Genomic DNA, 57,671 nt, shown 5'->3' with positions numbered 1-57,671 from the left:
CAAGTGCAGAACTTGCAGTTATGGGCGGTACACAGGCTGCAAAAGTTTTGGCTCAGATTGAAGCTTCTTCTCTTAAAGCAAAAGGAGAAATCATAGATGAAACTAAAGAAGCTGAATTATTCAACAAAATAAAAGCACGTTACGATGAGCAGACTTCGCCATACTATGCTGCTTCCAGGTTGTGGACAGACGCTATAATTGATCCCTTAGATACACGTACCTGGATTTCTATGGGAATAGAAGCTGCCAATCATGCGCCTATTGAAAAACCATTTAATCTGGGGGTGATTCAAGTGTAAATTCCGGAATTCTTAAAACCAGACAAACAAAAAATTAAAAACCTTATTTTCAGATACTTAAAAACAAGAATATCATTAAATTTTAGTAACTTAGTGTATAACTTTTAATTATTTAGTATCATGGAAAATGTAAAAAGTTTGAATAAATGGGCAAATTCGCACACTTATTTACCAGTAGATTTAATACGTATTGCTTTGGGTGTCTTTTTGTTTATGAAAGGAGTTTTGTTTGTAACCAATGCTGAATATTTACACGATTTAATTTCTCCTATCGATCAATATGGAGGCGGTATGTTTCTTTTGCATTATATCGCTCCGGCACACATGATTGGAGGAATAATGATTGTTTTTGGGCTACTGACCCGTTGGGCAATTGCAGCTCAGTTACCTATATTATTGGGAGCAGTTCTTGTGAATTTTATGGGACGTATGCATTCTGAAAGCTTAATTTTAGCTATTATCGTATTATTACTTTGCATTTTCTTCCTCTTCTATGGAGGCGGAAAACATTCAGCAGATTATTACTTCAAAATGCAGCAATAATATACGTTATCCTCAACACATAAAAAAGTTGAGGATAACTTTTAAGAAGTAATTAGCACTTAAAATTTCTTTAATTGTGTTTTATGAACTATTTTCGCCAGTATGAATTGGATTCGTAAAACCGTTGTTTTTATGTCCCTTTTGATGATGGGATTTTTTGCTTCACAGGCAAACAATCTTACTGTACAAAAAATCGAAAGTCATAAAACAGATACCAATTTTGCTCAAGATTATACAGACTCCTTGGCTTTTATCCAGCCACAGGCAAATTATCAATTTGCTGCAAATATTAAAACAAACTATTTTGTTATAAACAAATGGTTTCACTCATTTTTAGCTGTCGTACCACATCATCAGGTTATAAAATCAGCTTCAAACTTTTCAAATCAATTTTTTACTCAGAGCAAAAAGGCTTTGCTGCTCTATCCTTTCCATTTTTTCTGGTAGTTAATCCATGAATTTTTAATCCGAAGAATTCAATCTTCATGGAAAATAAACAGCTATAAATTAACTGTTTATAATTGCATTTATTTATCTAATTCAAAAAAATGGAAACAAGTGTAACCATAATTGGTATTGTGATTGGGGTCATCGTGACCATTCCAGTCTATTTTTCAGCACGATCGAGCACTGCAAACAAAACAAAAATTCTAAACATTAAAAAGAAATTCAATTCAACACATCCACAAGATTTTGATTTAACCGAATCTCAAAACAATAAAACGTTTACCATCGATCAAAAACACAGAAAATTTATTCTGATGAATTTTAATACAAATCAACAGGAATCAACTTATGTAGATTTGAAAAATGTTTCTTCCTGTAAACTAATTTTAACCACCGAAGAAAATCCGGATACGATTCTTAAAATTGATTTCGAATTTCAGGAAAAGGAAACTTCTAAAAAAATTACAATACCATTCTATGATTTTGATGATGACCGTATCAGGCAGATAAGTGCTTACCAGGATCATATTTTTGCAAAAAAATGGCTTAAAATCATCCAGGATTCTATTTCAAGTTAGTTATTTAATTCAGAAAAGAGGCTCGTCATGAGTCTCTTTTTATTTTATCGTATTTCTTTTGCGACAAATTAAGACGATTTAACGACAATTCGCCTAGCCTATAGAACTTACTCACCCCATTTAAAGCTATCGGAAAATGCAGGGAAATGATAAAGCTGTCATAAAAATTCTGATTGCTGCTTTTATTATCAAAAAAGAAAATTAAGCAGTCAGCACAATAAAAAAACCGCTATAAAACGCAAAAAACCTCGCTGATGGCGGATTCTTTTTTTATATACTTTGTAGATGCTCTTTGCGGATACAAGTGTTATACTGGCACGATATGTAATAATTTCTACCCGGACCCGTCTGGAGTATTTATTCGAAGGACAATATGGCGGGCAATACAGCAGCCGAAGCGCCCAATAAGTTTTTAAAAACGCACTGCTAAAAGCAAAAATCAACAAAACGGCAGACATCCATAGTTTGCGACACAGTTATACCACTCACCTATTAGAATAATATAATGGTATAAAATTCTTACAATAACTCTTAAAGCACTGCAATATTAAAACCACTTTGCTAAATACCGAAGTAAGCGATAAAAGTATTCGAAAAATAGTAAGTCTTTTGAATAAGTTGTAATACTATTTTTCCTATTTTTGAAAAAACCGACAACACAAAAAAAGCTATGCGTTTTTTTTGTGTTGTGGTAAATAAACAATTAAAAATCAATAAATTTAAACATCTTTAACTTTTAGAAGTCGCGGATATTTAAGAGTTAGGCTATAGTTTGCCAAAAAAAACCGCAGAAAATAGAAATTAATAAAAAATATGATTGCACTATACATCAATTGGGATTTTGACTCTGAAATAATTAATATTTTCGGATTTCCATTAAAATATTACGGACTTTTATTTGGTGTTGGTTTACTTTTGTGTACATATATTCTAAAAGGAGTTTTTAAAAGAGAAAATTTAAAAGATAATGCGCACGAAGCATTGTTTGTATATGGAATAATAGGAATTTTTTTTGGAGCAAGACTTGGACATTGTTTATTTTATGACTTTGAATATTATTCAAAAAATATTTTAGAAATGTTTTTACCAATAAAAATAAATCAAATTGGAGAAATAAAATTTATTGGTTATAGCGGATTAGCAAGCCACGGAGGAACAATAGGACTTATTATTTCTCTTTTTTTATATTCAAAGAAATATGAAATAAAATATCTTAAAATACTAGATTTAATTGCTATAGTTGCGCCACTTGGAGCAACATTTATTAGACTTGCTAATTTGATGAACTCTGAAATGATTGGTAATCCGACAACAATTTCTTGGGCTTTTATTTTTAGAAAAGTTGACAATATTCCAAGACATCCAGCCCAGCTTTATGAAGCAATCGCTTATTTTATAATTTTTATTATAGTTTTTACTGTTTATAAAACTAAAAACATAAAACTAGGAAATGGTTTTTTATTTGGTTTAGTAATAACTTTAATTTTTACAATGAGAATTTTAATAGAGTTTGTAAAAATAAATCAAGTGGAATTTGAAGAAGGTATGAAATTAAATATGGGACAAATTTTAAGTATTCCATTTATTATTATCGGAATATATTTTATGGGGAAAAATTTAACGAAAAATGAAACTAAATATAAAACCAGCCACTAACAGCTAAGGGATTCATTGTGTGCGAAGCACGAACAATGAAGCCCGTGTTGAACGGAACCGCTGAGATTCCGCAACTATGGGCTTTTCGATAACTGATTTACAGGAATTTCAAAAGGTTATTTTGCCTCTTTTTTTAGTAGTCATATCTTATAGAATTTAATTATATCCGTAAGATACAGAATCATCAAATGTGCTACCGAAGGTTTAGTTCAGTCGAGTAGACGGCTCCGCCCAAACGGAATGGAGTGAGCCTCTCAAATATTTATATTAACGAAAACCAAAAAAAACAATAAAAACCTGAGTAAACCACCGAGCGTACGGGTCATCCCGATAAAAATCGAAACAAGCTGTACTCGGGGGTTCGCAAAGAGATGGGTTCAATTCGATGTAAACATCCATTAAGTTATTGATAGCCATTTTTTTAAGCGTTTCAGGGTAATGGTCGTGTTCAAAATAGGACTTTGAGCTACTGCCCAACCGCCTTTGCGGGTACGGCTAAACGCATAGGCGTAATCTTAGTCTGGCTCCGCTACATCACGAATCCTTCGTGCGTGGTGTTTGATTATCTAAAATTTCTCGTTTAGCCCCGATTGTAGTGGAAATCCTTGTGTGCCGGGGTTCGGCACATAAGATTGAAACGAAAAGCGGGACTATATTTCTTATGAAATTAAACTTTCTGCTACAAAAATCCCACTATCTACAAAATAGTGCAGAATTGTATTCGCTATCAGAAAAGAGGCTCGTCATGAGTCTCTTTTTATTTTATCGCTACATGATATTTATCATTTTAATTTTTGAAATGATACAATAATTTTGAATCTTTAAAATCTCTTTTATGGAAATTTCACTGATTCAAAAATACAATGTACCGGGTCCAAGATATACCAGTTACCCAACTGTTCCGTATTGGAATGAAACGTTTTTTTCGACAGAAGAATGGAAAACTTCTTTTCAGAGATCCTTTTTGGAGAGCAATGCTAAACATGGCATCAGTCTGTATATTCATTTGCCCTTTTGCGAAAGCATGTGTACATTTTGTGGCTGTAACAAACGAATTACGAAGAATCATTCTGTAGAGGAAAAATATATCCAGGCACTATTGAAAGAATGGAGTTTATACTGCAGATTATTACCCGAAAGACCCATTATAAAAGAAATACATTTAGGCGGAGGAACTCCAACATTCTTCTCAAAAGAGAATCTGGAACAACTGCTAAACGGAATTTTTTCTTTTGCCAATAAAGCAGAAAAACATGAATTCAGCTTTGAGGGGCATCCCAATAATACGACTTACGAACAGCTAAAAAAACTGTATGAATTAGGCTTTCGACGTGTAAGTTTTGGTGTTCAGGATTATGCGGAAAAAGTACAAAAAGCGATTCACCGCATTCAGCCATTTCATAATGTTGCAAAAGTAACATTTTGGGCAAAAGAAATTGGCTATACTTCTATTGGCCATGATATTATATTCGGTTTGCCTTTTCAAACCATTGAAGATGTAATTGACACTGTCGAAAAAACGAATTCCTTAAAACCAGACCGACTGGCTTTTTACAGTTATGCCCATGTACCGTGGATAAAAGGAAATGGACAACGTGGTTTTAATGACGAAGATCTTCCTAAAGATGCCGAAAAAAGAAAATTATATGAAACAGGAAAAATACTTTTATCGAAAAATGGTTACCATGAGATAGGCATGGATCATTTTGCTTTGGCCTCTGACAGTCTTTATCAATCAGTACAAAGCAAAGAGCTTCATAGAAATTTTATGGGGTACAGTGCTTCAAAAACACAGTTAATGATTGGTTTAGGAGTTTCCTCTATTAGTGACAGTTGGTATAGTTTTGCCCAAAATACGAAAAGCATGGAAGATTATTACCAGTTACTGGAATGGAACCAACTGCCTGTTGCAAAAGGACATATTTTAACCGATGAAGATTTAATTATCCGAAAACACATTCTGAATTTAACCTGTACTTTTGAAACTTCCTGGAGCAATGAAACACTTTACTTTAAAGAGCTTCCTACTGTTTTACTGGATTTAAGAGAAATGGAAAAAGATCAGTTAATTGAAATTGAAGAAGAAAAAATTAGCATTACAGCAGCCGGAAGACCATTTGTACGCAACATCTGTATGGCTTTTGATTTGCATTTAAAAAGAAAATCACCGGAAACTAATTTGTTTTCTATGACTGTTTAGGAGTTAATGGCAATTAGGGGCTGACTGAACAAACAAACTCATATTAGATGGAAAAAACATAGGGTATTCCAAGTCCTAATCCTCTCAGAACAAACAAAATGCCAATAATTACTGCTACATACGGCACTGCCTTTTGGATTTTATTTCTAAAAGACAATTGTATCATATAATGTAAACAACTGTTATCATTAAAGGAACCGTTCCCTCTGGTGCTCGTTTGCAACGAATGCCTACATAAATTAAAAAGATAAATTGTAGCATTTGTAATGCGGCCATTAAAACAAAAGTTCAATATTTGTCGGGAATCCATACAAACAGCCGCATTGCAAACGCTTTATTTAGTTTCTATAACTAAACAGGTACTCGTTTGTAAACGAGTACCAGATTGAAATTGTTGTGCGAAGTTTCCATTCTTTTAATAACTTTTTTGAAAGACTTCAAAAAGAGAAATTAACAAAACATCTCAACTATTTTTGTACTTTTGAATATTAAAATTTCAGATTATGAAACTTGAATTGAACATACAAAACAAAAAATTGGAATTAATCCAATGGCTTTCTACACTGGAGGATTCAACGATTATAGAAAAAATTATTGCTTTGAGAAATAATGAATCAAAAGATTGGTGGGATTCCATTTCTGAGAGTGAAAAAGAATCTATCGAGCAAGGTCTGAATGATGCTAATTCCGGAAAATTAAATTCTCATTCAAGCGCAAGAAAGCTATATGAAAAATGGCTATAAAATACTTTGGACAGACTTTGCTCTAAAGGAATTAGAAAAAACAATTGAATACTTAGAAGAGAACTGGACCGAGAAAGAATTACATCATCTCGCTATTAAAATTGAGGAAACATTAAGCTTCATTTCAGAAAATCCAAATTTATTCCAAATCTCTGATGTCAAAAAAGGTATTCGCAGTGTTATAATATTAAATCATAATACACTTTATTATAGATTTCAGAATAATCAAGTTGAAATAATCTCATTTTTTTCTAATAGACAAAGCCCTACGAAAAGAAGGTTAAAGTGACCTTAACCCAGAAACAAGTAACTTTGAACTCAATTGATATAAATTCAACCTTAGCCTAATGACATTCAGGATTTCCCTGTACAAACAAACTCATATTAGATGGAGAAACATACGGAATTCCCAATCCTAAACCTCTGAGGATAAATAAAACTCCAATTACAACAGCTACATACGGCACTGCCTTTTGGATTTTATTTCTAAAAGGCAGTTGTATCATACCGTTAATGTAAACAACTGTTGTCATTAAAGGTATCGTTCCTAATCCGAATAAAATCATATATAAAACACCAAAACCTGCACTTTGCATAGCGATGGCTCCAAATAAAGCAGCATAAACCATTCCGCAAGGCAGAAAGCCATTCAATAATCCGATCGTAAAAATAGCTTTGTAACTTTTCTTTTTAAACTGGCTTCCTAAAGTTGATTTTATTTTGGAAATAATTCTGTAAACCGGTTTCGAAAAGTTGTATTTATTAAAAACTCTTTCCGGAATTACTACAATCAGAATCATCGCAACACCAATAAAAACAGAGGTTTTTTGCTGAAGCCCAGCAAGAAAAAAGCCTCTTCCTAATAATCCAAAAAGTAAACCGATAGAAGCATACGCTGCCAACCGGCCTAGATGATATGTTATAATCTGAGTGATTTTTTTTGCTTCGTTTTGACGGTCGACAGGCAACATCATCGCAATAGGTCCACACATTCCAATACAGTGCAAACTACTGATAAGACCTAATATAAAAGCTGAATAAAGCATTTTTTTGTGTTTAATTGACGTAGATAACCTCTTTTGTCAGGTATTTTTTTCCTTCATACTGCCATTCCATATTGACATCCCAGCGTCCCTTTACCATTTTTTTCTGCGGAATGACCAATGAAGAATTTACGAGGGCAATTTGCGTATTAAAATCAAATTTTTTGTTTGAAGGACGATAAAGCAAAACATTTCCTTTAATTTTATTCGTTTCAAAAATGCTCGGAAAAGTAACTTTTACCCCTTCTTCGCTATAAGTTATCGATGGTTTTTGCTGTAAATCATATGCATTTTGGATACGCGCCATCTCATCCTGAAAATGCGAATCGTGTTTATAATATTCTTCTACAACCAAATCATTATCGTATTTACTGTTCGATTGCACTTCAAAAACAAAATATAAAATAAAGGTCATAAATACCCCAAAAGCAATGACTATTCCTGTTCCCCAATTGATTTTCATATTTGTAAATTTTATTAGTTAATTGTCAAATAAGGTATTGCCCTTAATTATTTTGTTACACAAAGTTTTATTAGAGGCAATTTCATGATGTTGTTATTTAATGCATTGATTATCATTATTAACACATGGAAACCTCGATTTTAATTAACTTTGAAAGACGTTTTACTCGCATAAATGCACACAACACTATGTGATAAAAACTAGTTTCTTTTTACCTAAGTTAAAATCTATGTGTCTATGTGTTCTTTTTTTAAATTACACCTAAGAAAGGTTTGTTCTTTTAATTAAAACTTCTTGGGCCTAAAAAATTCGTAGCGGTGGTTTCCAACAATTCATTACCGTTGTAAACACCAATTTTTACTTTGGTTTTATCACTTTCCAAAAGCGCTTCGTCAATTTCTATAAACAATGTTCCCTGTGAAATTCCTTCTTTTACTATTTTAAAATGGGTTTTACCTACATTTTTAATTTCACCTTTCTGACCGATTAATTCAAGGTGAATATCATTATAATCTTTCATCGTTTTGTTTACAATTTTATAGGTGTAAACATTACTGATTTTATCGCCTTTATGCTGGAACAATTGTCCCGGTAAGCGAAGGATCACAGCATCAACATTCGTCCTTAAAAACAACATGCCGACAAAAACGCTCAGAAGAATTAACAACACCGCCGTATAACCTTTCATTCGGGCTGTGAACCTAAAAGGCGCTTTTTTCTCAATTTCATCTTCAGAAGCATAACGTATAAGCCCTTTTGGCAAACCAACCGAATCCATAATCGAGTCACACTCATCGATACAAGCGGTACAATTGGTACATTCTAATTGTGTTCCGTTTCGGATGTCGATTCCCATCGGACAAACATGTACGCATTGATTACAGTCGATACAATCGCCTTTTCCGGTTAAGGTTCGGTCTTCTTTTTTACTAAATTTTGCACGGCCTGTTTCTTTTTCACCACGTACAAAATCATAGGCAACGTTGATTGATTTATTATCCAAAAGTACCCCTTGCAACCTTCCATAAGGGCAGGCAATAATGCAGACCTGTTCACGAAACCAGACAAAAACAAAATAGAAAACCCCGGTAAAAATGAGCAGTGCAATAAAATTACTTGCCTGCGAAACAGGGCCTTGTTCAATCATGAGAAACAATGTATCGCTTCCTACTAAATAGGCCAGAAAGACATTCGCAATCCCAAAAGAAATCAGGAAAAACACCAACCATTTCAAGACTCTTTTTCTGATTTTCTCTGCATCCCATTTCTGTTTTGCTAAACGTGATTGTGCACCACGATCCCCTTCAATCCAATATTCTATTCTGCGAAAAACCATCTCCAGAAAAATAGTCTGAGGACAAATCCATCCGCAAAATATCCTTCCAAAAACAACGGTAAACAAAATTATAAAAACAACTCCAACAAGCATTGAAATTACAAAAAGATAAAAATCCTGCGGCCAGAAAGGAAATCCAAAAATATTGAAACGACGTTCTATGATATTGAACATCATAAATTGGTTTCCGTTAATTTTTATAAAAGGGTTTGCAATTAAAATCCCCAATAAAATATAACTGACTATTTTACGATAATCGTAAAATTTACCAGACGGTTTCTTAGGAAAAATAAATTTTCGTTTTCCGCCTTCATCAATAGTTCCGATGGTATCCCTAAAAGCCTCGTCTGGTAAATTTGACATGATAATTATTTTTTAACTGCTGTACTGTCTGTTGTTTTATTTGCTGTGGCATCTTTTTTCGGAGCACTTTCATCTACCCATACTTCACCTTCAGGAGCTTTTGGGTCTTTTGGGTTACTGCCTTGCAATGATAAAATGTAACTTGCCACTTTTTGAATTTCTTTTGGTTTCATACCATTAGTTTTCCAGGAAACCATTCCTTTTCCGTCACGACCTCCGTTAGTAATAGTGTGGAATACATTTTTAATTCCACCACCCAAAATCCATTTATCGTCTGTTAAGTTCGGACCTATCTGCCCTCCTGCGTCTGCTCTGTGGCAAGCGGCACAATTCATCGTAAATATTTCTTTACCTGCTGCTAAACTTGCTTCATCTGTTAGCAGGACTACTGTTTTTTCATCCATCAGATCCGGAGCTGTTTTGAGGTATTCTTCCACCTCAATTTTAGCCTGAGCCATTTCTTTTTTAAGCTCCATTTCCTGATCGTCTCCACCAAATACATCATAGCGGAAAACATAGATTACTCCAAAAATGATACAGATATAGAACAGATACACCCACCAAGGTGGTAAATTATTGTCCAATTCTTTGATACCGTCATAATCATGATCCATCAATAATTCTCCTTCTTTTTCAATAGGTTCCGTTTTGGTAAGCTTATGCATCAAATTCTTGTACCACGTACTTTCCTGAAAACTTAGGCTTTCTTCATGGGCTAGTTTTGCCTTTTCTTCCGGAGACATCAATTGATACATCACGCGGTTCACAGCGTTAAGTGTAATCTCTATAGCAATCAGAATAAAAAGAAATACAAACAAAAAGACAGCAACCATTGGATATTTAATAAAAGCAGGCCTGTCACCAGAGTCAATAAAATATTCCATCAAACCAAATACGATGAAAAAAATGATTGGCAATCTTACATATACTGGAAAAAACTTTTTCATCTTAACTATCTTTTGAAATTATACTATCTTCTAAAGGTATTTCGCTCATTTGCTGAATTTTATCTTTTGTATATGAGAATACCCAAAAACCTAAACCGACAAAAAACAGAAAGAAAATCATCAGAGAGAGGATCGGGTAAATTTCGATACCCGCTATATTCTCCATATTGTGTTTTATTTGTTCAAACATAATGCTGTTATTTAGAAGTTTCTTTTACTTTGATATCCGTTCCAAGCCTTTGTATATAAGCAATTAAAGCAACTATTTCTCGTTCGTTCATCGGAACAAATTTTTCACCTTTGGCTTCAGCTCTTTTTTTGCTTTCCTGATAACTTTTCACATAATCAGGATCATTTTCCAGGCTTTTTTCGATTGCTAATGCCTGAGTTCTTAATGTTTTCTGCGCATTTGCTACTTCTGCTTCAGAATACGGAACTCCCAGCGTAACCATGACTTTCATTTTCTTTTCAATTAATGAAATATCCAATGCTTTATTGTCAAACAGCCATTTATAACCTGGCATTATAGATCCTGCCGAAGTACTTTGTGGATTCCACATATGATTAAAATGCCAGTTATCATTATATTTCCCTCCTACTCTTAGCAAATCAGGACCCGTACGTTTTGATCCCCATAAAAAAGGATGATCGTAAACAAATTCACCCGCTTTTGACTGAGGTCCGTAACGCTCTACCTCGCTTCTGAACGGACGTACAGATTGTGAGTGGCAGCCAACGCAGCCTTCACGTATGTATAAATCACGGCCTTCCAATTCTAAAGGTGTATAAGGTTTTACACTTGAAATCGTTGGAATATTCGATTTCACCATAATTGTGGGTACGATTTGAATAATTCCTCCAATTAAAATGGCAATTGTAGCCAAAATAGTCAACTGAATTGGTTTTCTTTCGAGCCATGAGTGGAATTTCTCACCACTGATTCTGCCACTTTTGATAGTCTGCAATGCAGGAGCCTGAGCCAATTCGTCTTCTATAGACTGACCAGCTCTTACAGTCATGATAATGTTGTAAACCAGGGTCAGCATCCCGATTAAGTACAAACTTCCACCGATAGCTCTCATCCAGTACAACGGCATAATAGCGGTAACGGTTTCAAGAAAATTACCGTAAGTCAAAGTCCCATCCGGGTTAAACTGTTTCCACATGGATGCTTGTTGAAAACCAGCCACGTACATTGGTAGTGCATACAGAATAATTCCTAATGTACCTACCCAGAAATGAAAATTTGCCAATTTTTTAGAAAACAAATTGCTTTTTGTCATTCGCGGAATCAGCCAGTAAATAATCCCAAATGACATAAATCCGTTCCATGCTAAAGCCCCTACGTGTACGTGAGCAACAATCCAGTCTGTATAATGCGCTATGGCGTTTACATTTTTAAGAGATAACATTGGCCCTTCAAAAGTCGCCATTCCGTAACCTGTTACAGCTACAACGAAGAATTTTAAAACCGGTTCTTCACGAACCTTATCCCAGGCACCTCTTAAAGTCAAAAGACCATTAATCATACCTCCCCAAGATGGCGCTATCAGCATAACAGAGAATGCTACACCTAAATTCTGAGCCCAGTTTGGCAGAGCTGAATACAATAAGTGGTGTGGCCCGGCCCAGATATAGATAAAAATCAATGACCAAAAGTGAATAATCGATAATCGATAAGAATAGACTGGTCTGTTGGCAATCTTTGGAATAAAATAGTACATTAGTCCTAAGAACGGTGTCGTAAGAAAAAATGCAACTGCATTATGTCCGTACCACCATTGCACCAAAGCATCCTGAACACCGGCATAAACCGAATAACTTTTAAGACCTGAAACCGGTATTTCGATATTATTAAAAATATGCAATACGGCAACCGTTACAAATGTGGCAAGATAAAACCAAATCGCTACATATAAATGTCGCTCTCTTCGGCGTAACATGGTACCAATCATATTGATTCCCATTACTACCCAAATTAGTGCTATTGCAATATCAATAGGCCATTCCAGCTCAGCATATTCTTTTGAAGAGGTATATCCCAATGGTAAAGTGATTGCTGCGGCGACAATTATTAACTGCCAGCCCCAGAAATGAAGATTGCTTAAAAAGTCACTAAACATTCTGGCTTTTAGCAATCGCTGCAGTGAATAATACATTCCTGCAAAAAAAGCATTCCCTACAAAAGCAAAGATAACAGCATTTGTATGCAATGGTCTTAAACGCCCGTAACTGAGCCATGAAATTCCATCTGTCAGATTGGGAAAGAGGTACATAACCGCCAGAGTCAGTCCTACTAACATACCCACTACACCAAAAAGGATCGTGGCATAAATGAATTTTTTTACGATTTTATTGTCGTAGTAAAATTGTTCCATTTCCATAAGTTGTTGATTTTTTTTATTTTTATTGGTTATATGCATCTGGCATATTGATATTGGCTTTACAATGAAATTCTATTTTGCTTATTTCATAATTAAACTTGTTTTTCTTCTATTAGTGAATTATTATTTTGGGACGTAATTTTGGTTTCATCATCAAAGAGGATTCTGACCGAGGGGGTGTAATCATCATCATATTGCCCTGATTTTACAGCAACTATAAAAGCTATAAAGAAACAGATTGCAACAAAAATACTTACTGAAATTAATAGATAAATAACGCTCATATCCTTAAATTTATAATAACAAAATTAGAATGTTAAAGCCTCATAAAATATGATAATTATCATAGTCATAAATTTTAAAACAGCACCAAAAACAATACAAAGCATTCATTAACAGTACTTTATTTTCTATCAGCATAAAAATTGCTCATCAGTGTTACAAAACTCACAATTGTAATGGTGCTCAAAGGCATGATAATCGCAGCAACCAAAGGGAGCAAGTTTCCGGTAACAGCAAAAGAGAGTCCAACAACATTATAAAGCAGCGATAAAACAAAACTCATTTTGATGATCCGGATTGATTTGTGCGATAATTTTAAAAAGTAATCCAATCGGGAAAATTCACCGGCGTCCAGAATAGCATCACAGGCCGGAGAAAATACATTTACATTTTCAGATATCGAAATCCCAACGTTACTTTGAGCCAAAGCACCAGCATCATTCAAACCATCACCCACCATCATGACATTCTGCCCTTTTTCCTGCAGTTCTTTAATGAATTCCAGTTTCTGTTCCGGTTTTTGATTGAAAATAAATTCAGTACCTTTTGGCAAAATAGATTCTAAATTGGCTTTTTCACCATCATTATCTCCAGAAAGTACTTTTATCTGGTAATTTTTACTTAAAGTTGAAAATAACGTTTCAAGACCATCCCTATACTGGTTTTGAAAATTAAATCGTCCAAAATAAATGCCCTCAACGCTGATATGAAGTGACGTTTTTTCTATTTCTTCCTTATATTCAGCCCCTTCAACAAATTGAGCGGAGCCAATTTTAACTATTTTATTTTCAGAAGATGCTAAAATTCCTTTTCCGGTTATTTCCTGAAATTCGTCAATTTTAACTCTTTTAAATTCAGGTAAAAAATCATAAAGCATTCTACTCAAAGGATGATTGGAGGCACGAAGCACATTTTTAATCAAAATATAATTGTTTTCAGAAAGTGCAGTTCCTTCGTATGCAATATTTGATTTTTTATTGGTTGTTATAGTTCCGGTCTTATCAAAAACAATCGTATCTACTTTTGCCAGCTGTTCTATAACCAAAGCATTTTTGAGATACATTTTCTGTTTCCCCATAATTCGGAGAATGTTACCAAAAGTAAATGGTGCCGTCAGTGCCAATGCACAGGGACAGGCTACTATCAAAACAGCGGTAAAAACATTAAAAGCAATATTGGCATCAATAAAAATCCAATATCCAAAACCTGTAAACGCAATCAATAATAAAATTGGAGTAAAATAACGGCTGATTTTATCTGTGATCGTTTTGTGTTTTTGATCGACTCTTTTTTGGAAAACCTCATTGCTCCACAATTGTGTAAGGTAGCTTTGTGAAACCGAATGCAAAACTTCCATTTCGATAACTTTTCCGATCTGTTTTCCTCCGGCAAATACTTTATCTCCTGATTTTTTAGTAATAGGGACTGCTTCACCGGTAACGAAGCTATAATCAATTTCGGCTTCTTCGCTAATCAAAATCCCGTCAACCGGAATTAATTCCTGATTTCGGATCAATAACCTATCTCCTTTTAAAACATCGTAAATTGGAACACTTTCTTCTGATGTGTTAGGATTTATCCGGGTAACAGCAATAGGAAAATAAGATTTAAAATCTCTTTCAAAACTTAAAAAACTGTATGTTTTAGTTTGAAACATTTTTCCTAAAAGCATGAAAAAAACCAAACTTACCAAACTGTCAAAAAAGCCCGGACCATGATCCATTAACATATCGTAAGAACTGCGGATAAACATGACGATAATTCCCAAAGCAATTGGAATGTCAATGTTTAACATTCTGGTTTTAATACTATGATAAGCCGAAACATAATAACCACTGGCTGAATACAGAAAACTTGGCAGTGCTAAAATAAAAATCAACAGCCTGAAAAACGGTTTATAGTTATCCAGCCAAAACTCCTTTATTTCGAAATATTCCGGAAATGACAACAACATAATGTTTCCAAAACAAAAGAAAGCAACACCTAATTTATAAGTCAGCGTTCGGTCTACCTTTGTTTTTCCTGTTTCGTAATTCTCCAGACTAATATAAGGTTCATAACCTATTGAACTCAGTAAACAGACAATTGTTTTTAGAGAAACTATTTCAGAATTAAACGTGATTCGGACTTTCTTTTCCGGAAAATTAACCTGAGACATACTGATTCCATTTTGTAAACGATTAAGGTTTTCAAGAAGCCAGATACAGGAACTGCAATGAATGTGTGGAATATTTAATGAAACTATTGAAGTAGGTCCTTCCTGAAATTCCAAAACTTTCGAAAGGATCATGTCATTGTCTAAGAAATCATATTTCCCCTGAATGTCCTGTGGGGTAGCACCAGGTGATTTTTCAAAGTCATAATAACAAGTAAGATCGTTAAGACTAAAAATTTCGTACACCGTTTTGCAACCTGTACAACAAAACTTTTTTTCATCAAAATTGATTACTTCATTTTCAGGAATGCTAAGTCCGCAATGAAAACAACTCTGCTCACTCATAATTTGTTTCTTTTATGCAACAAATATTCAAAATAAGAAGCGATTATAACTATGACATTTATCATGTCACCATGAAATGAATACTGCAACTAAAAAAATAAATACGCTATTATTACGGATATTTTTCTTTGGTTTTTTTCGAGAATAATAGCACCTACGAAAGCAATTATTGGTTAATTTTGCAATAAATATATTTGATATGAACAAATGTGACCAATGCATCGTACGTCAGCTTTCTTCGCTTAAAGCCCTTAATAAAGAAGAAGTTGTGAAATTGGCCAGTAGTAAAACGACCTACAAAATTAAAAAAGGTGAAGCCATCTTTGAAGAAGGTGAAGTTACAAATGGTGTCTTTTGTGTGAAAGACGGTGTTGGAAAACTCTCTAAATTAAGTGCCAACGGAAAAGATCAGATTATAAAACTGGTAAAATCCGGGGAACTTTTAGGGCAGCGCTCTATGATTAGCAATGAACCAGCAAATTTATCGGCAAAGGCAATTGCAGACATGGAAGTTTGTTTTATTCCAAAATCTGAAATTATACATTTTTTTAATAATAACAATCAGTTTTCATTGAATATGATGCAGTCCGTTTGTGAAGATTTAAGAGAATCTGAAAACGATAAAATTGCACTGGTACAAAAAACAGTAAAACAAAGACTTGCAGAAACCTTATTGTATTTGCATGATGCTTTTGGCGAAAATGCGGACAAAACACTAAAAGTTCAGCTAACCAGAGAAGAGCTGGCTGGTATGATTGGAACGGCAACGGAGAGTTGCATTAGATTATTATCTGATTTTAACAAACTGGATTTGATTGAATTAGTCGGTAAAAAAATTGTATTAAAAAATCTAAAAGCTTTAAAAAAACTGGCTGAGCAGTTATAATTTTTTGGCCTCATTCCAAAAAACATCCATTTCTGCCAAAGTCATGTCCATCAAAGGTTTTCTTAATTCCACGGCTTTATTTTCTAAATATTGAAAACGACTGATGAATTTTTTATTGGTGCGTTCCAAAGCATCTTCAGGATTTACATTTAGAAATCTGGCATAATTTATCATCGAGAATAAAACATCACCAAATTCTGCTTCAATTTTATCCTGATCTCCTGATTTTACCTCAGCTTGAAGTTCTTCCAGTTCTTCTTGTACTTTATCCCAAACCTGATGAGGTTCTTCCCAGTCAAAACCAACGCCTTTTACTTTGTCCTGAATTCTGCTTGCTTTTACTAATGCAGGCAAACTTCTGGGAACACCTTCTAAAACTGATTTTTTACCTTCTTTAAGCTTTAGTTTTTCCCAATTTTGTTTAACCTCCTCCTCATCTTTTACAACTGTATCGCTATAAATATGAGGATGACGATGAATTAGTTTTTCACAAATTTCATTACACACATCTGCTATATCAAAATCATTGGTTTCACTTCCTATTTTAGCATAAAAAACAATATGCAATAATAAATCTCCAAGCTCCTTTTTCACTTCATTCAAATCATTATCCAAAATGGCATCACCTAATTCATAAGTTTCTTCTATTGTAAGATGTCTCAGGGTTTGCAAAGTTTGCTTTTTATCCCATGGACACTGTTCACGAAGTTCATCCATGATAATTAATAATCTTTCGAAGGCTTTAAGCTGAAGTTGTTTATTCATTTTTGAAGTTTTTTTGTCGTAACCTAATTACTGTAAAAGTAAAAAATCCTGTCAAGAAAATGTCTTAACAGGATTAATATATTTTGAATGTAGAAACTACTATTCTTCTTTTTTAGCTTTTGCTTTTTTAGCAGGCGCTTTTTTTACTGGTTCTTCTACAGCGATTTCTTCAGAAGTTGAAGTTGCTGCAGGAGCTTCATCAGTAACCATTCCTTTTGACTGAAGCATGTTATACCAGTTTAATACCTTTTTAATATCAGATGGATATACTCTTTCTTCATCATATTCCGGCAAAATTTCTTTAAAATAAGCTGCTAATTTAGCATTATCCTCTTTATGCGAAATTGCCTGACCTTTGTTTTCTTTAACAGCTATACGTTGCATTACCTCTGTCAAAGGTTTTTCACCTTCGTAGGTATAAATTGAAATTTCTGACAATAAGCTTACGTTACTTTTTAAGTTTACAGTAATTTTTTTTCCGTCTAATAATGATTCTGCCACAAAACCTGTACGTGTTTGCACTTTTAAGACGTATAAACCCGGTTTTCCTGAAATGGCTAAAATTTTCTCTAAATTCATGTGTATTAAATTAGTATTAAGAATTTTGGTTATATTATCTTCCTTTTTTAGCGGATGCAAATTTCATTCTGTATTCCTGAGATGTTTTTCCTTCAGTAATATTTTTTAATTTTTTCTGAATCAAACGTTTTTTGAGTGAAGAAATTTTATCTGTAAACAAAATACCTTCAATATGATCGTATTCATGCTGAATTACTCTTGCAATAAGTCCGTCAAAAACTTCTGTTTTCATTACAAAATCTTCTTCACAATACTCAAGTGTTACAGTAGGTTTTCTGTAAACATCCTCACGAACATCCGGAATACTTAAACATCCCTCGTTAAAACTCCACTCCTCTCCTTCTTCTTTAATAATTTTAGCATTAATAAAAGTCTTTTTAAAACCTTTTAAGTTCTTTTGCTCTTCTTCTTTTAATTCTTCATCATCACTAAAAGGAGTTGTATCAATAACAAACAAACGGATTGCAATACCTACCTGAGGTGCAGCAAGTCCTACACCGTAAGCGTTGTACATCGTCTCGTACATATTTGTTATTATTTCTTTTAAGTTTGGATAATCCGGCTTAATAGCCTCACCAACTTTTCTTAAAACAGGATCCCCGTATCCTACAATTGGTAAAATCATCTAATTTCTATTATTTATTTTTATTAACTGAAAAAAAAGTAACTAATCCTTCAGGTTTTGGAGTCAAAAATAGTAAAAAAATAGTCAACGACCATTTGAAAATAATATAATAAATCTATTTTAACCGTTCATTAAAATCTAAACTATAATTATGCCAAATTATCTTACCTTTGTTTTAAACCCATTTGTATGTTAGATCGTATTACAAAATTCACCAACAGTACTTCGTTTTTAAATGCTACAAAAGTAACTATTGCCTCAGTAGTACCTGTTTTAATTTTGAATTTTCTGGGATATTTTGAAATTGGATTTACGATTGCATTAGGGGCTTTTTATACCTATCCCAGTGATATCCCAAGTACTTTAAACCACAAAATAAAAGGATTAATTGTAGCTTCATTTATTGTTTCCGGAGTAAATTTATTAGTAAATCTGGCCTATCCGTATCCTTATTTATTTTATCCATTTTTAGGATTTTTACTTTTTATATGCTCTATGATATCTGTCTATGGACAACGGGCAACTTTGGTCTCTTTTTCGGCATTAATTTCTATTTCTTTATCCTTCGGACATTTACATCAGGGGTGGGAAGCTCTTGCATACTCCGGTTCTATTTTTATTGGAGGTATATTATATTTAATTGTTTCTCTGATTTTTCATTTTGTACAACCATATAAATATATTGAACTTGAAATTGCTGAGGGAATTAAATTAACCGCAAAGTATTTAAAACTAAGAGGTGATTTATGGAGTCCGGAAGCGAACAGGAAAACAATAATTGAAAAACAATTAGGTATCCAGGTAGAACTAAACGAAATTCATGAAGATTTGCGAAAAGTACTCATAGGAAACCAAAGCAGTACTGCAACTAGTCAAAACCGAAAGATGTTACTGGTTTTTATTACTTTGGTCGAAATTCAGGAACTGGCTCTGTACACTTCTTTCGATCATAGTAAAATACATGAAAAATTTGCCAAACATCCTGATGTCATAAGAACCTATCAAAATGTAGCATACAAGCTCGCTTCGACCTTAAAAAAGCTTTCTAAAAATGTACACAATATTGCCGTTTACGTAGACAAAAATGATTTAAAGAATGAACTTGAAGCTCTTGAGTTTGCTATTTTTGACTATGAAAAAACGTTAGGAAAAGAGACGGCTGCAGAAGGCGTTTTAATGCTGACCAACATGCTGAAATATGCTAAAAATCAGGTTGGAAAAATAAAGATCATCCAGCGGGCACTTTCGCTTGCCATGCAGTCCTATAAATTAAAAGACCAGGACAAAGAGCTTGAAAAGTTTTTGACACCCCAATATTACCCTTTGCGAACACTAATTGAAAACTTAAGTTTTTCATCATCCATTTTCAGGCATTCTGTACGGCTCACAATTACCATTTTGATTGGGTTTGTAATTGGGAAATTTCTTCCGTTTCAGAATGTATACTGGATTCTATTGACTATTATAGTCATTATGCGGCCTGGTTATGGTTTGACCAAAGAACGCTCTTACAATCGTATTTTCGGGACATTACTAGGAGGACTGTTAGCATTTGGGATTGTTTCACTTGTACAAAATCATATTGTCCTGAGCATTTTTTCAATTATTTGTATGCTTCTTGGTATTTCCTTCACACAGATTAATTATAAAATTAGTGCAACTTTCGTGACGATGTATGTCGTTTTTATTTACGGGATTTTAGTTCCAAATGTTGTTGAAGTAATTCAGTTCAGGATTTTAGATTCATTAGCCGGAGCAATCCTCGCTTTTCTGGCCAATCAGTTTTTATGGCCTGCCTGGGAATTTCTAAATACTCCCATCCATATAGAAAGCTCTATTCGTGCCAACCGGGACTATCTGAAAGAAATTGCAGATTTTTACAACAAGAAAGGAGACGTTCCTACCTCTTACAAATTAGCCCGAAAACATGCTTTTGTAGAAATAGGCAATTTTATGACCTCATTTCAGCGTATGGTTCAGGAACCAAAATCAAAGCAAAAAACACTCCCGTTAGTCAATAAATTAGTGGTTTTAAATCATTCTGTATTATCCGCATTAGCTTCTTTATCGACTTACATACAGACTAACCAGACCACATCAGCATCAGAATCTTTCAATTATATTATCAGGACTATATTATCCAACTTAGATCATTCTATTTCAATTTTAAAAAATGAAACCATCATTACAGATACTTTTTTTGATAAGGAAGATGTTACTTTGCAATTTGAAGAAATGAAACGCAAAAATTTCACTCGCCTGGCAACGGATGAAGAATTGGATTCAGAAACCCGTCAGGCTAAAATGCAGGAAGCTCAGATGGTAATTGAACAACTAATCTGGATGAGTAACCTTGCAGAAAAAATATTAAAAATCACAAAAGACCTTAAAGCAACAAATCCGGATTAATTCATCCGGATTTGTTTTATGTATGTAATGATTTAAAAACTACTTAGATTATGCTTATTTTAACTTTAAAACTTCCGAAGTGTTTTTTCTGATTTCCGTTAAAAGTTCCGGTTTATCATTTAAAGTTTGCCCGTAAGAAGGAATCATGTTTTTCAATTTCGCTTGCCATTCAGGGGTTTTAATCTGATCAGAAAAACATCTTCCAATCAAATCAACCATAATTGAAACTGCGGTAGAAGCACCTGGAGACGCACCTAATAAAACAGCCAGAGTTCCGTCATGAGTATTAATAACTTCAGTTCCAAACTCTAAAACACCACCTCCATTTTCGCCTTTTTTAATCACCTGAACACGCTGACCCGCTTTTTCCAGAACCCAGTCTTTGGATCTTGCTGTTGGCAAATATTCACGTAAAGCCTTTATTCTGTCCTTTGGAGACTGACGAACCTGCTCGATTAAATATTTTGTCAATGGTATATTATTAAATCCCGCTGATAGCATCGGAATTAAGTTGTTTGCTTTTATAGATAACGGTAAATCTAAATACGATCCATTTTTTAAAAAACGGGTTGAAAATCCTGCAAAAGGGCCAAAAAGCAATGCTTTTTCACCATCAATTACCCGTGTATCAATATGTGGAACCGACATTGGCGGTGCACCAACACTTGCTTTTCCGTATACCTTTGCCTGATGTTTTGCAATAACTTCCGGATTTGTACATTTTAGCCATTGACCACTTACCGGGAAACCTCCGTAACCATCTCCCTCAGGTACATTTGCTTTTTCAAGCAATGGCAGTGAGCCTCCTCCCGCTCCAATAAATACAAATTTGGTATATGTTTTTCTTTTTTGACCAGATCCTAAATCTGTTATTTTAATTCTCCATGATTTATCATCACGTTGCTTTAATTTTTTAACCTCATGATTAAAGTATAAAGATACACCGTCTAATTTTTCTAAATAATTAAACATACTTCTGGTCAAAGCACCAAAATTCACATCGGTACCAATTGCCATTGTAGTAGCTGCCAGCTTTTCATCAGGCTGCCTTCCTTCCATTACAAGAGGCATCCATTGTTTTAGCTGCTCAAAATCTGTACTAAAAAGCATTTCAGCAAATAATGGATTGGATTGTAAAGCTTCAAAACGTGTTTTAAGGTATTCAACATTTTTATCTCCCCATACAAAACTCATATGAGGAACACTTTTGATAAAATTTTCTGGTGAAGGGACTTTGTTTTGCTGTACTAAATAAGACCAAAATTGTCGTGAAACCTCAAAAGCTTCAGCAATACTGATCGCTTTTTTAGGATCTACAGAACCATCAGGCTTTTCAGGAGTATAATTTAGCTCACAAAAAGCAGAGTGACCTGTTCCTGCATTATTCCATGCATCAGAACTTTCGGCTGCAGCAACATCTAATCTCTCATAAATTTCAATCTTTATGTCAGGTTGTAATTCTTTCAAAATTACACCAAGAGTGGCACTCATAATTCCAGCTCCAATGAGCACTACTTCACTATTTGAACGTATGGTTTCGTCGGGCATAACACTATTTTATTTTAAAATGCAAATGTACCTCATATAATCTCAAAAAAAAAGGAATTTCGATCTGATAAAAGTTAGAAAATCATATTTTTTTCTAAATAAAGTGAAATTTATTGCCCTAAAAGTTAAAAACGATTAGAAGAAAGATAGTCCTGAAGCATAATCGTTGCGGAAATTTCATCAATCAGTCCTTTGTTCTGACGCTGTTTTTTACTCAGCCCGCTATCAATCATGGTCTGAAAAGCCATTTTTGAAGTAAAACGCTCATCTACACGAACGACTTTCATTTCCGGAAAAATATTGGAAAAGTGGGTTACAAATCCTTTAACTATCGAAGCACTTTCTGATGGCTGCCCATTCATTTGTTTCGGCTCACCAATTAAAACTGCTTCTACTTTTTCTTTAGCAAAATAATCCTTCAAAAAATCAATTAAGGTATTGGTCGGAATCGTCGTTAACCCTGATGCAATAATCTGCATTTCATCTGTAACGGCTATTCCGGTGCGCTTTTGTCCGTAGTCTATAGAAAGGATTCTTGGCATTTTTATAATTTTCATCAAAGATATAAAGGAAATTTCAAAAACTTAAAGAGAATCTTTATGTTTTATAAATCCGAAAAATGAAATTCTAATATAATGCTGTACTGCTATTTTGAAAGGTATAATTTTTATTTTTAATTATCCTTTATCAAAACATCTAAACAGTAAAAAATCCGTCTTGAAAAATTCAAAACGGATTTTTAACCAAATTTAAAACAACTAAAAAAAAATTATTCTAATTATTACTATCTACCAAATAATCTACTGAAAAAACCTCTCTCTTCCTCTTCATCTTCTGCCTTCATTTCGTAATTTGCAAATTTTGACTGGGCTTTTTCATGTTCGTAAATCAGCTCTTTAATATATTCGACGTAGCCTCTCTTTTTTTCTTCCAGAAATCCGATTAAATATTTTTCGCTAAATTCAACGCCACTTGCTGCTTCAATCTGCAATAATTTTTTATAAAGAGGCTCAATATGTTGTGAAATAACTTCCTGAGGTACAGATTGACGTCTTGCAAAATAATTTACAATTACACCGTTTTCGTCTTTTGCAATATCAAAATCTGTGATTACCCAATAATATCTTCCTGACTTCGCTAAGTTTTTTACAATAGCATGAAAGTTTTTTCCCTGTTTAAGGTTTTCCCAAAGCACTTTAAAAATTACTTTTGGCATATCCGGATGGCGGATAATATTATGTGGCTGTCCCATTAATTCATAATCTTCATAACCTGAAACATCTACAAAAACTTCATTGGCATATTCTATAATACCAAAAGCATTTGTTTTGCTCATAATAACTTTTGTCTTGTCCCAAGTGACTTCTTTATCAATAACTGCAGTTCGGTTTTGAAGATGATTTTCCTGATTCATATTTACTATAATGATTATTTGATTATTAATCCTGCAGCTATCGCAGGAATTATAAGGCAAAATTAAGTAGAAGAAAAGTCATGAAATCTGATTTTTATCATATAATAGTGTAAAATAAATTGCATTTTTATAGAATTACAAACAAATATTATTTCCCAAATTAAAAACAAAAAGTTAAATATATAACATTTTCAAAATTGATTTACTGGTTGATTTTATACAAATACGCTATCTTTGCCAAAAATTTAAACGTATGAATTCTTTACAGACTATAATTGAACAAGCTTGGGAAAACAGAGCTTTATTACAAGAAGAAAAAACTACTAATGCGATCAGGGAAGTTATCGAATTATTAGATTCAGGAAAACTTCGTGTTGCTGAACCAAAAGGTGACGGATGGCAGGTAAACGAATGGGTTAAGAAAGCTGTTGTAATGTATTTTCCAATCCAAAAAATGGAAACGTTAGAAGCTGGAATCTTCGAGTACAACGATAAAATGTTATTAAAAAGAGATTATGCTGAAAAAGGTGTCCGTGTAGTACCAGGAGCATCTGCACGTTATGGTTCATATATTTCAAGCGGCGTTATTATGATGCCTAGTTACGTCAACATTGGTGCTTATGTTGATGCCGGAACAATGGTAGATACCTGGGCAACTGTAGGGAGCTGTGCTCAGATTGGTAAAGATGTTCACTTAAGCGGTGGTGTTGGAATTGGTGGTGTTTTAGAACCATTGCAGGCAGCTCCGGTTATCATTGAAGATGGAGTTTTTGTAGGTTCACGTTGTATTGTTGTTGAAGGTGTTCACGTAGGTAAAGAAGCTGTTTTGGGTGCAAATGTATGTTTAACTGCTTCTACCAAAATTATTGATGTTACCGGAGAAACTCCTGTAGAGATGAAAGGTTTTGTCCCTGCACGTTCTGTAGTAATTCCCGGAAGTTATACCAAAAAATTCGCTGCTGGTGAATTTCAGGTTCCATGTGCATTGATTATTGGCACTCGTAAACCATCTACAGATTTGAAAACTTCATTAAATAATGCTTTACGCGAATATGACGTAGCAGTTTAATTCAAATTTAAAATATTTTAAATTCCAAATTCCAAAAATTATCGATTGGAATTTGGAATTTTTATTTAAAACTAATTTCTAATTGATTTTTTTTGCTTCAATTTGCACTCAATTAAAATAATTCAAAACATGAAGGTACTTGTAATTCAAAACAAAATGATTGGCGATGTATTAACAAGTACTGTCATTTGCGAAACTATCAAAAAACACCAGCCAAATTGGGAAATTCATTACATGATTCAACCCAATACTTTAGCGGTTGTAGAAAACAATCCATTTATTGATAAAATCGTTTTTTTTGAACCTCAAAAACACAAAGGTTTTTTTAAACTAATTTCTTTTGGAGCTAGTTTAGCTCCAGAAAAATATGGTGTTGTAATTGATGCTTACGGAAAATGGGAAAGTATCTTACCTGCTTATTTCTGTGGTGCAAAAATTAGAATTGGGTTTAAAAAATGGTACACTTCAGTCTTATTTACAACCACTGTAGTTCAGGAAAAGAATATCGAAGGTTCAGCCGTTTACCATCGATTGCAATTAGTCGAAGCTTTATTAAAAGTTAAAACTGAAATAATATTTCCTAAAATTTATTTGACGGATACCGAAATAAATCAGGCAAAAACTGGAATTAGGGAGCGATTGAACCCTGCATTAAAAATGATTATGATTAGTGTTTTAGGAAGTGGAAAAAGCAAAAGCCTTCCTCCTGAAAAAATGGCACAAACTCTTGATATTATTGCCGAAAGAGATGTACAATTGCTTTTTAATTTTATGCCTGATCAGAAAGAAGACGCAAAAATTATCTATAATTTATGCAAACCTCAAACCCAACAAAAAATTGTGTTCGACTTTTACACCAAAAGTTTACGGGCATTTCTTGCGGTTTTATCGCAATGTGATGCCTTAATTGGCAATGAAGGCGGAGCTGTAAATATGGCCAAAGCATTAAACATCAAGACTTTTACCATTTTTAGTCCGTGGATAAATAAATCGTCATGGAATATGTTAAGCGATCAGGAAAATCATATCGCAGTTCACCTGAAAGACTACTTCCCGGATGTATACGAAAACCGACATCCAAAAGAATTTAAACGTAAGTCATTAGAACTGTACAATAAGCTTGACAGTACTTTATATAAAGAATCTTTACAGGAATTTGTGAAACGTATTAGTTTATAAATTTTTCAAAATACCAATTCACCTGCTCTTGTAAACCTTGTTTCAGGCTTACTTTTGGATTGTAATTCAATAAAATTCTTGCTTTGTCAATTATGGCAGCCGTTTTAAGCTGATCTCCTTTTCTTGGCGGCTGATTATCAACAATTAATTTCTTATTCATAATTTCCTCAACAGCTGTAATTCCTTCTTGTGTAGTATTTACCTCGTCAGTACCCAGGTTTATGATTTCACCATTTAATAATTCTTCTTTTCCAATAATTGCTGCCAGTCCTCCAACTATATCACCTACATAGGTAAAACTGCGTTCATGATAAATACTGCCTTCAAAAAGAGGAAAAGGTTTATCGTAATATAAATTCTCGATCAGTTTCGTATATAATTTCTCAGGACGTTCGCGTGGTCCGTAAACCGAATAAAGCCTTACTGAGCAAGCTTTTATCTTACCTTCAATTTTTAAGCTTAAAACTAATTGTTCTGCTGCAAGTTTTGTTACCCCATAATAAGAAGCCGGTTTAGGGATTGCTGTTTCATTTACTGTAGCTTCTTTTCCATAAACAGATGATGTTGCAATATTTACAAATAATTTTAAATCGGGATTATACTTTACAACAGCATCTAATAAATTTTGTGTTGCATAAATATTATTATCCACATATTCCTGCAGTGAAGTTCCTGCAGAAATTCCGGGTTGTGCTGCTAAATGAAAAATATAATCGTACTGATTTTCAAAAACCGATTTTAAATCAGAATTTAAATCTTCACGAAAAATAGTAACTCCTTTGTTTACCAAATCAGAAGCGTTGATCTCTTTTAGTTTTACATCATAATAATCATTAAAATTATCAATTCCAAAGACCAAATGCCCCATTGAAACTAATTTTTCGCAAAGATGTGAAGCTATAAAACCTGCCGCTCCGGTAACTAATATTTTCATTTATACTAAATTATTTTACAATTCCGTAAGGTGTCCAAACTATTTTTTTATCTCTTACTTCTTTTCTAATAGCCAGATTGGCTGCTAAAGATTCAGGAGTTTTATATCCTCTTGCATGATCGAGGTGCAAAACTATAGCTTTATGTCGAATTTGTTTTCCTTTTACACCAAAATTCTCCAGACGTTCACCAAATTCCCTGTCTGGCCCGCCATATTTCATTCTTTCATCATAACCATTAATCGCAATCATATCTTCCTTAAAACCAGACGAATTACAATTATTAAATGAAGGAGTTGTTGGCGTAACAGAATCTAAAATTGAGGCTAACCATTTTCCTGCAGATAACTTCAATGTTTGAGAAAATCCTAATTTATCTTTCTTTTTTAACCATTTCACATCAAAACAATCACCACTTTCAATATCTTCTTTAGTGATTAGTTTACTAACCTTCATTGATAGTTTACAATATCCGCCGGAAAGAAATGTCCCTTTTTGTGCTAACTCTGCATGAACCTGAACAAAATCTTTTCTAGGAATACAATCTCCATCAGTCATTAAAATAAAATCGTAATTTGCCTTAACAATTGCAACATTAAGAATCTCTTGTCGTCTATAGCCTTTATCTTCATGCCAAAGATGCATTATTGGAACAGGATAATTACTTTTATACTTATTGATTAACTCAGTAGTTGAAGGTCTAGAACCATCATCAGCAATAATTAATTCAAAATCTTTTGTAGTCTGAACACTGTATCCTATCAGAACTTTTTCTAACCATTCTTCAGCATTATATGTACTAACAATTACGGATATTTTCATTTTATATTTTTTTAATACTTGGAATGTTCAATAGTTTACACCTTAAATCAGACATTAAAGATCTTCTCTTTTTAAATTCGGATTAAAAACGATAATGAGCAGGCAAATATATTACAGAAATTCGGATTCTTAAGACAAATTAATAATTCTTTCGTTGCCTTTAGAAGTGATGGTTAAAATTATTTTTTCCAAAACTTTAATGCTTTTTTTAAATTTTTCTTTCTATGAAATTTATCCCTGAAAGATTCTGCACCGGTAATCATAATTTTTAAAACGTCATTGTAAGAAGCACCATAAAGTTTTGCATATTCATCACTCATTACTTCAAGAATTTTTCTATTGGGAGTTAATTTTGAAAAATTCATTATTCGCTGGTTCAGACTCATTTCTTTATGAAATTTCATTCTGTTTAAATCAACCAGAAAAAAAGAATAAGAGCCGGCAGGATTTTTTTTAATTAATGTATTTCCAGGGGTATGATCCAGAAATTCTATTCCGTTTTGATGCAGATTAAAGGTAAATTTTGTAAACTGTCTTAAGATAATTTCATGCTCAGGGTAATCAAAATCATTGGTTAGTTCCCTAAAAGTTAAGTCAGGATATATTTGTTCGCAAGCATAATAACTATCTAAAAGTACTCCTTTAAAATTTTCAAAATAAGCAATGGGTGCCGGAGTACCTATTTCTTTTTTTACAAGAATAGTAGCAAATTCATAAGAGCGACGTGCTTTTGAAGGTCTAAAAAAAGCATATACCACTTTATTTATAAAATTTGGAACTTTAAACGATTTTACATTTAGTGTTATTTCTCCTAAATCAAAAGTTTTAATTTTATTTCTCTTTCCATCAACAAACAGCGTTCCTTTTGTTTCATAATTTTCTACAGCATCTCTTATTTCTGCTCTTTTGCTTAGAAAATCAGGATGATAAACTTCGTGCATTTAATTAAATTTTACGTTTTTTACAAAAGTAACGATTTGAATTTTACTCTTCAAATAATTAATTTATTTTTACACAAAACTTATTTCGTATTTAATAAAAAATCACAGATGTTCGAACACTATCTCATTACCCGATTTAATCTTAAAAACCCTAATTGGGATGTTACCAAAAATAATGAAGAACTTCTGACGGATAGCTGGATGAAGGACAGAATATGGCTTTTTGAAAATTTCTGTCTGCCATCAGTCCAATCACAGACCAACAAAAATTTTACATGGCTCATCTATTTGGATACTACAACTGCTGAAAAATATAAAACCAGAATAACTGACTTAACTTCAGCTACAGAAAACATAAAGCTGTTTTTTATTAACGGCATGAATGAATTTTATCCTGAAATTCAAAAAGCGGTTACCAATAATAAACCATACCTGATTACTTCCAGAATTGATAACGATGATGTGATCAGTAGTTTTTTTATTGATGAAGTTCAGAAAAAATTTGCCTCTCAGAATTTCCTTGCCATTGATGTTATTAAAGGATATTCACTTCAAATAAAGCCAACATATATTTTAGGTAAAAAGGAGCATGTCTTCAATCCTTTTATCAGTCTGATAGAAAAAAACAACAACCCAAAAACAGTTTGGTTTAACGACCATACACAATGGAAAAAAGAAAGCCGAATTATTCAGGTAAATGACAAAAGGCTCTGGATGTCGGTCATTCATGAAAAAAACAAAGTCAATGAATTTGACGGTTATGACAATGTCAAATGGGAAGCTATAAATAGTGAATTTATTGTTTCTGAAGAATTGCGTGATTTAATATCACAAAAAAGTATACCTTATAAAGACTGGATGTTTTTAAGTTTAAAAAATATGCTTTATGTCAAAATGGTTTTCTTCAGTAAAAAAATAAAAAAGGCGATTGGGCTTTATAAAATAAAATAAGCAGAATACCTGTGTTTTGAACAAAAAGTCAGCCCGAAATGAGCTGGCTTTTTGATTTTTGGTTTAGAATTAACTAATGAAATAAATTAAAAACAAAAGAAAATTCTAATGCTTTTTTTCTCCAAAAAAATTTAAACCATTGACCAAAATTTTTCACTATCAGGTATTCTCTTGAGATCTGAAGTTTTGATTTTACATTAATAATATCTTTAATATCTTCAAATCGTCTGGTAGGTAGATATTCTAATTTCCTCCATCGTTTAGGGTTTATGTAATAAAAATTTTCAAATTGATCATAATTTGTTTCATTTACCATTACCCATTTTTTAAGAAAATCCTTATCAACTTCATTGTTATGCCCCCAATTCTTCAGCTTACATATAAGTTGCTCCTCAGTTCGGGCAATTGATTCATGCAGAACTAAATTGTCAAAATAAATCGTACGTTCATTAGTTCGTCTTGCGCATTTATAATTAGGATAATTGGTGGCAAATACAGACTTCATTGGTTTATTAACAAAAAGAGTTCCCTCTTTTGTATATTTATAGATAATCAGCCAAAAACAAGCAAACTGAACCTTCTTTTTTTCGGGTTCGTCAAGATAATGGTCATACTTCCTTAAATTTGAAACAAAACTATCAAAGTCAATAAAATATTCATCACTGTCTATTTGAATTAACCAATTTCCGATTCCCATTTTTAGGGAAAGCAGGTACCGTTCTCTGGTGTCATTTTGTAATGCTGTTAATTCAGGAATATAGAAGTTATCTCTATAAAATTCAATTTTATTATCTACATCGAATTCCTTTAGCCATAAATAAAAAGAAGAATCTACAAGAAACTCATTTCCTGACCAAGTCATTTTATTAATATCCTCGGCTATAAAAATTTTATCCGCTGCATTATAAACAGGCGGTATCGACAATTTTAGTTTTTCATAATCATAGGACAACAAAAAACCTACATGGATTTTCTTCATTATTTATTTACATTAATAACCAAATTGGTTTTATCAAAAAATTATTTATAAATCTGACAATTTGCAAAATAACAAATTAACAATCTGTATAATTTTAACTAACGTTTTGTGCCAACACATATTGCAATCAACTGTAGTTACGGAAAATTTTCTTGATATTTATTAATCCTAAAACTACAAAAAACTCAAAAAGAGGAATTGTTCTTTTAAGAAAAAGAATAACTTTTTATTATAAGAGCTTAATTTATCTAAATGGTTGCGTAAATAATGTGATTTATTACAGAATTTTTTGGGATCCAAACGGCATTTATTTTTTTGCGAAGAGTACTAAAAAATTAATAACTCCTTTGAACAATTTCCAGTGATTTTTGAAAGATTTGATATAAAGAATTTGCTGTACTCTTTTTGATTTAATTGTACTCACCAATTTATAATCTTCTATAAATAGTGAGAAATACTTATCAAAAACAATGTTTTTTTCTGAATCAGCAATAACTTTATTTTCTTTTTTTGATGATACCCCTGTAAAATCATAATTACAAATGGTCCTTTTTAAATACTTTGATGGCCTGTTTTCGATGCAAATAGTATAAATAAAAAACTCCCAATCGGATACAATTTTAAAATTTTCATTATAGAAAAAATAATCAAAAAATAACTGTCTTCTTATAAATGTTGCCTGATGATTTATACAACTATAATAAAAAAAAGAAAAAGTCAACTTTTCAGGATATGTTTTTTTCTTTTTAGAATTTTGTTTGACTTTATAATTATCACCATAATAAATATCAAATGCATCAACTAATAGTGGATTCACTTTTTCTAAAACAGTATTTTCATAAAAAGTATCTCCACTATTCATAAAAATGACAAAATCGCCTGTAGCAACTTTTATACCTTTGTTCATGGCATTATAAACTCCCGCATCTTGTTCTGACACCCAATAATCTATTTTTTCAGAGTAACTTTCAATTAATTCTTTACTACCATCTGTACTTCCTCCATCAATAACAATGAATTCATACTTTCTTTCAGTTTGAGATATAATACTTTCAATGGTTTTTCTTAAACCTTTTAAATTATTATAATTTATCGTAATTATTGATGTTTTTTGGGACATAATCTAAGGTAATTTATAAAAAAGCTTTACTGTAGTTATTCCTAATCAAAAAAACAAATAGACATTAACATTATCTATAGTGTATCTTTTTTAGGCAGAATAAAAATAAAAATTGAAGTAAAAGCTTTCAAAACAGTCCATAATATTTTATTGTTTTTTATTCTGAATACTTTTCGAATTCTTGGATCAATTACGGTATTGTAGTATTCAAAATCTTCATAAAATGACGAAAAATATTTTTTCATTATTGTCTCTCTCTCCTGATGATAGATATACAATTTTTTCGGAATTGGTGATATTCCTGAAAAATCATAATTACAAATCGTTTTTTGCAAATGTTCATAAGGTTCATTTCTTTTACATATTACATAAATAAAAAATTCCCACTTAGAAGAAATTTTGTATTCAGTATTGTAAAGAAAATATTTGAAAAACAAATCTCGTTTAATAAAGCTTGCCTGATGATTAATACCTGAAGTAACGAAATGCGAAAATGTTAATTTTGAAGGCGTTTTTTCAACCCGATCATAACCCGCTTCATTAAAACAGGATGAATCACCATATAGTATTCCAACATCATTTCTAAATTTATCGTGGATTTCTTCGAGAATCGTATTGGTATAATAATAATTTCCACTACTCATAAAATTAACAAAAGTACCTTTAGCTAACTGAATACCTTTATTCATCGCATCATAAATCCCATTGTCACGTTCTGAAATCCAATAATTAATATGTTTATCATACTTTTTTATTGTTGACAAACTTTCATCGGTGCTTCCACCATCAATAATAATAAACTCAAAATCACTCCAGGTTTGATTGATAATACTTTCGATTGTTTTAATTAATCCTGAATTATTATTGTAATTTATGGTAATGATCGTTAGCTTAACCGAGTTATTTTCAGAAAAAAATCTTTTTAATTTTTCTTTTTTAGAAATAAATTGGCCTGTTATATTTCTATCTTCTATATTATGTTCTTTAATCATATAATACTCCTCTAAACATATTTATATTTTGGACTGAACCCGATAAGCCTCATTTATTGCTCTTTTATAAAGTTCTAAACATTGCGAAGCGGCAATTTCCCAATTAAATTTTTTCGCTTGCTCTATTCCTTTTAAAATATATTCATTCTTTAACTTTTCATCATTTAATACTAATTCAATCTTATTCATTAAATCTTCTTTGCTGGAAACATCAAAATAAATTCCGGCCTCACCTGCTACTTCAGGAAAAGAGCTCCTATTCGACAACACAATTGGACAACCACAGGACATGGATTCCAAAACTGGAATTCCAAACCCCTCATACAAGGAAGGGAAAACAAAACATCTGGCATTTTTATAAAACAACCCCAGCTGCCCTTCGTCAAAGTATTTCTGCTCTACCTGTTCGTGAATACCTGCTCTTTTTAAAAACTCCATTTCCTCATCTTTAAATTCTCCTCCTCCTGCACAAATTAGTTTTAACGTTTTATCCCTGATTAATAAATCCCTTATTGATTCGACTAGGAAATAAAAATTTTTATAAAGCCCCCTGGAACCAACGAATAAAATATAATTCTTTGGTAAATCGACATTTATATTTTCATTAACCTCAATTGAATTTCCATGGTAAATGACTTCTATTTTAGATTGATCTATATGGGGATAAACTTTAATTATATCCTTTTTAGTGTTTTTTGAAACAGCAATAATTTTAGTTGCTTTCTCTAATAATCTTTTTTTGTTTTCAGTTACATTCCATGGATCGTCTGTAAAATATTGAGGCATTAACTCATGTACCATATCATAAACAGTCAAAACAAAAGGCGTACCATCAAGGACTTCTAAAAAATAGGGATCATAGTAAGTCGGTATTACCAAATCATATTTCTCAGTAAAAGCTTTTCTGATTTTTTTTTTGACTAATTTTCTATTCAACGAACGAGTACTAATTCTCAAAGCATTTAAAATTTTTATAAAATACGCCGCAAGTTCCTTTTCTTTGAGTAAACCACTATTGATAATATAAACATTATTTGAAGTATCAATAGGAAGTTTAATTGAAAGTTCTTTGTTTTTTTTAAGACGACTAAAAATTTCAGTATAATATCTAGAAATTCCGCCATAAGTTTGCATATCAAAAATCTGAGGATCAAGAAGTATTTTAATCATATAAGAATGAATATTTCAAAAAAAAAGTATAATAAGTAAATTTGCCCAAAAGATTAACCTTTCAGGTTATAAAAATTAAGATGCTTTTTTTTGTTGAGAAAAAAGCATACGAATATTTATAATTCATTCTTTATAATATTTAATACATTCGTTGAATAAAAACTGTTTCTACAATTCATCTTTTGCTACTTTAATCCCTTGTTTATAGTGCTATACATTCCTGGATCTTTTTCAGAAATCCAATAATCAACTCGACTGCAATCTTCTATAATTTGTTGCCGTTTTTTGTAAATCTCTCGTAAACCTTGAAAGTGCTTCTATACATTGTATATCTACAAAAAACACATACTATTGATTATCAAAAACTTGTATGGAATAATCAATTTTTAGTTTTGTTATGATAAAAATATTTCATCTAATTTTTCATATATCTTACTTTTTTCATGATTATTTAAAAAATAATCTTTAGCTAACAATGAATGATAATTATAATATTCTTCATCTAAAACTAGCTTTTCAATATATGCTGCAAAAATTACCTCATTATTGGTAACTAAGCATCCATTATTAGTCTTATTTAACAAGCCATCAACACCTCGTTCATTGCAAACTACTGGCAAACCGTAAGACAAAGCTTCAATTACTTTAATTTTAACACCTGTACCAGATAACATAGGGCAAATTGCTATTTTAGAAACACTGTAAACATCCTCTAAGTCATCTAAATAATTAATATTGTGAATATTTTCTATTGATTGCGGTATACTATTGTTTATTTTTCCAACGATACAAATTTTAATATCCTTTGACAATAATGGATAAACTTTTTCAAAGAACCATTTTGCAGACTTCACATTATGAATGTTCTCACTAGCGACGTAAATCAAGTCGTAAATTTCTTTTTTTGACTTATGCTTAATTTCTTCAGGATGACTGATTAGATGTACTTCTTTATCTAAGAACTGATCAAAAATATATTTCTCCTCAGTTGAAACAACTAAAATTTTATCAAAAAAAGTTAAACTTCTAATCTCTTCTTCAAAATACTTTCCTAATTTAAATTTCTTATCATTTTTTAAATGAGGTGTAATAAAATCGTGTGTATCAATAATTAGTTGTGCATTTTTTAAATGTTTACTGTTTTCAATAAGTCTCGTCCAAAATACATATGATATTAAAATATAATCGTATTGATTGTTTTTAAGAATTTCATCAAAACTTTCCTGATGATTAATTCTTAACCTATCTAAAATTTTAGTTCTTTGACCTTTTTTAAAAAAGCATAACTTATTAAATATTTTTCGAATTTTCTTTTTCCTTTTACTGAAGTCTTTTAATAAAAAACCATTAGTAATAAGTTTTTTATTTTTTAATTCTTCAAAATGTAAATTATTTATATAAATAGGGTCTCCCACAAAATCAACATAAATATCTTTACTTTTAAAATACTTCAATAGCCCCATAGCTCGGGTATTATTACCCTGAGTTAAAAACAATGGGTTTTCAGAATAAAAATAAAGTACTTTCCTCATTCTAATTGTCTAAAAAATCATTCTAATTTACCTCCAAAGATTGTAAACTCACTAAATTGGTATAAATTCCATTCCTATTCAATAGTTCTTCATGGGTTCCTTGTTCTACAATTCTTCCCTTACTCATTACTACAATCAAATCGGCATTTTGGATCGTTGCTAAACGATGGGCAATAACAATCGAAGTTCTATGCTCCATCATATTTTCTAATCCAACCTGTACCAATTTTTCAGATTCGGTATCTAATGCTGATGTGGCCTCATCCAAAATCATAATCGGAGGATTTTTCATCACAGCTCTTGCTATAGCAACTCGCTGTCGTTGTCCTCCTGATAACATTCCTCCACCATCACCTACAGGGCTGTTATATTGCTCTGGAAATTCTGAAATAAAATTATGCGCATTAGCCACTTTTGCCACACTTATAATTGCATCCATATTTGGATTATCTATACTTAAAGATATATTATTAGCAATTGAATCATTAAATAAAATAGAATCCTGTGCTACAATACCCATTTGTTTTCTTAGCGAATCTGTAGTAACATCTTTTATATTAATTCCATCAAAAGTTATACTTCCTTCGTTAACATCATAAAGTCTGGTTACCAGATTTGCCAAAGTCGACTTGCCACTAACCGATTCTCCTACTAATGCAACTCTCTTACCCTTTGCAACTGTTAAATTAAAATCCTTCAAAACATATTCAGAATCGTATTTGAACGAAACATTGGTAAACCTGATTTCATTTTTAAATTCAGTAATGGTTATAGCATTAAGATTATCTTTTAGCGGATTGGTTGCGTCTAAAATAAAAGAAACTCTTTCATAAGCTGCATTTCCTCCCATTAAGGCCTGATTTGCTTTCGTTATGGCTTTGGCCGGTGTTAGAATTTGATAAGCTAATCCGATATATGCAATAAAAGCACTACCACTCATTGGCCCCTCAATCAATACCAAAGATCCTCCATAAACCAATAAAATAGAAATTACAAAAATCCCTAAAAATTCACTCACAGGACCTGCTAAACTCATTCTGACTCCTATCTTATTATTCAAATTATTGATAAACTCTGTTGAAGTAAAATAACGTCGTATGAAAAAACTCTCTGAAGTAAAATTTTTAATTACTTTTATTCCTCCTAAAGTTTCTTCGATATCAGATAATAAATGTCCTTCAAGAGAAAAAATATCTCCCGATTGACTTTTTATTGATCTAGTCATTCTGGATATTAAAATTCCTGAAACAGGAAGGAAAAGAAATACGAAAATGGCCAATTTCCAACTTATAAATACCATGATATCAAAGTGAATATAATTTTGTCAATGGTTCGCTAACCATCATTAAAATACTTAAAAAAGCACTTTTTATTGTATTAATGTCCGAAGTCATTCTTAAAATTAAATCAACCTTTCTTTCATTTGAAAAAAAGAAACCGGCAAACTAATTACTTTTTGATATACATCGTTTCGCAAATCTTTCAAAATTCCATTATTCAGATAAGTCATGTATACGATTGAAATGAAGTTGAAAAGGTTTTTCAATAAAAAAGTAGTCAAAACAAATATCGCCATACAGATCAACGTATCTAATGCTCCATTTTTATCTGTATTATGTGTTATAAAGTAATTTAAAGAATCCTCCAAATATCGTTTATCAATACTTCTGATTCCTTCATATACAGGTCTTACATGTACTTTTTCTCCATCTGAAAACAATACTTTCATTAAAGGAAAAAGAGAAAGCATTGAAAGAGCTGAAAAAAGCGCATACAAAACATTAAAAACGATACTGATTATTAAATTTTTCTTGTGAGGTCTTAAATAGTTTAAAAAACGTTTAAAATTCTTCATTGAATAACTTTGAATAAAGACTAATTTAATTAATAAGCGTTGTTGTTTTTACAAAGTTAAAGCTAAAATAGTTTTAAAACTAAGAAACTAAAAATGTATAACCTTACAAGAAACGAGGTTTTGAGTACAAAATTCGACAAGAATCAAACGATTTTTTATTTAGTTGGTTATTTCAAAAAAAATCATCTGAAATTCAAAGTATTATTTTTTTTCTTGCGCTCTTTATTTCAAAAATAACATATTTCGAAATAATTTATTCAAATCACTATTTTAAGGACTTAATTTCTGATTGTAAATATTACATTTACACCTTCAAATTTTATTCATAATAATAACTGTAATAAAAAAATGACTACTCATAATTTACTCTGGACCAGTGGATGGGATTCTACTTTTAGACTTTTACAAATAATTTTAGTTGAAAAAGAAAATGTTCAGCCCATTTATGTAATTGACCAAACACGAAAATCACTTAAGGTTGAACTGGAAGGAATCAAAAAAATTCTAAACGAAATCAAAGAATTGCATCCTGAAGCTTATAAGCTCATACTGCCTGTATGGTATGCTGAAGACGATATTACTATCAATAAGGAAATAAAAGAAAGTTCAGTTTATATAAATTCATTTGTAAAACTAGGAAGTCAATATAGCTGGCTTGCTCAATTTTGTCATAATTATAATTTAAATAATGTAGAAATTTGTAATGATAAGAACCTAAAGGCAGATTCTCTTACTAATTTTTTAATTACAAACTATATAAAAGCTGATTATACCGACATAGAAAATAGAGAAAAATACAATAAAATAGATACTGTCTTTAAGTATTTTTCTTTCCCTGTTTCTACGCTTTCTAAACGAGATATGCTAGCTATTGCAAAAGAAAAAAAATGGGAAAACATCATGTTTTTAACCTGGTTTTGTCATAAACCCCGCAAAAACAAGGCTTGTGGCAAATGTAATCCCTGCATAAATGTAATAAAAAAAGACATGGGCTTTAGGATTCCGGTTTTTAACAGAATGAAAGGATATTTAAAAATTTATCTATCACGAAAATAATCAAACAGGAAGCTTAATTAAATTTCCCATTTCAATATTTAAACACTCTATCGGAAACCTTTTATGACCACCTGTGGGGAAAAAAGTAAGTTCACCAAACAAAATTTTATCATCTATAGAATACAAATCTACCCTGATAAAAATAAACTGATCAGACAATACGCTGGCAATATTTAGCATCTCGTTAAAATTTGCCGGCTTTTGTATTTCTGATTCCAACCAATTTTCATCGCTGTCATTAATAATTATTTTTTTCCAGTTCAAATTATAAAAACACTTTTTTTCTTTTCCATTTTCAACCTTTTTTACCAGAATATATTTTGGCTGACCATGAAAACAATAAAATTTGTAATCAATTAAACCTTCATCACAATTTGAAATATATTTTTCAATTAAGAGTCTGGGTTTAATATTTTTATAAATTGTTTCTCTATATTTATTATAATAATTACTTCTTAAAAATTTTGACAATTTATTCCTTTCACTTTCTTTATTAATCAACAAAGCATTTTTGACAATAAGATTATATCCTGAACCATGAGTTCCTTTTATAACATATTGCTTTGGTAAATTTTCAAAATCAATTTCGTCAACCGTGTTATATACCCCAATTATTTCATTTAAATATTCTTTCCCAATTTTTGTTTCAACAAAAGATCTTACATCGAATTTATCGACATATTGGCCATACTCCTCTTTATAATGGTACAATTTCAGCCATTGTATTTTTTCCATAAACTCTTTGGGAGTTTCTAAATTCAATATCCTATTGTTTTTACTGAAATATTTTGCTTTTGTTACTTTAGTATCATCATTCGAATACCTATTCAGCAAAACAACTCTGGTTTGATTATACTTTCTGAGTATAAAGTCATTCAATTTCAATTTCAATACCTTTTATTTTTTTGTAATACTTCACTCAGTTCGTTAATCATTTTTTTTGCAATTACTTCTTTTGTGAAATTTTTAATTAAATAATTACTTCCATTTTCTGTACACTTTTCCTGCAGAGTTTCATCATTTAGCATCTGTTCCACTTTATCTGCAAAAGATGTTGGATTTCCAACTTCTGCCAGTAAACCGGTTTCATTATCTATAACAACTTCTGGAATCCCTCCTGCATTGGCAGCAACAATAGGTATTTTACAGGCATATGATTCTAATAGAACGCCGCCGGTAGGTTCATTGTTTGAAGTAAATAAAAAAAGATCAAATTCGGGTAATACTTCAGGAATATCTTTTCTGAAACCTGCCATAATAATTTGATTTTCTAAACCTAAATCTATAATTTGATTTCTTATTTGTGTTTCTAATGGCCCTTTTCCAATTAAAATATATTTTGCTTTAATACCTCTTTTGACCAATTTGGCAACAGTATTTACCCAGGTAAAATGATCTTTAAATCCTGAAAAAGCGGCGATATTGCCAACAATCTTATAATCAGACGGAATACTATATTGCTGATGCAAAATTCCTGTTTTTTGGGTTTTACTAAATTTTGCTATGTCTGTTACGCTTCCAACTACACATAATTTATTATGGTCTTTAACTGCATATTTTAAAACATCAACTACCGGATAAGAAACACATATAATTTTTTTTATTCCTTTATAATTATATTTCCACTTTCTAAAAAAGTTAGTATCCACACGCTTTATTAAAGTCCTGCACAAAACTAAAGGTAATTTAAGTCCAAAAAACAATGACGAAAATACTATTAAGGTATGTGCTTGACTATTGTGTATAAAAACTAAATCTGCATTTAACTTTTTTGCTATTTTGGAAAACTTTTTTGCATATTTTAAATCATATTCTGATTTATTATTTAGCGGAATAACATTCATTCCTTTTTGTGTTGCAATTTTAAAAGTTTCTGAGTCTTCCGGGCAAATAATCCATTGTTCTTCAACATATCCATATTCCTTAAAGGCTTCATATAAATAGATGATTTTTTGTTCGTGACCTCTCCAACCCTTTGAAACAGTTACCTGTATTAACCTCATTTTTCTTTAAACTAAAATCATTAAACTTATTATCTCACTATAATAACTTATAATGTAAACTGTTTTATTTCTTATAATTTCAGCTGTTTATTCCTCAAGGTAAAAAAAAACCTACCTTAATTTATTATTAGGTTTTAACAGTCTGTAAGCAGGAAAATTAAGCAGTTTTGAATGCAAATATACTATAATACAACAACAAACCTAAAAGTATTATATCAATTATAGAAACAGAAAAAAAACCTTATTAATTGATATAAAGATTGATCTAAACTCTGTTTTATCAAAAATAAAATAAAATCTGACTTTAATCTTGACGATAAAAATCATCTGGAATTTGTTTTTTTTATTTTGTTTCTTTGCATGAGAATTTTAAATACTCAATTGTAATATATAATAAATGGAAAATCTTAACGAAGAGATACATAACGCTTTCGAAATAATTAAAGAAGGCGGTATTATTCTTTATCCAACTGATACTGTTTGGGGAATTGGCTGTGATGCTACAAATCCTGAAGCAATTGCTAAAATATACAAACTTAAACAGCGTGCAGAAACACAAAGTATGATTGTATTAATGAATGGAGAAAAAATGATGTATAATGTTTTTAAGAACATTCCTGAAGTCGCCTGGCAAATTCTTGATCTATCTGAAAAACCAACGACTTTAATTTTAGATGAACCGCGAAATGTTGCCCCCAATATTATTGCTGCTGATAATTCGTTAGCAGTACGTCTGGTAAAAGAACCTTTTTGTTTTAAATTATTAGAGAGAATGAAAAAACCATTGGTTTCTACCTCTGCTAATATTTCAGGACAGCCAACTCCAATTGCATTCAAGGATATTAATCCTGAAATTATTAAAGGAGTTGATTATGTGGTAAACCTTTATCGTAATAAGGTTGCCGGGAAACCATCAACCATTATCAAATTAACAAATGATTCTCAGGTAAAAATAATACGTAAATAATTGAAAATTAGATATCATTAACGGTTTGGAGACACTCAATCAACCAGTCAATATCTTCTTTGGTATTGTTATGACTAAATGAAATTCGGAGATTAGGTAATTTTAAATCAGTCTCCGAAAGTATTTCTTTTAAGACATGTGAAGGCTTTATACTTCCTGACTGACAGGCACTTCCTCTCGAAACAGCAATTCCTTTCATATCCAGATTAAACAATAACATGGAAGTTTTATCTTGTGAAAAAGGTAAAATAATATTGATGATATTATAAAAACATTCTTTTTTACCAACGATTCTGAAATCCGGAAAATGAATTTCAAACTGATCGATCAGATACTTTTTCAAACCAAAAATATATTCACGTTCAGTTTCTAAATTTTCATGAGAAATTGTAAGTGCTTTTGCCATTCCCGCAATTTGATGAACAGCTTCGGTTCCGGCACGTAATCCTTTTTCCTGTTCCCCGCCAAAAAATAAGGGCTGCAAACCTGAATTTTTACGAATAAAAGCAAAACCAACACCTTTTGGTCCATGAAATTTATGTGCACTGGCTACTATAAAATCAACCGGGGTCTTTTGCAGATCTATTTCGGTTTTCCCAACAGATTGTACAGTATCCGAATGAAACAGAGCATTATATTGTTTACAAATAACCCCAACCCTATCGATATCTAAAATTGCTCCGGTTTCATTATTTACATGCATCAAACTTACAATTGTCTTTTTTTCATCAGCTAATAAATTAGCCAAATGAGTTAAATCGACACTCCCGTCTGAATTTATATTTACATAATCAACCTGAAGATCATAATCTGACTGCAAAGCTAAAACCGTATACAAAACCGCATGATGTTCAATTTTTGAAGTAATGATTCGAACCACCTTCAAATCCTCTACCGCCGAACGAAGAATCCAGTTATTTGCTTCAGTTCCTCCAGAAACAAAAATAATTTCCTGTGCGTAGCAATTTAAATGTTTAGCTATATTTTTTCTGGAAAGCTCAATAATCGTTTTTGCATTTCTCCCAAAACTATGAGTAGAAGACGGATTACCATAATCCTCCATCATTATTTTTGTCATTTCCTGAATGATTTCAGGTCTCATTGCAGTCGTAGAAGCGTTATCAAGGTATACTTTTTTCATTAGGGCAAAGTTATAAAATATCATTTGTCAATTCTTAAATATCATTTGCGAAATTTCACTATTTTTGATGCAAATAAAAAATACAATGAAAAAATATGCTTGCCTGCTTTTATTTGCACTTTTGTTAAACGGATGTGATGATGGGGATTTAACTGTTGAAGAATTTAATTTTGAAAACGTTGATTCAGCCCACTGTGGTGATACTTATGAATTGATTTATAAAATAAAAAATCAGGAAAGTTTATTATTACAAATACCTGACGAAACATTAAAAAATGTCGTTACTGCAGATGGTGATCCTCAGGAATTTGATATTGATAACAGCAATTACAAATTAGTCTACAGAGCTTATGACGGAACTATTACGTCTTCTAATATTTGTGACATAATAAGACCTTCTACTCCTAATGTATCCAACGAATGGTATGCTACAGGCGGAAAAATATACATTGCTACAAAGGTAAATACTACACTAAACACAACTGATAACAGTACCACAATAACGGGTTACACCCATACTATTTATTTCAAAAATCTTACCTTTTCAAAATCAGCAGGCATTCAGGTTCAGCCGGAATTTACATTTGGAACAATTATAACAGATGCAGATGAACTAAATCTAGATTTTAAAGAAGAAGCTGAACAATGCACTACTTCTAAACAAATTTATAATTACAGCATAGGTAATGGTACATCTATAACAATAGACAATATCGATTCTGACCTAATTGTAAATGAAGTTACCCCTACAGGCAGTCCCAGAAAAAAACTAATTACAACAACAAATAATAAAGTTACTTATAAAATTTACGAGGGTGGTGTTCTGAGCGAGTCGTACTTTTGCAATACAACAATTCCGACAACTCCTACAGTTGCTGAAATATGGAATGCCGAAAATGGTGTTGATAACACAAGCGGTATAATTGAGGTTGTTACTGCGACACTAGGACCAAACACATTTACCCATACGATTACCTTAAAAAATGTAACATTAAATAATGGAAATGTAAGCTTTAATTTAGGAAACAGTTTTCTATTAGGAATCCTTACAACAACAACTAATTAAAATAATTACATAAAAAACATCCGTCTTTTCTATACTGATTCTCGTTGTAGTACAAAAGACGGATGTTTTTTTATCCTTTACTTACTTTTTATTCCATCAAAATTTATTATTTGTTATTGTTTTTGCCTAAAATAAACTTCGGTTGCACCTAAACCATATTTTTGATAATTAGCATCCTGAAAATCGATGCCTTCATACCGTCCCAACAAAAAATCAAGTTCGGCCTTTAGGATCCCTTCACCAACTCCGTGAATAAAAACAATCTTCGGAATACGGTTTTTAATTGCAAATTCGATATGCCTTTTTGCCGTTTCAGTCTGCAGGGTCAGAATGTCATAATTTGACATTCCGCGTTTGTTGGGAACTAACTTTTCGATATGCAAATCAAATTCCGGAGCTGCAATATCACGTTTATCTTTCTTTTCTTTCACAAAACTCCTGGGTTTGGGTTCTTCTTTTTCTTTTGTAACAGAATCTAAATCAACTCTTTTTATAGAATTCATTAAATTACCAGAGTCCTGAATCTTAATTAATTCATTGACAAAAAATGTCATCATAAAACCATCTTCTGTTTCAATCAGAACCTCATTGTTTTTAACTGAAACTACTGTTCCGTTTATAGCTTCATCTAATACAGAAACTTTATCTCCTTTTTTCAACATCTTCTTCTTTTTCTTGATTTTTACTTGGTGTTTTTGCACTTAACTGCATCATGCCAAACATAAAAACTGCAATTGCAATTACAGTAATGTAAATATTCTTTTCATTTGAAACCTGTTCGTATAATGCAATCGAAATGGCAATTACCATTATTAAAATTTTAAACGTTTTCATATTTTAAACAATAAGACTTCAAAAGTAAGAAACTTTAAAATAGCACTTCAAACATAATTTAAATCTTATCGGCTATTTTTGTAAATTGTAAAAAATAAAATTGTGGATTTAGAAAAATATATGCTGCCTTGTTTTAGCAAAACACTCTTCGGAGTTGAGTGTTTGGGTTGTGGATTTCAACGCGCCTTATTCTTACTTTTTAAGGGAGATCTTTTTGCTGCTTTTAAAATGTATCCTGCAATCTATACTACGCTTATTTTTTTAGGGATTGTAACTTTACATTTTATAGATAAATCAAAAAGTTACAATAAATTACTTTGGGTTTCCGGAATCATAAACGGAATATTTATGATTGGCGGTTATTACTACAAACATTTTTATCTCTAATTTTTTCCCTGTAGTTATTTTTTAATTTGATTTAAAATATCATTCATCATCTCAATTTGAACTTTTTGGATTTCGATCAATTCCTGCTGCTGATGCATTATCAAATGATCAATTTTATCATGAATCATTCTGATCTCTAATTCGGATTTCAGGTTAATCATATAATCTTTTTTGGCACGTGTCCTGTCTTTTTCTTCCTGACGATTCTGGCTCATCATAATTACAGGAGCCTGTAGTGCTGCAATACAGGATAAAATCAGATTAAGCAAAATAAACGGATAAGGATCAAAACCTTTATTCATCAAAACATAAACATTTGATGCTATCCAAACAATAATAAAAAACAAAAATGAAATTATAAAAGTCCAGCTTCCTCCAAAACCTGCTACTCTATCGGCTATTTTTTGACCAAAGCTTCTAAGTTCATCTTCATCTTCTATAGTATTTACTATTGATTTATCTTCTTTTAAAGATTCAATAACACTTTTTTCAAGATCAGAAAGTGCACCGATTTCTGTAGACAAATAATTAGAGATGTATTTTTGGCGATATGTATTTAGCTCTTGAATTGCAATAAAATCAGTATCACAAAAAGAAGGATGATCTTTAATAATAAGACCTAAAATAGGATCGTGTATTGATTTTCCTGAAACTTTCTCTTTCACAGGGAAAGACAAATTAGAAACCGCACTCTTAAAAGTCGAATCGTTTTTCATTTTAGGGTGTTTTAGTGGCTAATTTACGCATTTAACTTCTTAAGAATCTTATAAATTATCGGTTTAAAGAAACTTTTTATTTATCACAAATAGAATACTCAACAGAAAAATTCTTTACCGAATTCATGCCTTTATTTACAAAAAAGACCTTACTTTTAACGTTTCAAATCATCCATTCAATTTTACGATTGTGTCAAAAAATCTTATTATACAAAATATCAAAGCCTTAAAGAGCCACTCACATATAAATTACGGGATCAAAACTAAAACCGAAGAATTTACCGAAAAGCTTTTTTATACCCTTTTTGATTCAAATGCAGCTTTAGATGAAAGTATTGACGAACTTGAATTTCGTTTTAAAGAAATTGCTGTAATGGCCTGCAAAAAACCGGAAAAATTATGCGGATCAATGTGGGATCTTTTTCTCAAAAAACTGCCCGAAGTTTTAGAAAAACTAAATCAGGATGCCGAATATATTTTAGAAAATGACCCTGCCTCAAACAGTATAGACGAAGTTTATCTTGGATATCCCGGCTTCTATGCCATTGCGATTTACAGATTAAGTCATGAATTATACAAACTCGATTTATTACTATTTTCACGATTGATGAGCGAATATGCACATCGGATTACAGGAACGGATATTCATGCAGGGGCTGATATTGCTTCGCCATTTTTTATCGATCATGCCACCGGAATTGTAATTGGAGAAACAACAGTCATCGAAAAAAATGTAAAAATTTATCAGGGAGTTACTTTAGGCGCTTTGAGCGTGAGCAAGGAAATGAAAAATGCCAAACGTCATCCAACAGTGGAAAAAAATGTCTGTATCTATGCCAATGCAACTATTTTGGGAGGCGAAACAATTATTGGCAAAAACAGCATTGTTGGAGGAAATGCCTGGGTAACCAAATCGATTCCGGCAGATTCTATTGTCCTGAATACCACTACAACCGAAGTTAAAATAAAAGAAAAGAAATAGAATGAAACCACAAAAATTAATCAACCTGATTGGCAACACTCCATTGATGGAAACTGTTAATCTGGTTCCAAATAAGAACGTAAAACTTTTATTAAAACTTGAAGGCAACAATCCGGGAGGAAGTGTAAAAGACAGAGCGGCATACAACATGATTGCATCGGCTCTGGAAAGAGGCGATATTAAAAAAGGTGACAAATTAATTGAAGCCACCAGTGGTAATACCGGAATTGCGCTCGCTATGATTGCTCAGTTATTTCAGGTTGAAATTGAGTTAGTCCTCCCAGAAGATTCAACAAAAGAACGAACACAAACCATGCGTGCATATGGTGCTACTGTTATTTTAACACCGGCAAGCGAAGGAATTATCGGTTCACGGGATTACGCTGACAAAAAAGTGGCCGAAGGCGGTTACGTAATGCTAAATCAGTTTGCAAATGACGACAACTGGAAAGCGCATTACAAAACCACTGGTCCGGAAATATGGGAAGATACCGAAGGAACTGTAACCCATTTTGTATCAGCAATGGGAACCACCGGTACAATCATTGGCACATCAACTTATCTCAAAGAGAAAAATCCAAATATTCAGATTATTGGTGCCCAACCCAGCGATGGATCTCAGATTCCCGGAATCCGAAAATGGCCACAGGAATATTTACCTAAGATTTTTGATGCCTCAAAAGTGGATACCGTTATAGATGTAAGCGAAAAAGAAGCCCGTGAAATGACTAAAAGATTAGCACTTGAAGAAGGCGTTTTTGCAGGAATGAGCAGTGGGGGATCCGTAGCTGTAGCCCTAAAAATAGCTGAAAAATTAGAATCGGGCGTTATCGTAGCAATTATTTGTGATCGTGGTGATCGTTATTTATCTTCTGATTTATTTGATTAAAAAAGAACAAAGCTATACCGGTTTTAGAGGCCCCAAAGTTTCCAACCTTTGTCACTTTGACCCTCTGCTCCTTTCAACCTTAAAAGAAAAAAATGAACTACAGAAAATTAGGCAAAACCAATTTTAATATATCCGAAATCTCACTTGGCACCTGGCAGGTTGGAGGAAAATGGGGATCAACTTTTGATAATAAAGCTGCTGACGAACTTTTAAATACAGCAATTGATAATGGTGTAAACTTTATTGATACCGCTGATGTTTACGAAAATGGTTTAAGTGAAACCGCTGTTGGAAGAGTCGTACGTTCGAGATCTGAGCGTATTTATGTAGCGACAAAATGCGGGCGTCATATCAATCCGCATGTTAGTGACGGATATCAGCCTAAAGTACTTCAGAAGTTTGTTGAAGACAGTTTAAAAAGACTGGGATTAGAAACACTCGATCTGATTCAGTTACACTGTCCTCCCACTGAAGTTTTTTATCGACCTGAGATTTTTGAATTATTTGACCGCTTAAAAGAGCAGGGAAAGATTTTAAATCTGGGGGTAAGTGTAGAAAAAGTAGAAGAAGCCTTAAAAGCAATTGAATATCAAAATGTTACCACCGTTCAGATTATCTTTAATTTATTTCGTCAGCGACCATCAGAATTATTTTTTTCTGAAGCAAGAAAAAAAGATATTGGGATCATTGCGAGGGTACCTTTGGCAAGCGGGCTTTTAACCGGTAAATTTGACGCAAAAACAACTTTTGAACCACAGGATCATAGAAACTTCAATAGAAATGGTGATGCTTTTGACAAAGGTGAAACTTTCTCCGGTATTGATTATGATTTGGGTTTAAAAGCTGTTCAGGAACTAAAAGCATTATTTCCTGAGACTCCAAACCTGGCCCCTATTGCTCTGCAATGGATTTTGAGTTTTCAGGATATAAGCTGTATTATTCCGGGAGCTTCTAAAACAAGCCATGTGGTATCCAATCTATCTGTTTATGATGTACCCAAATTATCTCCAGAAAAAATTTCGGCAATGAATAAAATTTATGAAGAATATATAAAACCTTCTGTTCATCAGTTGTGGTAGTATAGATATCATTAAGATCCTTAAACTTTTGAATTCTAAATTATAACTTACTACGCCTAACCTTTCTATTTCAGAAGTTTTATAAAATGCTCAAAAAATCAAATTTCATAGAATGGTTCGATCGGTATAAATATGCTGAATTAGCGAGTACAAGTGTAGCACTTACTACTTCGCTTTTCAGCAAAATTTACAGTGGATTAACCACCGCTTTTTTGATTACTTTTGCAGAATATCTGGCTTTTTACAGTGTAATTCTATTCTCGTCTTATAAAAAGTTAACAAAGCAAAATAAACTTTCAGGTCAAAGAACATCTTCTTCCGAAATTCTTACACTTTTAAAAAACTTAATTTTAGAGTTTGGATACCCGGCAGTTTTAGATTTTTTGGTAATTCGCCCGTTTTGTATGTACTGGATGCCCCTATTTTGTGGTAACTATTTTTTTGGGATTATTTTAGGAAAAATTTCTGCTGATTTATTTTTTTATGGTTTTACAATTATCAATTACGAGTTAATTAAAAGAAAATAAACTAGCAGTTTTTAAATTCAATTTTAAATTCGGCACCTTTATTCTTTCCTTCACTTGAAGCAGTTAATTTTCCTTTACTTCTTTCGATGATTTTTTTACACAGGTACAAACCAATTCCGGTTGAAGATTCATTTGCTGTTCCTAACCTGCTCATTTTAGTAAATTTCTTAAACAATTCATCAATCTGATAGTCATTGAAACCAATACCATTATCAGAAACCGTTATCACAAGATTATCATTTTCATTGAAAATCCTAAGTTTAATTTCTCCGTCAAAATAAGAGAACTTAACAGCATTACTAATCAAATTTACCAAAACCTGGATTAACAATCCCTCGTCGATTTTAAGTTTTGCTTCTTGTTCTTCCAGACTTACATCAAGAGTAATATTTTTGTCAATAAGCCGTTGCTCTACCTGCTCGTTGATAAAGGGCAATATATTAGCAAACAAAATTATTCTGGATTCCTGATTTATTTTTGTAACCTGATCCTGTTCATTCAGTAATTTTATAAAATTCTCAATGTATCGAAATTGCAAATTTGTTGATTCGCAGATTAAATTAGCCAGATCCTTAATAGCGTCAGAGGGTTTTTCATCTATAATAAGTTTTGCCAGACCTTGAGGATTTCCCGCAAAATTTTTTAAATCGTGAGAAAGCATATAAATTAAATCCTGCTTTTCATTAATAAAAGTTTCAGATTCAAAAATAGACTCCTGGATATTACTCATTAATAAACCCGCTTCATCACTATATTCTGTTGGCAAAACAGATAATCTTCTATGGTTTCTGTAATCGTCTAATGCTTTTGATGCGATAGCAATTGGTCTGATAAGCCGCTTTAAAGCCAAAACTGTAAATACAGTTGCCAGCAAGGTCATAATTAAAGAACAAAATAAAACAGATGTGGGCGATATAGAAGTATTAAAGTAAAGTACAAAAAATAAGATCCCTATTAATGGAATATGAATACCTATAAAGGCAACAAATAGAAATTTGAATGCATAACTTTTTTTTAGAAAGCCAATTTTCGAAAGATTATGGTATAACTTCATACGAAATAACAATTACTTAGACTTAAAATGGGGTTATCGAAGCATTTGATAAAACAAAGTTAGTTTTTAAAGCCAATTAAATGTTGTAAATTATAGAATTTGATAAAATATTTTAAAAATTGAATTTATAAAAGTTTACAAACCCTTATTTTTGCGCTATGGGAAGAAAAAATACAGACAAAGTCGTCTTTCATCAAATACAAGTTCTTGATGCCGGCGCAAAAGGTGTATCAGTTGCAAAAGCTCCTGACGGGAAAGTAATCTTTATTCCGAATGTAGTTCCGGGAGATGTAGTTGATATACAAACTTTTAAAAAACGAAAGGCCTATTACGAAGGAAAAGCCGTTAAATTTCACGAATTTTCAGAGCATCGAATAGATCCAATTTGTGAGCATTTTGGTGTTTGCGGCGGATGCAAGTGGCAAAACATGAAATACAGCCAGCAGCTGTATTACAAACAAAATGAGGTAAAAAACCACCTGCAAAGAATTGGAAAAATTGAACTACCTGAATTTGAAGCTATTTTAGGTTCTGAAAAACAATTTTTTTATAGAAATAAAATGGAATTTTCTTTTTCAAACAGTCGTTGGTTAACCGAAAAAGAAATTGAAAGCACTGAAGATTTAGGAAACAGAAATGCTTTAGGTTTTCATATTCCAAAAATGTGGGATAAAATTCTGGACATTACAAAATGCCATTTACAGGAAGATCCTTCAAATGCTATTCGAAATGAAATCAGAGCTTTTGCAAACGAAAATAATTTAGCATTCTTCAATCCGAGAGAACATTCAGGTTTATTGAGAACTTTTATGATTCGTACCGCTTCAACAGGCGAAATCATGGTTCTAATTCAGTTTTTCGAAAATGACAAAGCCAACCGGGAATTGATTTTAGATCATCTTTACGCAAAATTCCCACAAATCACATCCTTGCAATATGTAATCAATTCAAAACCAAACGACGCTATTTACGATCAAAACATAAAACTTTATAAAGGAAGAGATTATATTTTGGAAGAAATGGAAGGCCTGAAGTTTAGCATTAATGCCAAATCATTTTACCAGACCAACTCAGATCAGGCATACGAGCTGTACAAAATAACACGTGATTTTGCAGGACTTTCCGGTAACGAAACGGTTTATGATTTATACACCGGAACCGGAACTATTGCTCAATTTGTTTCAAAAAAAGCAAAAAAAGTAATTGGTGTAGAAAGTGTTCCCGAAGCTATTTTAGATGCTAAAGCAAATGCAGAACGCAATAATATTACCAATTGTGAGTTTTTTGTTGGAGACATGAAAGTGGTATTTAACGAAGCGTTTATTGCCCAGCATGGAAAACCCGATGTTATCATTACCGATCCTCCGAGAGACGGAATGCATAAAGACGTTATTGAACAAATTTTAAAAATTGCTCCTGAAAAAGTAGTGTATGTAAGCTGTAACTCAGCAACACAGGCAAGAGATTTGGCTTTAATGGACGAAAAATATAAAGTAACACGTGTTAGACCGGTAGATATGTTTCCACAGACACATCATGTCGAAAATGTTGTACTTTTAGAACTGCGATAATACAATTATAAATGAAAAAAATTCTCTATTTTTTATTAGTCTTTGCTTTTGGATTATCCAGCTGTGAAAAAGATGACATCTGTGATGCCAATACACCAACTACTCCCAAACTGATAATTAGCTTTTATAACATCACGGATGTATCTGTTAAAAAAGATGTTACAAGATTAAAAGTAATTGGTTTAGATCAAGAAAATGGTATTATTTTTAACGAGAGTGCTACTGATGAAACAAAATATTTAACAAGTGGTGATTCAATTGCAATTCCTTTAAAAACAGATACAGATAGTACTACTTTTACTTTTATTTTAAATTCAGATAATACAACTCCCTCGAATACTGATCAGATGAAATTTAATTACACCAGGCAAAATGTATATGTTTCAAGAGCCTGTGGTTATAAAACGATTTACAAGTTATCTGCTCAGAATCCAATAGAAACAACAGATTCCGGAAATGATGGATTATGGATGCAATTAGTTGAACCAAAAAACTCTAATATTGAATTTGAAAATGAAACACATGTCAAAGTATACTTTTAGTATTTGTTTTTTGTTTGCAGTATTTTTTGTTCAGGCTCAGGAATTGCCCACTGCTCCAATATCAAAAGAAATCAATTCAGAAAAACCAAAATCTAAAACGACGAAAGTTGTTACAGAAATTAAAACTGACAGCGTTCCTTTAAAAAAAGACCGTTATGGTTTACGCTTAGGTGTAGATTTATACAAACTAACCCGAGGTCTTTATGATAAAGATTATAAAGGGGTCGAATTTGTGGGAGATTTTCGCCTTACCAAAAATTATTATTTAGCTGCTGAGCTTGGAATAGAAGATAAAACTACTGATGATGACCGATTAAACTCAACCGCAACAGGAACGTATCTAAAAGGAGGTTTTGACTACAATATGTATAACAACTGGCTGGATATGGAAAATATTATATCAGTAGGTCTGCGAGGAGGTTTTAGTACATTTAGCCAGCAATTAAACAGCTATAAAATTTATAGTGCCGACAAATATTGGGGAGAAATCCCATCCATTACTGATGGCACAAAATATACTGGTTTAACTGCCGCCTGGGCGGAAGTCGCTGTAGGAATGAAAGCCAAGGTTTTCAACAATGTATTTGTAGGATTTGGGATTCAGTTAAAAATGCTTTTAGCCAATAAAGATCCTGATAATTTTGAAAATCTTTATATCCCTGGATTTAACAGAACATATGACGGAAGTTTTGGAGTTGGATTTAATTATACCGTTTCTTACTTTATCCCGCTTTATAAAAAGACGGTAAAAGTTCCTGAAACAGAAAAAAAAGGTACCAAGAAATAGTTCATTTAAATAAAACACCCATGAATTCAGTAATAAATAATGAATTTATGGGTATTTTTTTCTTAGGATAATTGAAAATCTATTGCTGCATTTGAATGTATCAGAGCAGTATCAAAAATTGGGACCGAAATATCCTGAGGTTTTATCACTAATGGAATTTCTGTACAGCCTAAAATAATGCCTTCAGCCCCCTCTTTTATTAACTGATTTGCTATTTCTAAGTAACGTTTTTTAGTTTCCGGAGTTACGAGTCCTCTTCCTAACTCTTCGAAGACCGTAGCATGGATAAAATCTTTATCCTCCTGATTTTTCGGAATGATTGCTTCTATTCCTTTTGCTGTCAGTTTGTCTTTAAAGAAATCCAGTTCCATTGTAAACTTTGTTCCTAACAAACCTACTTTTTTAATTCCTTTTTTCTGGATTTCAACAGCAGTTACAGTTGCAATATGTATTATTGGCAGACCAATGGCTTCTTCAAGCTTGTCAGCAATAAAATGCATGGTATTCGCACACAAAACAATCGCTTCTGCTCCGCCTGATTTTAAAAATTCACAGCCTTTCAAAAGCCTTTCAAAAGTTGAATCCCAGTCGTTATTGTCATTATTCTTTTTAATATCAGCATAATTAAACGAATAAATCAAACATTCCGAAAAGTTCAAACCTCCCATCCTTTCGTTTATTCCCTGATTTATAAGCTTGTAATAATCTGAAGTCGAAACCCAGCTTATTCCGCCAATAAGCCCAATTTTTCTCATAATGTTGACTTAAAAAATTATCCGATTTCCTTAATTCCCTTTATAAAAATCCATTTCATAAAAAGTTTTTCTCCATCCCGCGTTTTCAATGCTTTAAATTGAGGAGCTATCAAGGTTGCTACTATAAAAGCTGTCATTGGAATCCATATTCCGGTTAAGCCAGTATACTCAGCAATTATAAATCTTCCTAAAATAAATAAAATTGCGAAACATCCTAATTGATATAAAAACGCCCTTACTTGTAGTTTTGTCATTTTTTTTAGCTTATAAGGTTCTGAGGTGCTAAGATTTTATTCCTTCGACTTAACAAACTCTGCCTTAATTATTTTAAATATTACCTTTATACATATTCAAATATCAGATCCAAAACTTAGTATCTCAGAACCTTACTCAGAAACCTGAAACTTCGTTCTTTTGCTTCCCTCGTACATTTCGTATTTTACTAAACGCGCTTCAAGGCTTCCGTTAAAAAGTTTAATTTTTCTGGAAGGCTTTAATCCAACAAATTTCAAAGCTTCGAGATTTGCCGTAATAAACCAGGCGTTTGTTCCCGGATAGCTTTTCTTTAGAGTATCTCCGATATTTTTGTAAAATTCTTCCATATGAATATCCAGACGCTCATCATAAGGCGGATTGAAAACGACATGCAGTTTGCCTTCAACTTCCTTTTCAGTGTCAAAAAAATTATTTTCAGAAACTGTAATATAATCATCCAGATTGGCATTTCTGATATTGTCTTTTGCTTTATTTACAGCGCTTGGCGCCTTATCGAAACCTTTTATAGTATAATGAAATTCCTTAGTTTTTTTCATCAGGCTGTTTACAATCTGATCGAATAAATCGTTGTCCCAGTCTTTCCATTTTTCGAAGGCAAATTCTTTTCTGTTGATATTTGCCGGAATATTACAGGCAATCATGGCTGCTTCTGCCAAAAAAGTTCCGGAGCCACACATGGGGTCTAAAAAGTGGCTTTGCCCTTCCCAGCCGGATAATAATAAAATCCCTGCTGCCAAAACTTCGTTGATTGGGGCAATATTAGTAGCAGTCCTGTAGCCACGCTGGTGCAGCGAGTTTCCTGAAGTGTCGAGGGCAACCGAAACCTGATCTTTGTCTATGTGAACGTTGATTCTTAAATCCGGAAAAGCTTTATCAATACTTGGACGTTGCCCCGTTCTTTCCCGAAACTGATCTACAATAGCATCTTTACATTTTTGGGAAACAAATTCTGAATGATTAAAATAAGTCGAATGTACTGTCGCATCAATTACAAAAGTTTGATTGGCATTTAGCAATTTAGACCAGTTTACGCCTGAAATTCCTTTATATAATGCCTGCTCGTTGTTTGCTCTGAAAGAATAAATGGGTTTCAATACTTTGAGTGCAGTACGCAAAGATAAATTAGCTTTATACATAAAACCTTTATCGCCTTTAAAGCTAACCATTCTTACCCCTTTTTCGACATCCTGAGCACCAAGGACACGCAATTCATTCTCTAATATTTCTTCAAAACCAAAAAAACATTTGGCTATCATTCTAAAATTTTCTTCCATCTTTATATTTGAATTAAAAAAACAATTCCTACAGACGTAATTCTTAAAGGTGCACAGCACAGCGCACCTTTACAGGTATCATTGCGAAATAGTAATTTTTCCGCAAAAATACACTAAATTTGCCGGACTTTAAATTAATTGAAATAGAATAAATGTCTGAAGCACCTAACTCATCAACACCTAATCAGGATCGAAATACCGAAAACTGGTTTACTTCATGGTTTGATACTCCGTATTATCATATTCTGTATAAGGATCGAAATTACCGGGAAGCTCAGATATTCATGGACAATCTTACACATTACCTAAATTTGCCCGAAAAAGCCAGGGTATTGGATTTAGCATGTGGAAAAGGCCGTCATTCTATTTATTTAAATCAGTTAGGTTTTAACGTTTTAGGAGCCGATTTATCAGAAAACAGCATTGCCGAAGCCAATAAAAACAGTAACGATACCCTTCATTTTAAAGTGCACGACATGCGCGAGCCTTTTGAAGAAAAATTCGATGCGATTTTTAATTTGTTTACCAGTTTTGGTTATTTTGAAAATGACGAAGATAATTTAACAACCTTAAAAGCGATCAAAGAAAGTTTATCTGAGTATGGTTTTGCCGTAATCGACTTCATGAACGTCATTCAGGTTACTGAAACACTTGTTCCGGAAGAAGTTAAAACCGTAGAAGGAATAGATTTCAAAATAAAAAGATATGTTGAAGACGGGCATATATTTAAAGAAATTGATTTCGAGGATCAGGGACATCATTACCATTTTACCGAAAAAGTAAAAGCGTTAACCTTGAAAGACTTTCAGGATTTGATGGAGGAAGCCGGAATTTATCTTTTAGATATTTTTGGTGATTACAAACTCAAAAAATTCCACAAAACCGAAAGTGAACGATTAATCATGATTTTTAAATAATTGGTAAAGCAACAAATGAACTACCTATTACCCTTATTTTCTGTACTATTAGGATATATTATTGCTTTGTTTTTAAAACCAAAAAACAAAACCAATCTAAAATTATTACTGGCTTTTAGCGGTTCCTTTTTATTGTCGCTAACCGTAATGAATCTTTTGCCTGAAGTATACGAATCGCACAATACTAATATTGGTTTATTTATCATGGTCGGAATTTTATTTCAGATCATCCTGGAGTTCTTCTCAAAAGGAGCTGAACACGGACACGTTCACGGTCATGCAAAAATATCCAGGATTCCTTGGCTGCTTTTTGTAAGTCTTTGTATTCATGCCTTTTTAGAAGGTTTTCCGGTTAGTCATCATCACGGTTTGGCTATCGGGATTGCGATTCATCATTTGCCGATTGCCGTTATTTTAACTACATTTTTCATCAATGCCGATTTAAATAAAAAAGCGATTTTTGCCTTTATGATGACTTTTGCGGTAATGACCCCCTTAGGAACCGTAGCTTCTGATTTCCTGCCTTTCTTAAACGATTATTACACCGAAATAACGGCCGTAGTAATCGGAATTCTATTCCATATTTCATCGACCATTATTTTTGAAAGCAGCGAGGGTCATAAATTCAACGTTGCCAAAGTTTCGATGATTGTTTTAGGGATTCTATTGACGTTTTTTCTTTAAATTGGATATTTTTAATTGCTTATCATTTTAGCATTAATCTTTGTGTGAGGGATAGGAGCAACTACCGAAGTAGTGCGGATAGCCCGACCGTATCGTTGCAAAAGGGCGTATAACCACAAAGTAATTTTGCCCTTTTGTAACGATACGGTCACACCCAAAACTTTCTTATTTTCAATTATATTATCTAATTTTAATTGCCCGTTCTCTTTTTCTCTTCCTGATTTCCAAATGCACGTTCCTTTACATTTATTTTTTTGTTTCCAAAATTGTAAATCACAGATAAACGTACAAATCGGTTACTCTCATTCTGACTGTAGACTTGTTTTACACCATTTACGACAGAAGTAAAATCTTTTAGATAAGATGTGTTAAAAATATCATTTGCCAAAAGGGAAATTTGCATTGATTTACCCCATAAATCCTGTTTGAAACCAATATCAAAACTCGAAGTGTATCCTAATTCATATAACCCGCTTTTAAAAGGCGTACTATAGCTAAAATCAATCTGAATTTTTGTCGTTTTACCTAATGAAAAAGTATTATTTGTGGTAAAATCAACTTGTAAACTGTTTGATGGCCTAGCATTGATCTCTTTAATAAATTCAGTTTTTG

The 57,671-nt window shown here is 32.3% G+C and carries 59 protein-coding genes and 2 pseudogenes (2 of these 61 cut by a window edge); 26 read left to right on the top strand and 35 right to left on the bottom strand.

From position 1 onward, the window contains the following. The 6 genes from DMB65_RS11085 to hemN form a co-directional block, all read left to right on the top strand. A protein-coding gene (locus DMB65_RS11085) for an acyl-CoA carboxylase subunit beta (protein ID WP_110306716.1) crosses the window boundary here: on the top strand, positions 1 to 299 show its end. Its footprint begins 1,330 nt before the window's first position; 299 of the gene's 1,629 nt are visible here — the last part of the coding sequence; the start codon falls outside the window, past its left edge; its stop codon occupies positions 297 to 299. A gap of 120 nt (positions 300 to 419) precedes the next feature. After that, entirely contained in the window at positions 420 to 842 is a 423-nt protein-coding gene (locus DMB65_RS11080) for a DoxX family protein (protein ID WP_110306715.1), read from the top strand. A 102-nt stretch (positions 843 to 944) separates the two neighbouring features. Beyond that, positions 945 to 1,289: a hypothetical protein gene (locus tag DMB65_RS11075; protein ID WP_110306714.1), complete on the top strand. Its 345-nt coding sequence runs from the start codon at positions 945 to 947 to the stop codon at positions 1,287 to 1,289. A gap of 101 nt (positions 1,290 to 1,390) precedes the next feature. Next, positions 1,391 to 1,867 carry a hypothetical protein gene (locus tag DMB65_RS11070; RefSeq protein WP_110306713.1) on the top strand — a complete coding sequence of 159 codons (477 nt, stop codon included), beginning with the start codon at positions 1,391 to 1,393 and terminating at the stop codon, positions 1,865 to 1,867. A gap of 813 nt (positions 1,868 to 2,680) precedes the next feature. Further along, the gene (gene lgt / locus DMB65_RS11065; RefSeq protein WP_110306712.1) at positions 2,681 to 3,523 is read left to right on the top strand and encodes a prolipoprotein diacylglyceryl transferase; all 843 of its coding nucleotides are present in this window, start codon (positions 2,681 to 2,683) and stop codon (positions 3,521 to 3,523) included. Positions 3,524 to 4,358: 835 nt separating this feature from the next. Beyond that, positions 4,359 to 5,723 (top strand): oxygen-independent coproporphyrinogen III oxidase, encoded by a 1,365-nt coding sequence (gene hemN / locus DMB65_RS11060; RefSeq protein WP_110306711.1) that lies wholly within the window; start codon positions 4,359 to 4,361, stop codon positions 5,721 to 5,723. Positions 5,724 to 5,726: 3 nt separating this feature from the next. Here the strand turns inward: hemN and DMB65_RS22405 are convergent. Continuing rightward, positions 5,727 to 5,927, bottom strand: a pseudogene (locus DMB65_RS22405) (sulfite exporter TauE/SafE family protein); the annotation flags it as partial. A 299-nt stretch (positions 5,928 to 6,226) separates the two neighbouring features. On the opposite strand from DMB65_RS22405, the gene DMB65_RS11050 reads away from it, so the two are divergent. Next, entirely contained in the window at positions 6,227 to 6,466 is a 240-nt protein-coding gene (locus DMB65_RS11050; protein WP_078229579.1) for a hypothetical protein, read from the top strand. Next, positions 6,450 to 6,755, top strand: coding sequence for a type II toxin-antitoxin system RelE/ParE family toxin (locus tag DMB65_RS11045; protein ID WP_110306710.1), 306 nt, complete (start codon positions 6,450 to 6,452; stop codon positions 6,753 to 6,755). Before DMB65_RS11050 ends, DMB65_RS11045 begins: the two co-directional genes overlap by 17 nt. Before the next feature lie 55 nt (positions 6,756 to 6,810). On the opposite strand, the gene DMB65_RS11040 is transcribed toward DMB65_RS11045, so the two are convergent. From DMB65_RS11040 to DMB65_RS11005, 8 genes are all read right to left on the bottom strand, one after another. Continuing rightward, positions 6,811 to 7,512 (bottom strand): sulfite exporter TauE/SafE family protein, encoded by a 702-nt coding sequence (locus DMB65_RS11040; protein ID WP_110306709.1) that lies wholly within the window; start codon positions 7,510 to 7,512, stop codon positions 6,811 to 6,813. Positions 7,513 to 7,522: 10 nt separating this feature from the next. After that, a complete protein-coding gene (locus tag DMB65_RS11035; RefSeq protein WP_110306708.1) occupies positions 7,523 to 7,972 on the bottom strand; it encodes a FixH family protein in 450 nt (149 codons plus the stop codon). A gap of 280 nt (positions 7,973 to 8,252) precedes the next feature. Then, positions 8,253 to 9,671 carry a cytochrome c oxidase accessory protein CcoG gene (gene ccoG, locus DMB65_RS11030; RefSeq protein ID WP_110306707.1) on the bottom strand — a complete coding sequence of 473 codons (1,419 nt, stop codon included), beginning with the start codon at positions 9,669 to 9,671 and terminating at the stop codon, positions 8,253 to 8,255. Positions 9,672 to 9,676: 5 nt separating this feature from the next. Then, positions 9,677 to 10,618 carry a cbb3-type cytochrome c oxidase N-terminal domain-containing protein gene (locus tag DMB65_RS11025; protein WP_110306706.1) on the bottom strand — a complete coding sequence of 314 codons (942 nt, stop codon included), beginning with the start codon at positions 10,616 to 10,618 and terminating at the stop codon, positions 9,677 to 9,679. Between the two features lies 1 nt (position 10,619). Next, positions 10,620 to 10,808: a CcoQ/FixQ family Cbb3-type cytochrome c oxidase assembly chaperone gene (locus tag DMB65_RS11020; protein ID WP_110306705.1), complete on the bottom strand. Its 189-nt coding sequence runs from the start codon at positions 10,806 to 10,808 to the stop codon at positions 10,620 to 10,622. Between the two features lie 7 nt (positions 10,809 to 10,815). Then, positions 10,816 to 13,002 (bottom strand): cytochrome-c oxidase, cbb3-type subunit I, encoded by a 2,187-nt coding sequence (gene ccoN / locus DMB65_RS11015; protein ID WP_110306776.1) that lies wholly within the window; start codon positions 13,000 to 13,002, stop codon positions 10,816 to 10,818. A 92-nt stretch (positions 13,003 to 13,094) separates the two neighbouring features. Next, a complete protein-coding gene (gene ccoS / locus DMB65_RS11010) occupies positions 13,095 to 13,286 on the bottom strand; it encodes a cbb3-type cytochrome oxidase assembly protein CcoS (protein ID WP_110306704.1) in 192 nt (63 codons plus the stop codon). A 119-nt stretch (positions 13,287 to 13,405) separates the two neighbouring features. After that, positions 13,406 to 15,784 (bottom strand): heavy metal translocating P-type ATPase, encoded by a 2,379-nt coding sequence (locus DMB65_RS11005; protein WP_110306703.1) that lies wholly within the window; start codon positions 15,782 to 15,784, stop codon positions 13,406 to 13,408. Positions 15,785 to 15,983: 199 nt separating this feature from the next. On the opposite strand from DMB65_RS11005, the gene DMB65_RS11000 reads away from it, so the two are divergent. Continuing rightward, positions 15,984 to 16,670 carry a Crp/Fnr family transcriptional regulator gene (locus DMB65_RS11000; RefSeq protein ID WP_110306702.1) on the top strand — a complete coding sequence of 229 codons (687 nt, stop codon included), beginning with the start codon at positions 15,984 to 15,986 and terminating at the stop codon, positions 16,668 to 16,670. Here DMB65_RS11000 and mazG read toward each other — a convergent pair. The 3 genes from mazG to def form a co-directional block, all read right to left on the bottom strand. After that, on the bottom strand, positions 16,665 to 17,435 hold the full coding sequence (mazG, locus tag DMB65_RS10995) for a nucleoside triphosphate pyrophosphohydrolase (RefSeq protein WP_110306701.1): 771 nt from the start codon (positions 17,433 to 17,435) through the stop codon (positions 16,665 to 16,667). The genes DMB65_RS11000 and mazG overlap by 6 nt on opposite strands. A gap of 99 nt (positions 17,436 to 17,534) precedes the next feature. Beyond that, complete coding sequence (locus tag DMB65_RS10990; RefSeq protein ID WP_110306700.1) at positions 17,535 to 18,014, bottom strand: DUF5606 family protein; 480 nt, start codon at positions 18,012 to 18,014, stop codon at positions 17,535 to 17,537. A 34-nt stretch (positions 18,015 to 18,048) separates the two neighbouring features. Then, a complete protein-coding gene (gene def / locus DMB65_RS10985; protein ID WP_110306699.1) occupies positions 18,049 to 18,639 on the bottom strand; it encodes a peptide deformylase in 591 nt (196 codons plus the stop codon). A 189-nt stretch (positions 18,640 to 18,828) separates the two neighbouring features. Here def and DMB65_RS10980 point away from each other — a divergent pair, with 189 nt between their 5' ends. Then, entirely contained in the window at positions 18,829 to 21,048 is a 2,220-nt protein-coding gene (locus DMB65_RS10980; RefSeq protein ID WP_110306698.1) for an FUSC family protein, read from the top strand. A 54-nt stretch (positions 21,049 to 21,102) separates the two neighbouring features. Here DMB65_RS10980 and DMB65_RS10975 read toward each other — a convergent pair whose 3' ends face one another. The 3 genes from DMB65_RS10975 to DMB65_RS10965 all read right to left on the bottom strand — a co-directional run bounded on the left by DMB65_RS10975 (position 21,103) and on the right by DMB65_RS10965 (position 24,010). Continuing rightward, positions 21,103 to 22,596 (bottom strand): malate:quinone oxidoreductase, encoded by a 1,494-nt coding sequence (locus DMB65_RS10975; RefSeq protein ID WP_110306697.1) that lies wholly within the window; start codon positions 22,594 to 22,596, stop codon positions 21,103 to 21,105. Between the two features lie 125 nt (positions 22,597 to 22,721). After that, entirely contained in the window at positions 22,722 to 23,138 is a 417-nt protein-coding gene (ruvX, locus tag DMB65_RS10970; protein ID WP_110306775.1) for a Holliday junction resolvase RuvX, read from the bottom strand. A gap of 242 nt (positions 23,139 to 23,380) precedes the next feature. Further along, complete coding sequence (locus DMB65_RS10965; protein WP_110306696.1) at positions 23,381 to 24,010, bottom strand: PAS domain-containing protein; 630 nt, start codon at positions 24,008 to 24,010, stop codon at positions 23,381 to 23,383. A 253-nt stretch (positions 24,011 to 24,263) separates the two neighbouring features. On the opposite strand from DMB65_RS10965, the gene DMB65_RS10960 reads away from it, so the two are divergent. Together DMB65_RS10960 and DMB65_RS10955 are read left to right on the top strand one after the other, a co-directional pair. Next, positions 24,264 to 25,079: a 2,3,4,5-tetrahydropyridine-2,6-dicarboxylate N-succinyltransferase gene (locus DMB65_RS10960; RefSeq protein ID WP_110306695.1), complete on the top strand. Its 816-nt coding sequence runs from the start codon at positions 24,264 to 24,266 to the stop codon at positions 25,077 to 25,079. 129 nt (positions 25,080 to 25,208) lie between these two features. Beyond that, positions 25,209 to 26,258 (top strand): glycosyltransferase family 9 protein, encoded by a 1,050-nt coding sequence (locus tag DMB65_RS10955; RefSeq protein ID WP_110306694.1) that lies wholly within the window; start codon positions 25,209 to 25,211, stop codon positions 26,256 to 26,258. Here the strand turns inward: DMB65_RS10955 and DMB65_RS10950 are convergent. From DMB65_RS10950 to DMB65_RS10940, 3 genes are all read right to left on the bottom strand, one after another. After that, positions 26,248 to 27,192: an NAD-dependent epimerase/dehydratase family protein gene (locus DMB65_RS10950; protein ID WP_110306693.1), complete on the bottom strand. Its 945-nt coding sequence runs from the start codon at positions 27,190 to 27,192 to the stop codon at positions 26,248 to 26,250. The genes DMB65_RS10955 and DMB65_RS10950 overlap by 11 nt on opposite strands. A gap of 10 nt (positions 27,193 to 27,202) precedes the next feature. Further along, a complete protein-coding gene (locus DMB65_RS10945) occupies positions 27,203 to 28,012 on the bottom strand; it encodes a glycosyltransferase family 2 protein (protein WP_110306692.1) in 810 nt (269 codons plus the stop codon). A 179-nt stretch (positions 28,013 to 28,191) separates the two neighbouring features. Further along, positions 28,192 to 28,953 (bottom strand): Kdo domain containing protein, encoded by a 762-nt coding sequence (locus tag DMB65_RS10940; RefSeq protein ID WP_110306691.1) that lies wholly within the window; start codon positions 28,951 to 28,953, stop codon positions 28,192 to 28,194. A 108-nt stretch (positions 28,954 to 29,061) separates the two neighbouring features. Between DMB65_RS10940 and DMB65_RS10935 the strand changes: the two genes are divergently transcribed. Then, complete coding sequence (locus tag DMB65_RS10935; RefSeq protein ID WP_165834916.1) at positions 29,062 to 29,904, top strand: glycosyltransferase; 843 nt, start codon at positions 29,062 to 29,064, stop codon at positions 29,902 to 29,904. A gap of 73 nt (positions 29,905 to 29,977) precedes the next feature. Here the strand turns inward: DMB65_RS10935 and DMB65_RS10930 are convergent, their stop codons facing one another. From DMB65_RS10930 to DMB65_RS10905, 6 genes and pseudogenes are all read right to left on the bottom strand, one after another. Beyond that, on the bottom strand, positions 29,978 to 30,883 hold the full coding sequence (locus DMB65_RS10930) for a hypothetical protein (RefSeq protein WP_110306689.1): 906 nt from the start codon (positions 30,881 to 30,883) through the stop codon (positions 29,978 to 29,980). Positions 30,884 to 31,190: 307 nt separating this feature from the next. After that, positions 31,191 to 32,003 (bottom strand): glycosyltransferase family 2 protein, encoded by an 813-nt coding sequence (locus DMB65_RS10925; RefSeq protein WP_110306688.1) that lies wholly within the window; start codon positions 32,001 to 32,003, stop codon positions 31,191 to 31,193. A gap of 74 nt (positions 32,004 to 32,077) precedes the next feature. Beyond that, positions 32,078 to 32,995, bottom strand: a complete 918-nt coding sequence (locus tag DMB65_RS10920; RefSeq protein WP_110306687.1) for a glycosyltransferase family 2 protein — start codon at positions 32,993 to 32,995, stop codon at positions 32,078 to 32,080. A 21-nt stretch (positions 32,996 to 33,016) separates the two neighbouring features. Next, positions 33,017 to 34,165 carry a glycosyltransferase family 4 protein gene (locus DMB65_RS10915; RefSeq protein WP_230470651.1) on the bottom strand — a complete coding sequence of 383 codons (1,149 nt, stop codon included), beginning with the start codon at positions 34,163 to 34,165 and terminating at the stop codon, positions 33,017 to 33,019. Between the two features lie 395 nt (positions 34,166 to 34,560). Beyond that, positions 34,561 to 35,697, bottom strand: a complete 1,137-nt coding sequence (locus tag DMB65_RS10910; RefSeq protein WP_110306686.1) for a glycosyltransferase — start codon at positions 35,695 to 35,697, stop codon at positions 34,561 to 34,563. A 22-nt stretch (positions 35,698 to 35,719) separates the two neighbouring features. Continuing rightward, positions 35,720 to 37,552, bottom strand: a pseudogene (locus DMB65_RS10905) (ABC transporter ATP-binding protein). Positions 37,553 to 37,900: 348 nt separating this feature from the next. Between DMB65_RS10905 and DMB65_RS10900 the strand changes: the two are divergent. Continuing rightward, positions 37,901 to 38,608, top strand: a complete 708-nt coding sequence (locus DMB65_RS10900; protein WP_110306685.1) for a 7-cyano-7-deazaguanine synthase — start codon at positions 37,901 to 37,903, stop codon at positions 38,606 to 38,608. On the opposite strand, the gene DMB65_RS10895 is transcribed toward DMB65_RS10900, so the two are convergent. Together DMB65_RS10895 and DMB65_RS10890 are read right to left on the bottom strand one after the other, a co-directional pair. After that, entirely contained in the window at positions 38,609 to 39,493 is an 885-nt protein-coding gene (locus tag DMB65_RS10895; RefSeq protein WP_123955327.1) for an ATP-grasp fold amidoligase family protein, read from the bottom strand. A 2-nt stretch (positions 39,494 to 39,495) separates the two neighbouring features. After that, the gene (locus DMB65_RS10890; RefSeq protein WP_110306683.1) at positions 39,496 to 40,611 is read right to left on the bottom strand and encodes a glycosyltransferase family 4 protein; all 1,116 of its coding nucleotides are present in this window, start codon (positions 40,609 to 40,611) and stop codon (positions 39,496 to 39,498) included. 397 nt (positions 40,612 to 41,008) lie between these two features. Between DMB65_RS10890 and DMB65_RS10885 the strand changes: the two genes are divergently transcribed. Next, complete coding sequence (locus tag DMB65_RS10885) at positions 41,009 to 41,578, top strand: L-threonylcarbamoyladenylate synthase (protein WP_110306682.1); 570 nt, start codon at positions 41,009 to 41,011, stop codon at positions 41,576 to 41,578. A gap of 7 nt (positions 41,579 to 41,585) precedes the next feature. Here DMB65_RS10885 and DMB65_RS10880 read toward each other — a convergent pair whose 3' ends face one another. After that, complete coding sequence (locus DMB65_RS10880; RefSeq protein ID WP_110306681.1) at positions 41,586 to 42,719, bottom strand: cysteine desulfurase family protein; 1,134 nt, start codon at positions 42,717 to 42,719, stop codon at positions 41,586 to 41,588. An 85-nt stretch (positions 42,720 to 42,804) separates the two neighbouring features. On the opposite strand from DMB65_RS10880, the gene DMB65_RS10875 reads away from it, so the two are divergent. Beyond that, entirely contained in the window at positions 42,805 to 43,785 is a 981-nt protein-coding gene (locus DMB65_RS10875) for a hypothetical protein (protein WP_123955325.1), read from the top strand. A 113-nt stretch (positions 43,786 to 43,898) separates the two neighbouring features. Here DMB65_RS10875 and DMB65_RS10870 read toward each other — a convergent pair whose 3' ends face one another. Continuing rightward, the gene (locus DMB65_RS10870; RefSeq protein ID WP_110306679.1) at positions 43,899 to 44,447 is read right to left on the bottom strand and encodes a Smr/MutS family protein; all 549 of its coding nucleotides are present in this window, start codon (positions 44,445 to 44,447) and stop codon (positions 43,899 to 43,901) included. After that, positions 44,428 to 44,619, bottom strand: a complete 192-nt coding sequence (locus DMB65_RS10865) for a hypothetical protein (protein ID WP_110306678.1) — start codon at positions 44,617 to 44,619, stop codon at positions 44,428 to 44,430. The genes DMB65_RS10870 and DMB65_RS10865 overlap by 20 nt, the downstream gene beginning before the upstream one ends. 102 nt (positions 44,620 to 44,721) lie before the next feature. Here DMB65_RS10865 and DMB65_RS10860 point away from each other — a divergent pair, with 102 nt between their 5' ends. Continuing rightward, the gene (locus tag DMB65_RS10860) at positions 44,722 to 45,006 is read left to right on the top strand and encodes a DUF2752 domain-containing protein (RefSeq protein ID WP_110306677.1); all 285 of its coding nucleotides are present in this window, start codon (positions 44,722 to 44,724) and stop codon (positions 45,004 to 45,006) included. 14 nt (positions 45,007 to 45,020) lie between these two features. Here the strand turns inward: DMB65_RS10860 and DMB65_RS10855 are convergent, their stop codons facing one another. Next, complete coding sequence (locus DMB65_RS10855) at positions 45,021 to 45,722, bottom strand: DUF1003 domain-containing protein (RefSeq protein WP_110306676.1); 702 nt, start codon at positions 45,720 to 45,722, stop codon at positions 45,021 to 45,023. Between the two features lie 190 nt (positions 45,723 to 45,912). On the opposite strand from DMB65_RS10855, the gene epsC reads away from it, so the two are divergent. The 4 genes from epsC (at position 45,913) to DMB65_RS10835 (ending at position 49,199) form a co-directional block, all read left to right on the top strand. Further along, a complete protein-coding gene (gene epsC / locus DMB65_RS10850; protein WP_110306675.1) occupies positions 45,913 to 46,704 on the top strand; it encodes a serine O-acetyltransferase EpsC in 792 nt (263 codons plus the stop codon). Between the two features lies 1 nt (position 46,705). Beyond that, positions 46,706 to 47,593: a cysteine synthase CysM gene (gene cysM / locus DMB65_RS10845; protein WP_110306674.1), complete on the top strand. Its 888-nt coding sequence runs from the start codon at positions 46,706 to 46,708 to the stop codon at positions 47,591 to 47,593. Positions 47,594 to 47,685: 92 nt separating this feature from the next. Continuing rightward, a complete protein-coding gene (locus tag DMB65_RS10840) occupies positions 47,686 to 48,672 on the top strand; it encodes an aldo/keto reductase (protein WP_110306673.1) in 987 nt (328 codons plus the stop codon). 86 nt (positions 48,673 to 48,758) lie between these two features. Then, positions 48,759 to 49,199 carry a hypothetical protein gene (locus DMB65_RS10835; RefSeq protein WP_110306672.1) on the top strand — a complete coding sequence of 147 codons (441 nt, stop codon included), beginning with the start codon at positions 48,759 to 48,761 and terminating at the stop codon, positions 49,197 to 49,199. A 1-nt stretch (position 49,200) separates the two neighbouring features. Here the strand turns inward: DMB65_RS10835 and DMB65_RS10830 are convergent, their stop codons facing one another. Then, positions 49,201 to 50,079 carry a sensor histidine kinase gene (locus DMB65_RS10830; RefSeq protein WP_230470650.1) on the bottom strand — a complete coding sequence of 293 codons (879 nt, stop codon included), beginning with the start codon at positions 50,077 to 50,079 and terminating at the stop codon, positions 49,201 to 49,203. Positions 50,080 to 50,411: 332 nt separating this feature from the next. On the opposite strand from DMB65_RS10830, the gene rlmD reads away from it, so the two are divergent. From rlmD to DMB65_RS10815, 3 genes are read left to right on the top strand one after another with little or no spacing between them, the layout of a single operon-like run. Next, positions 50,412 to 51,824 (top strand): 23S rRNA (uracil(1939)-C(5))-methyltransferase RlmD, encoded by a 1,413-nt coding sequence (gene rlmD / locus DMB65_RS10825; RefSeq protein ID WP_110306670.1) that lies wholly within the window; start codon positions 50,412 to 50,414, stop codon positions 51,822 to 51,824. Positions 51,825 to 51,835: 11 nt separating this feature from the next. Then, a complete protein-coding gene (locus DMB65_RS10820) occupies positions 51,836 to 52,366 on the top strand; it encodes a DUF6452 family protein (protein ID WP_110306669.1) in 531 nt (176 codons plus the stop codon). Then, positions 52,338 to 53,153 (top strand): DUF6048 family protein, encoded by an 816-nt coding sequence (locus DMB65_RS10815; protein ID WP_110306668.1) that lies wholly within the window; start codon positions 52,338 to 52,340, stop codon positions 53,151 to 53,153. Before DMB65_RS10820 ends, DMB65_RS10815 begins: the two co-directional genes overlap by 29 nt. 62 nt (positions 53,154 to 53,215) lie before the next feature. Here the strand turns inward: DMB65_RS10815 and DMB65_RS10810 are convergent, their stop codons facing one another. The 3 genes from DMB65_RS10810 to DMB65_RS10800 all read right to left on the bottom strand — a co-directional run bounded on the left by DMB65_RS10810 (position 53,216) and on the right by DMB65_RS10800 (position 55,458). Then, positions 53,216 to 53,908: an aspartate/glutamate racemase family protein gene (locus DMB65_RS10810; protein WP_110306667.1), complete on the bottom strand. Its 693-nt coding sequence runs from the start codon at positions 53,906 to 53,908 to the stop codon at positions 53,216 to 53,218. A 17-nt stretch (positions 53,909 to 53,925) separates the two neighbouring features. Beyond that, positions 53,926 to 54,162: a hypothetical protein gene (locus DMB65_RS10805; protein WP_110306666.1), complete on the bottom strand. Its 237-nt coding sequence runs from the start codon at positions 54,160 to 54,162 to the stop codon at positions 53,926 to 53,928. 132 nt (positions 54,163 to 54,294) lie between these two features. After that, entirely contained in the window at positions 54,295 to 55,458 is a 1,164-nt protein-coding gene (locus DMB65_RS10800) for a THUMP domain-containing class I SAM-dependent RNA methyltransferase (protein ID WP_110306665.1), read from the bottom strand. A 152-nt stretch (positions 55,459 to 55,610) separates the two neighbouring features. Here DMB65_RS10800 and DMB65_RS10795 point away from each other — a divergent pair, with 152 nt between their 5' ends. After that, positions 55,611 to 56,375 (top strand): class I SAM-dependent DNA methyltransferase, encoded by a 765-nt coding sequence (locus DMB65_RS10795; RefSeq protein WP_110306664.1) that lies wholly within the window; start codon positions 55,611 to 55,613, stop codon positions 56,373 to 56,375. Between the two features lie 15 nt (positions 56,376 to 56,390). Further along, positions 56,391 to 57,059, top strand: a complete 669-nt coding sequence (locus tag DMB65_RS10790) for a ZIP family metal transporter (RefSeq protein ID WP_110306663.1) — start codon at positions 56,391 to 56,393, stop codon at positions 57,057 to 57,059. Positions 57,060 to 57,249: 190 nt separating this feature from the next. On the opposite strand, the gene DMB65_RS10785 is transcribed toward DMB65_RS10790, so the two are convergent. Then, positions 57,250 to 57,671, bottom strand: partial view of an outer membrane beta-barrel family protein gene (locus DMB65_RS10785; protein WP_110306662.1) — the end only. The gene runs 1,963 nt beyond the window's last position; only the last 422 of its 2,385 coding nucleotides appear in the window; the start codon falls outside the window, past its right edge; it ends in the stop codon at positions 57,250 to 57,252.

The sequence above is a fragment of the Flavobacterium cheongpyeongense genome (assembly GCF_003202435.1).
Taxonomy (GTDB): domain Bacteria; phylum Bacteroidota; class Bacteroidia; order Flavobacteriales; family Flavobacteriaceae; genus Flavobacterium; species Flavobacterium cheongpyeongense.
Note: the sequence above shows the minus strand (reverse complement) of the source record. Positions and strands in the feature narration are given on the sequence as shown.

Coding starts and splice junctions, on each gene's coding strand:
- DMB65_RS11080 (WP_110306715.1), top strand. CDS start 420: ATGGAAAATGTAAAAAGTTTGAATAAATGGGCAAATTCGCACACTTAT.
- DMB65_RS11075 (WP_110306714.1), top strand. CDS start 945: ATGAATTGGATTCGTAAAACCGTTGTTTTTATGTCCCTTTTGATGATG.
- DMB65_RS11070 (WP_110306713.1), top strand. CDS start 1,391: ATGGAAACAAGTGTAACCATAATTGGTATTGTGATTGGGGTCATCGTG.
- lgt (WP_110306712.1), top strand. CDS start 2,681: ATGATTGCACTATACATCAATTGGGATTTTGACTCTGAAATAATTAAT.
- hemN (WP_110306711.1), top strand. CDS start 4,359: ATGGAAATTTCACTGATTCAAAAATACAATGTACCGGGTCCAAGATAT.
- DMB65_RS11050 (WP_078229579.1), top strand. CDS start 6,227: ATGAAACTTGAATTGAACATACAAAACAAAAAATTGGAATTAATCCAA.
- DMB65_RS11045 (WP_110306710.1), top strand. CDS start 6,450: ATGAAAAATGGCTATAAAATACTTTGGACAGACTTTGCTCTAAAGGAA.
- DMB65_RS11040 (WP_110306709.1), bottom strand. CDS start 7,512: ATGCTTTATTCAGCTTTTATATTAGGTCTTATCAGTAGTTTGCACTGT.
- DMB65_RS11035 (WP_110306708.1), bottom strand. CDS start 7,972: ATGAAAATCAATTGGGGAACAGGAATAGTCATTGCTTTTGGGGTATTT.
- ccoG (WP_110306707.1), bottom strand. CDS start 9,671: ATGTCAAATTTACCAGACGAGGCTTTTAGGGATACCATCGGAACTATT.
- DMB65_RS11025 (WP_110306706.1), bottom strand. CDS start 10,618: ATGAAAAAGTTTTTTCCAGTATATGTAAGATTGCCAATCATTTTTTTC.
- DMB65_RS11020 (WP_110306705.1), bottom strand. CDS start 10,808: ATGTTTGAACAAATAAAACACAATATGGAGAATATAGCGGGTATCGAA.
- ccoN (WP_110306776.1), bottom strand. CDS start 13,002: ATGGAAATGGAACAATTTTACTACGACAATAAAATCGTAAAAAAATTC.
- ccoS (WP_110306704.1), bottom strand. CDS start 13,286: ATGAGCGTTATTTATCTATTAATTTCAGTAAGTATTTTTGTTGCAATC.
- DMB65_RS11005 (WP_110306703.1), bottom strand. CDS start 15,784: ATGAGTGAGCAGAGTTGTTTTCATTGCGGACTTAGCATTCCTGAAAAT.
- DMB65_RS11000 (WP_110306702.1), top strand. CDS start 15,984: ATGAACAAATGTGACCAATGCATCGTACGTCAGCTTTCTTCGCTTAAA.
- mazG (WP_110306701.1), bottom strand. CDS start 17,435: ATGAATAAACAACTTCAGCTTAAAGCCTTCGAAAGATTATTAATTATC.
- DMB65_RS10990 (WP_110306700.1), bottom strand. CDS start 18,014: ATGAATTTAGAGAAAATTTTAGCCATTTCAGGAAAACCGGGTTTATAC.
- def (WP_110306699.1), bottom strand. CDS start 18,639: ATGATTTTACCAATTGTAGGATACGGGGATCCTGTTTTAAGAAAAGTT.
- DMB65_RS10980 (WP_110306698.1), top strand. CDS start 18,829: ATGTTAGATCGTATTACAAAATTCACCAACAGTACTTCGTTTTTAAAT.
- DMB65_RS10975 (WP_110306697.1), bottom strand. CDS start 22,596: ATGCCCGACGAAACCATACGTTCAAATAGTGAAGTAGTGCTCATTGGA.
- ruvX (WP_110306775.1), bottom strand. CDS start 23,138: ATGCCAAGAATCCTTTCTATAGACTACGGACAAAAGCGCACCGGAATA.
- DMB65_RS10965 (WP_110306696.1), bottom strand. CDS start 24,010: ATGAATCAGGAAAATCATCTTCAAAACCGAACTGCAGTTATTGATAAA.
- DMB65_RS10960 (WP_110306695.1), top strand. CDS start 24,264: ATGAATTCTTTACAGACTATAATTGAACAAGCTTGGGAAAACAGAGCT.
- DMB65_RS10955 (WP_110306694.1), top strand. CDS start 25,209: ATGAAGGTACTTGTAATTCAAAACAAAATGATTGGCGATGTATTAACA.
- DMB65_RS10950 (WP_110306693.1), bottom strand. CDS start 27,192: ATGAAAATATTAGTTACCGGAGCGGCAGGTTTTATAGCTTCACATCTT.
- DMB65_RS10945 (WP_110306692.1), bottom strand. CDS start 28,012: ATGAAAATATCCGTAATTGTTAGTACATATAATGCTGAAGAATGGTTA.
- DMB65_RS10940 (WP_110306691.1), bottom strand. CDS start 28,953: ATGCACGAAGTTTATCATCCTGATTTTCTAAGCAAAAGAGCAGAAATA.
- DMB65_RS10935 (WP_165834916.1), top strand. CDS start 29,062: ATGTTCGAACACTATCTCATTACCCGATTTAATCTTAAAAACCCTAAT.
- DMB65_RS10930 (WP_110306689.1), bottom strand. CDS start 30,883: ATGAAGAAAATCCATGTAGGTTTTTTGTTGTCCTATGATTATGAAAAA.
- DMB65_RS10925 (WP_110306688.1), bottom strand. CDS start 32,003: ATGTCCCAAAAAACATCAATAATTACGATAAATTATAATAATTTAAAA.
- DMB65_RS10920 (WP_110306687.1), bottom strand. CDS start 32,995: ATGATTAAAGAACATAATATAGAAGATAGAAATATAACAGGCCAATTT.
- DMB65_RS10915 (WP_230470651.1), bottom strand. CDS start 34,165: ATGATTAAAATACTTCTTGATCCTCAGATTTTTGATATGCAAACTTAT.
- DMB65_RS10910 (WP_110306686.1), bottom strand. CDS start 35,697: ATGAGGAAAGTACTTTATTTTTATTCTGAAAACCCATTGTTTTTAACT.
- DMB65_RS10900 (WP_110306685.1), top strand. CDS start 37,901: ATGACTACTCATAATTTACTCTGGACCAGTGGATGGGATTCTACTTTT.
- DMB65_RS10890 (WP_110306683.1), bottom strand. CDS start 40,611: ATGAGGTTAATACAGGTAACTGTTTCAAAGGGTTGGAGAGGTCACGAA.
- DMB65_RS10885 (WP_110306682.1), top strand. CDS start 41,009: ATGGAAAATCTTAACGAAGAGATACATAACGCTTTCGAAATAATTAAA.
- DMB65_RS10880 (WP_110306681.1), bottom strand. CDS start 42,719: ATGAAAAAAGTATACCTTGATAACGCTTCTACGACTGCAATGAGACCT.
- DMB65_RS10875 (WP_123955325.1), top strand. CDS start 42,805: ATGAAAAAATATGCTTGCCTGCTTTTATTTGCACTTTTGTTAAACGGA.
- DMB65_RS10870 (WP_110306679.1), bottom strand. CDS start 44,447: ATGTTGAAAAAAGGAGATAAAGTTTCTGTATTAGATGAAGCTATAAAC.
- DMB65_RS10865 (WP_110306678.1), bottom strand. CDS start 44,619: ATGAAAACGTTTAAAATTTTAATAATGGTAATTGCCATTTCGATTGCA.
- DMB65_RS10855 (WP_110306676.1), bottom strand. CDS start 45,722: ATGAAAAACGATTCGACTTTTAAGAGTGCGGTTTCTAATTTGTCTTTC.
- cysM (WP_110306674.1), top strand. CDS start 46,706: ATGAAACCACAAAAATTAATCAACCTGATTGGCAACACTCCATTGATG.
- DMB65_RS10840 (WP_110306673.1), top strand. CDS start 47,686: ATGAACTACAGAAAATTAGGCAAAACCAATTTTAATATATCCGAAATC.
- DMB65_RS10835 (WP_110306672.1), top strand. CDS start 48,759: ATGCTCAAAAAATCAAATTTCATAGAATGGTTCGATCGGTATAAATAT.
- DMB65_RS10830 (WP_230470650.1), bottom strand. CDS start 50,079: ATGACCTTGCTGGCAACTGTATTTACAGTTTTGGCTTTAAAGCGGCTT.
- rlmD (WP_110306670.1), top strand. CDS start 50,412: ATGGGAAGAAAAAATACAGACAAAGTCGTCTTTCATCAAATACAAGTT.
- DMB65_RS10820 (WP_110306669.1), top strand. CDS start 51,836: ATGAAAAAAATTCTCTATTTTTTATTAGTCTTTGCTTTTGGATTATCC.
- DMB65_RS10815 (WP_110306668.1), top strand. CDS start 52,338: ATGAAACACATGTCAAAGTATACTTTTAGTATTTGTTTTTTGTTTGCA.
- DMB65_RS10810 (WP_110306667.1), bottom strand. CDS start 53,908: ATGAGAAAAATTGGGCTTATTGGCGGAATAAGCTGGGTTTCGACTTCA.
- DMB65_RS10805 (WP_110306666.1), bottom strand. CDS start 54,162: ATGACAAAACTACAAGTAAGGGCGTTTTTATATCAATTAGGATGTTTC.
- DMB65_RS10800 (WP_110306665.1), bottom strand. CDS start 55,458: ATGGAAGAAAATTTTAGAATGATAGCCAAATGTTTTTTTGGTTTTGAA.
- DMB65_RS10795 (WP_110306664.1), top strand. CDS start 55,611: ATGTCTGAAGCACCTAACTCATCAACACCTAATCAGGATCGAAATACC.
- DMB65_RS10790 (WP_110306663.1), top strand. CDS start 56,391: ATGAACTACCTATTACCCTTATTTTCTGTACTATTAGGATATATTATT.